Source organism: Streptomyces sp. P6-2-1 (assembly GCF_050613165.1).
In the GTDB taxonomy this organism is placed as follows: domain Bacteria; phylum Actinomycetota; class Actinomycetes; order Streptomycetales; family Streptomycetaceae; genus Streptomyces.
The window spans coordinates 281,298-338,968 of the sequence record NZ_CP192513.1 but is presented as its reverse complement, the minus strand read 5'-3'; the positions used below and the strand labels follow the sequence as shown (position 1 = coordinate 338,968).

Sequence of the window (57,671 nt, the reverse complement as noted above, 5' to 3'; positions counted from 1 at the left end):
TGTAGAAGAGGATCGGCTCGCTCGGCGGCTTCGCGCCCGACTCGGCCGCGTGCGCCGCGTAGTTCTGCCCGATGCACAGGACCGCGCCGGGACGCGCGAGCGGCGCCCCGACCCGCTGCCCGGCCACATCGGTACGGGGCAGCTCGCCCGCGGCGTGCGCACGGGCCACGCGCGCGGGGCCGCCGTCGCGGAAGAACTCGGGAGTCAGGTCGTCCGTCAGGCCGCTCAGGTCGTAGTGATGACCGTCCGTGCCGAGCAGGACGGGTCGTTCGGCACCGACGGCGCCGACGCGCTGGAGACGCATGGAAGAAGAACCTCCGAAGGGAACGGGTGGGGAACGGCGGCGGCACGAGTCTGCCGCCTCGGGCGGCACGGGGGAAGACAGCGGCCGGGTCACTCGACCCGTACGAGCGCCTCGGGCCCGACCGCGTGCCGCAGCGGTTCGCCCGCGAGGTACCTGGCGATCTCGTCGACGGTGCTCGTACCGAGCGCGTGCCTGCCCTCGACGGTCGCGGCCGCCTGGTGCGGGGTCAGCAGGACGTTCGGCAGCGCGCGCAGCGGATGGCCCACGGGCAGCGGCTCCGCGTCGTACACGTCGAGCGCCGCGTCGAGCCGCCCCTTCCGCACCTCGGCGAGCAGCGCCGACTCGTCGACGAGCCACGAGCGGGCGGTGTTGACCAGACCGGCGCCGTCCGGGAGCAGCGCGAGTTCGCGCGCGCCGAGCAGGTGGCGCGTCTCGGGCACGGCGGGCGCGTGCAGCGCGAGGACGCGGCTCGTGCGCAGCACCTCGTCGAGCGGCGCGCGCCGCACCCCGAGCCGTTGCGCCTCGCCCGCCTCGATGTACGGGTCGTACACCGTCACCTCGGCGCCGAGCGCCCGTACGAGCGCGATATAGGCCCTGCCCGTGCGCGAGGCGCCGACGACACCGACCGGGCAGCCGCGGATCTCGTGCCGCTCCGGCGCCCGCGAAGCCTCCTCCCAGGCCACCCCGGAGCGCAGCGCGTGGTCGAAGCGGTGCACGCGGTGCAGGAGGCTCAGCGTGAAGGTGAGCGCGACCTCCGCGACGGGCCGCGCCATCGCGGCGCCCGCCTGCGTCACCTTCACACCGCGTGCGAAGACCTCGGGCCCCGCGTACGGGCTCACCGCGCCGCCGGTGTGTGCGAGGAGTCCCACATCGGGCGCGAGCGCGAGGAGCCCGGCGTCGATCCTGGGGGTGCCCCAGGAGGTGACGAGGATGTGCGGGCGGACCGTGCGCAGGGCGCGGGCCAGCTCCGTACGGTCGCTGTGGGCGTCCAGGAGGGCAGGCTCGACGAGGGCACGGAGCCGGTCCAGGGCCGCCGCCGTGAAGAACTGCCGCCGCAGGCCCGGAGGCACGGCGACGAGGGCGCGGGGACGGGCCCCCGCCGCGGGGTCAGCGGAGCCAGTCATCGAGGTGCTCCGCCACGAAAGCGTCGTCCGTCAGCCAGGGGTACGCCTTCACGACCCGCGCGATCTCCTCCGCCTGCCCCGGCGAGAGCCCCTCGTCCACGTCCAGGCACCACGTTCCCGCGAGCAGGCCCTGCCGCCGCAGCACCTCGTGCACCCCGGCGATGCAGCCCCTGAAGTCGTAGCGCACGTCGAAGACGGCCGCGTTGGACTCCGTCACCTGCGGGCCGCGCGCGAGGAGCGCGGTGAGCAGCGCGTGGTCGCCCGCACGGGCGTGCCGCACCTCGTGGAAGAGCCGGACGGCCGCGCGGGTCCACACCGCCCAGTGCCCGAGCAGCCCGCCCGCGAACCACCGCTCGCCCTCCGCCGTGCGGTACGGCGTCAGGAGGTCCTGCACGATCGCGTCGTCGTTGCCGGTGTAGAGCGCGACCTCGCCCGCGCGCCCCGAAGCGGCGACGGCCGCGACGACGTCGGCGGTGCGGTAGCGGTCGAAGGGCGCCGTCTTGATCGCGACGACGGAATCGATCTCGGCGAGCGCGCTCCAGTAGGCCGGGGAGAGGCGCCTGCCGCCCACGGCCTCCTGGAGGTAGAAGCCGATGACGGGCAGCACCTCGCCGACGGCCCGCGTGCGCTCCAGCAGCCCCGCCTCGTCCGCGCCGGGCACGAGCGGGCTCAGCAGCACCGCGTCGTAGCCGAGTTCGCGGGCGAGTTCCGCCTCGGCGACGGCCTGCCGCGTGTAGCCGCAGGCGCCCGCGATCCGCACGAAGGGCGCGGCCGCCTCCTCGGGCGGGCGCAGCCGCGCGGCCTCCTCGCGGACGACCTCCGAGGCGAGTTCGAGCACGGGGCGCAGCAGGCCGACCGAGGGCTCGCGGATCGCGAACTGCGTCGTGTGCACCCCGACGGCGACGCCGCCCGCTCCGGCGGCGAGGTAGTAGCGGGTGAGGGCGCGCTGTCTGCGCTCGTCGAGGTGGCGGTCCGCGTCGAGTGCGAGCGGGTGGGCGGGGACGACCGTGCCGGCGGCGAGCGTGTCGAGCGGCGTGGGGGAGGGCGTTGCGGGCACCGGTGATCAGAACCTTCCGTCGCGGACCTGGAACTTGGTGGGCTTGCCCGAGAGCGGCAGCCCGCGCCGCAGCCACTCGGCCTGCCAGCCCACGAGGGTGCGCAGCGGCACGCCCGGGTAGCCGTACAGCTCGTGGCACAGCGCGGCGTCCGAGAGCAGCGCGGTGCCCGACTCGGTGCCCGCGTACGCGGCCTCGGTGCCGAACTCGGCGGCGAAGAGCGCGGCCAGGCGGCGCACCGACGCGGTCTCGGGACCGGTGAGATTGAGCGTGAAGGGCTCGTTCGCCGCCCGTGTCAGCGCCCGCAGCGCGACCTCGTTCGCGTAGCCCTGCCACACGACGTTGACGTGCCCGGTCGTCACGTCGACGGGCGTGCCCGCACGTACCGCGGTGGCGATGTCGGCGAGGACCCCGTACCGCAGGTCCACGGCGTAGTTGAGCCGGATCAGCGCGAGCCGCAGGCCGTGCTCGCGGGCGTGGTGGGCGAAGACGCGCTCGCGGCCCAGGCACGACATCGCGTACTCGCCGACGGGGCCGACCGGGTCGCTCTCGACGCTGCCCGCCGCCGCGGTGGGGACGAGCGGGTAGACGTTCCCCGTCGAGAAGGCGGCGACGCGCGCGGCGGCGTAGCGGCGCGCGATCCTGTCGGGGAGCGCGGCGTTGACGGCCCAGGCGTGCTCGGGCCGCCCGGCGGAGCCGAACTTCGCGCCGACCATGAAGACGACGTTCCCCGCGTCGGGGAGGTCGGCCGGGTCGCCCGTCATGAGGTCGAAGGCGACGGGCCTGATGTTCTCGGCGGCGAGCGCGTCGGCGGCGGCGCGGTCGCTCCACCGCGAGACGGCGTGCACGGTGACGTCGGCGCGCCCGGCCGCGTCGAGGGCGCGGCGCGCGAGCCTGGCGAGGCTCGGGCCCATCTTGCCGCCCGCGCCGAGCAGGACGAGATCGCCCTCCAGGCCCGCGAGATCGGCGACGAGTCCCCGCGAGGGGGTGGCGAGGAGGTCTTCGAGACCCTGCTCGCCCCCCGGGAAGGTAGGAGTGCTGGACATGGGGGTGGGGATCATCCCTTCACGGCCGACCCCGTGACGCCCTCGGTGAAGTACCGCTGGCCCACGAGGTAGGCGCTGAAGATCGGAACGAAGGCGACGACGGAGCCCGCGAGTACCTGGTTGAGCGGCACCTGTTGCTGCTGGAGCGAGGCGATGCCCACGGTGAGCGTGCGCATGTCCGTGGACTGGCCGATGATGAGCGGCCACAGGAAGTCGTTCCAGTGCCACAGGAAGACGAAGGTGCCGAGCGTCGCGAGGATGGGCTTGAGGAGCGGCAGCACGATCCGGAAGAAGATCTGGAGTTCCGAGCAGCCGTCGAGCCGGGCGGCCTCGAACAGCTCGTCGGGCAGCCCCATGATGAACTGCCGCATGAGGAAGACGGCTTGGGCGTTGGCGAGGGTCGGCAGGATGAGACCCCAGTAGGTGTCCACGCCGCCGAGCTTCGCGATGAGGATGAAGGTCGGGATCATCGTGACGTGGTACGGGACCATGACCATCGACAGGAACGACCAGAACATCGTCTCGCGCCCGGGGAAGCGCTTCTTCGCGAAGGCGTACCCGGCGAGCGCCGAGAGCACGAGCACCCCGACGACCGAGACGACGGAGTACACGAGGGTGTTGAGCAGCCAGCGCGGTACGTCCTGCGAGCCGAGCACGTCCCCGTACGCGCCGCCGTGCAGCGGCCAGGGCGCGAGGCTGCCCGGCAGGTCGACGGCTCCCTCGGGCTTCAGCGAGAGCACGACCATCGCGTAGAACGGGAAGATCGTGACGAGCGCGGCGACGACGAGCAGCACTGCGCGCAGCACCTTGCCGCGGCGGCGCATCCGCAGCGCGGCGGGCAGCGTCTCGTGCGGCCTGGGCCCACGGCGCCCGGGCGGGCGGGGAGCAGGGACCTGCTCCCCGGCGGTCTCCCCGGCCTTCCCAGCGGTACGGGGCAGTTCGGCGGTGTCGCTCATCGTCAGCTCTCCTTTCCGATGACCAGCCGCTGGACGGCCGCGACCACGAGGGTCAGGACGAACAGGACGCAGCCGATCGCGCTGGCGTAGCCGAGGTCGAAGTACTTGAAACCGGCGTCGTAGAGCTGGAAGACGAGGCTGTAGCTCGCGTTCGCCGGACCGCCGCCGGTCATCATGTAGACGGCGTCGAAGACCTGGAAACTCGCGGTGGTCTCGATGACGGCGAGGAAGAAGAACGAGCCCTTGAGCTGCGGCGCGACGATGTACCTGAACCGCTTCCACGGCCCGGCCCCGTCGACGAGCGCGGCCTCCTCCAGTTCGCGCGGCACCTCCTGGAGCCGAGCGAGGAGGATGAGCATGCCGTATCCGCAGCGCGACCAGACCCCGACGATCGCGAGCGCGGGCAGCACGAGCGCCGAGTCGGCGAGCCACGACTGGTCCGGCAGGCCGAGGACGCCCATGACCTTCGACCACGGTCCGTCCGAGGAGAAGATCCACAGGAAGACCGTCGAGGCGAGGATGAGGCTCGTGACGACCGGCAGGAAGAAGACGGAGCGGAAGAGCTTCGAGCCCCGGAAGGCGCGGCGGGTCAGGAGCGCCAGGCCGAGCGAGGCGGCGATGGTGACGGGCACGGCCATGACCGTGTAGACGACGGTGACCTTGAGCGCCGACCAGAAGAGCGGGTCGTGCACGAGCCTGTCGAAGTTGTCGAGCCCGGTGAAGTGCGTGTCCTGGCCGAGGGTGTAGTCGGTGAAGCCGAGCAGCAGGCCCGCGATGCCGGGCCCGAAGCGGAAGGCGAGGAAGAGGAGGAGGGCGGGCAGGACGAAGAGCAGACCGATCCTGGCCTCGCGCCGGGCGTGCGGCCCGCGCCGGGGCCTGACGGGGTGAGGGCGTTCCGCGAGAGCGGACACGGGACCTCCTTCGGGGTGGTGCGGACGCCGCGGTGGCGGCGCGAGGGGCGGGGAGGAGACGGGGCGGTACGGGGCGCAGGCCGGGGCGGGCCCGTACGGGGTGGTGCGGGGCGTACGGGCCCGGCCCGCGGCGGCTCAGCGCTTGCGCGCGATGATCTGGTCCGCGGCCTTCGCCGCCGCGTCGAGCGCGTCCTTCGGGCTCTTCTTGCCGAGCAGCGCGGCCTGGATCTCCGGGGCGAGCGCGCCCATGACGTCGCGCGCGGCGGTCGCGAGCGGGCCGACCTTCGTGGTGTCGAGCGCCTTCGCGGTCTCCTGCTGCCGCGCGTCACCGGGGTAGAGGTCGCTCGCGTCCTCGCGGGTGGGGAAGTACCCGCCGGGCTTCTGGAGCCCCGCGCTGTTCTCCGCCCGGCTCACGAAGCTCACCCACTTCCCGGCGGCCTCCGTGTCCCCTCCCTTGAAGACCGCGAGGGTGCCGACGGTGCCGTACGCGGCGCTCGTGTCGGCGCTCAGCGGCTGCCGCACGATGATGTTGTCCTCGCCCCAGAAGGGCGCGACCTCGGCGGCGGTGTTCTGCCACGTGCACGCGACCTTGTTCTTGGCGAGGTCGGTCTGCTCCATCTTCGGTGTCGACGTCACGAGGTCCTTCGGCGCCCACCCGTTCCGCACGTAGGTGCGCAGCCAGCTCAGCGCCTTGACACCGGCGGGGCTGTCGAAGGCGACGCTCTTGTCGTCCTTCGCGAAGACGTCCCCGCCCGCCTGCCAAAGCAGCGGGTAGAAGGTCATGTTGAGCGTCGCCGTCGTGTCGCCGCTGTAGCTCGTCGCGTAGTAGCCCTTCGCCTTGAGCTTCGGCGCGAGCGCGTCGAGGTCGTCCCACGTGCTGGGGTACTGGTCGGCGAGCCCGGCGGCGTCGAAGACCTTCTTGTCGCACAGCAGCGGGTACGCGGACATGAGGACAGGGGTCGCGAGGGCCTTGCCGTCCACGGTGACCGCCTCGCGCGCGGCCGGGCGCAGCGCCTTCGTGTCGGCGGCGGACAGGTAGGTGTCGGCCGGCACCAGGTTGCGCTGGTAGGCGGCGAGCTGATCGGGGATGAGGTAGGCGACGTCGGGGCCCTTGTTCGCGGAGAGCGCGGTGGCGAGGGCGGTGTCGCGGTTGGCCCAGGGGTAGGTGGAGACCTTGACGTCGATGTCGGGGTTCTTCTTCTCGAACTCCTTCACCAGGCCGTCCCAGTACGCCTTGTTGGCCTTCTCGTCGGTGATGACGGGGTAGACCCAGGCGTTGACGGTGCCCTTGCCCGAGCCGCCGCTGCCCGAGCCGCAGGCGGCGGTGGCGGCGAGCGTCGTGAGGGCGAGGGCGGTACAGGCGAGGCTGCGGCGGATTCTCATGGTGGTGTGCTCCAGGCGGTACGGGGGAGGGGCGGCGTGCGGCGGTGCGGGGCGCGGGGGGTGGGCCGGGCGTGTGTCAGCGCGCGGGTACCTGCTCGACGGTCCCGTGGTGACGGGAGCGCTCAGCGGCGAAGGCCGCGAGGTGGGAGCCGAGCGAGTCGAGCGGGCCCGAGCGGATGCGGGAGAGGTCGCCGGTGGCGAGCGCGTCCACGAAGGAGGCGATGAGGACGGTGTCGCCGCCGCCGTGCCCCTCCGCGGCGTTCGAACCGGTCGCCTCCGTCTCGTGGACGGTGACGGTGTCGTCGCGGAAGTCGTGCACGGTGACGCGCTCCCCGTCGCCGCGCAGCCAGCCGTGACTCCCGAAGATCCGGGTCTGGCGGTGCGTCTGCTCGGTGAAGGCGCTCATCGTGAACGTCCCGGTGATCCCGCCGGACAGGCGCATCGCGACGACCTGGTTGTCGACCACGTCGTTGTCCGCGTGGTAGACGCACCGCCCGTACGGGCCCGAGCGCAGTGCCTCGGTGAGCACCTCCTCGTCCTCGGGCCCGTGCGCGCGGTCGGTGACGTGGCTGACCGGCCAGGCGCCGCCGGTCGTGCGCAGCGCCGGGTAGTAGAGCTTGCGCGCCGAGTACGGGCACGCCGACTCGACCTCTTTCGGGCAGTCGAGGCACGTCGTCGCCGCGTGCTCGGGCGCGTGCTCGGGGCGGAAGTGGGCGAGCGAGCCGAAGCTCGCGACGGTCTCGATGCGACGGCCTGTCACGTAGGCGATCCAGTCCAGGTCGTGGCTCGACTTGGCGAGGATCATCGGCGACGAGGTGGCCTCGCTGCGCCAGGGGCCGCGCACGTAGCTGTGCGCGTAGTGCCACCAGCCGACCGGCTCCAGGTGCTCGATCCCGGTGACCGTGCCGAGGACCCCGCTGTCGATGACGCCCTTCACGAGGTCGGTGTACGGCGTGTACCGCAGGACGTGGCACACGGCGAAGGGCACCCCCGTGGCGAGCACGCCTTCGACGAGGCGCCGGGTCTCCTCCTCGGCGGGCGCGAGGGGTTTCTCGGTGAGCAGTGCGTACCCGGCGCGGGCGAGCGCGAGGACGGGCTCGACGTGGTCCCTGTCCTGCGTGCACACGAGCACGGCGTCGGCGATCCGCTCGCCGCCGGGCCCCGGCAGCAGCCCCCGCCAGTCGTCGAACTCGGCGACGGGCCCCGCGGCGCCCGCCGCGGCACGGGCCCGCGCGGCGGGCAGCGGGTCGGCGACGGCGGTGAGCCGGGCCTGCCCGGGGTGCGCGTTGATCCAGTCGGTGTACGTGAGGCCGCGGTTGCCCGCGCCGGCGAGCGCGACGCGCACGGGCCGGCCGGGGCGGGGAAGGGGAGCAGTCATGGTGAGGTGTCCTCGCGGTACGGGGCGGTGCGGAGGTGGTGCGGGAGGTGCGGGGGCGGGCGGTGCGGGCACACGGGCCCTGCGGGGGGTACGGGCGCGGGGCGCGCGTACGGGGGGGAGGGTGCCGTGGGTACGGGGCCGGGGCGCCGCCCGCCGGGCCGGTGCGCGTGCCGCTCAGCCGAGCAGCAGGTTCCCGGCCTCGTGCCGCACCCGGTCGCCCTCGGCGGGCAGGCGCGTGCGGCGCGTGCCGTCCTCGACGCACCCGCTGTGCAGGAGCCAGCCCTTGGCGAAGGCCGCGGCGGCGAGGTCGATGCCGCCGCCGCGCAGGACCGCGCCCTGGGCGAGGTACTCGTTGGCGCCCTCGGTGAGGCGTATGTGCGCGGTGTCGCCCGCGGCTTCGCTCGTACAGGCGCCGAGCCGCCACCGTACGGTGCGGTCCTCGTCCCCCGCGCGCGAGAGCAGCGCTCCTGCCGCGTTGGTGCCGCGGAGCACCGCGCCGCCGTCGACGAGGAGTTCCTGGTCCTTCGCGCCGTTCAGCACGAGACCGGTGTCCTGGTGGCGGCCGCCGCGCACGGTCACGGAGGAGTGCGCGAAGGTGCTGGGCGCCGCTTCGGGCTTCCCCGTGAAGGCGCAGTCGTCGAGCACGAGCGGCCCTGTGCCCTTGAAGGAGGCGCCGTCGAGCCCGTCGAGCGCGACCCGTTCCAGGTGCACGGCCGCGTTCACGTCCGCCGCGGTCACCTCGGCGCCCTTGCCCTGCGTGAACGCGGAGTCGGCGACGACGGTGGGACGCGTCGAGCGCCGCGACGCCTGCGTGATCACGAGCGGTCCCGAGGCCGTGCAGCCCCGCAACTGGGCGCCGTCCGCGTTGATCCAGATCATCCCGGAGCCCTCCTGGGCGTTCCCGATGACGCGCATGTCCTCCAGCGTCAGATCGGTGACGGCGACGCGTGCCACGAACCACGAGCACACGTGCCTCGTGACGCTCACGCGCTTCGCCGCGCCGCCCCAGGCGGCACCGGAGTTGGCGAAGGTCATGAGCCCGGAGTTGCCCGTGTAGACGAGGTCGTGCTCGAACTGCCCGTGCGTGACGAAGGGGCCCTGGTCGTCGCCGTCGCCGTGGCAGTTGGTCACGTAGCCGTAGGCGGAGGCGGTCCAGTCGTTGAGGTGCCGCGCGTTGGCCGTGTGGCAGTCCTCGACGTGCCCGTACAGGCAGTAGATCTGCTGCGTCAGGTAGCCCGCGCCGCCCCAGGTCACCGAGGACGGGTTCTTCAACCGGCACTGGTAGGTGTGGAAGTACGTGCACCAGCGGCGCATCACGACGGGCCAGAAGGCGCCGGTCGCGTCGATGCCCGAGACGTCGCAGGAGACCGCGTACTCGTAGGCGACGGGGTGCGAGCCGGAGAGCTGATCGGCGTCGGGGACGCCTTCGAAGACCATGTTCCGCACGTGGCTGCTGATCACGGGCTCGACCTTCGTCCACCGGAAGGTGCGGCCGGCGGCGAGGTCCCAGCCGATCTTGTAGTTGACGCGGATGTGCGTGCCGTCGACCCGCTCGGTCACCTGGACGAGGCGCTGCACCTCCTTCTCGTACTGGCCGCCGCCGGGCTTCGCGTCGATCTCGACGGCCCACCACTCGCCGACGGCGAACGCGCTCGCGTCGGGCACTTCGAAGACGTCGGCGAGGTCGGGCATGGGGGCCGAGAGCTCGGCCGTGACCGTGGTGGCGGTGCGCCTGCCCCTGAAATAGAGGACGGCGCCGAAGGGGTTGTCGTCCGTGTTCGGCTCGATGCCCGTCGTGGTGACGCGGTGGCCACCGAAGTCGAGTGCGATGCCCGAGCGGTCGAAGGTGTGCCGCTTGGTGAAGTTCAGGTCGGTGTGCGCCTCGACGCGGTGCACGGAGGGGTCGTGCACGAGCGCGTCGAGCGCGGCGTCGGCGGGCGTGTCCGGGCCGAAGAGGCCGAAGGAGCGGAGGTCGACGACGCCGTCGTGCAGGCGCAGCCAACGGCCCTTCCTGCCCGCGCCCCTGGGGGCGAGGACGGTGCCACCGTTGTCGGCGGCCGCGGACGTCTCGTCCCAGGTGACGAGCATCCCGCCGCCGTCGCCCGGTGTGCGGTAGCCGCTGACGAGGACGGCTTGGCCGGGGGTGCGGTCACGGGGCGGCAGGGCTCGCAGGGCCTTGACGTCGGTGACGGTACGGGGCGCGGGGGCGCCCGTGCCGGGCGCGGCCGATGCCGTGGTGGTGCCGGCCGCTGTCGCGGCGAGCAGGAGGCCGCCGATGCCGCCGGCGCGCAGGAGTTGTCTGCGGCGGGCCGTGCCGGGCCCGGGCGCGGCCGTTGCTTCGGGACCGGCGTCGGGCTCGGGGAGTGGTGCGGGGAAGGGAGGACGGGACGCAGTGCTCACGGGGGACTCAACCTCGGGTGGTGGACCGGCTGGTGAGGTGGTGCATTCCCGCGGCGAACGACTGCCGGTCGCACGAAGGCCGGTGCGGCCCGTACGAGCGGGGGCGGATGGCGAGGAGGGCGCGGGGCGGTCGCCCCGCGCCGTGACTCCGGGAGAGCAGCCCGGCGAGAAACAGGTCACGGCGCCGGTTCGGGCACTGGCCCGCCGGATTGCCGGTACCTAAGCATCCCCGGCGGGCGAGGTCAACCCCTCGGGCGTCCGCCCCTACCGCCCCTGCCGCTCCGGCGCGTAGCCCAGTGCCCCGCTGATCTCCTCGGCCGCGTCCCGCACTTCGCGCCCCAGCTCCTGGAACCGCCAGCTCGGCAGGTCCAGTTTGAGGCCTGTGACGCTGATCGCCCCGGCCGGCTCACCCCGGTGGTCCCTGAGCACGCTCCCGATGCAGAAGATCCCGTCCGCGTCCTCCTCGTCGTCCAGCGCGTACCCCGAGGCCCGCACGTCGCGCAGATGCGCGAGCAGGGTCGGCTCGTCGGTGATGGTGCGCGAGGTCCTGCGCGGCAGCCCGCTCGCCGCGAGCAGGGCGCGCGCCTCGTCCTCGGGCAGCGCGGCGAGCAGCGCCTTGCCGAGCCCCGAGCAGTGCGGCAGCTCCCGCGTGCCCATGCGCAGGTCGAGCCCGGGCCCCACGGCACGGTCCACCTGGTCGATCACGACCGCCTGCCCCGCCTCGGGCACGGCGACCCGCGCCGCCATCCCCGTCGCCTCCGAGAGCCGCGCGAGCACCGGGCGGGCCACGTCCCGCAGCGAGACCTGGGCCCTGGCCCTGTCCCCGAGGCGCGCGAGCGTCATCCCGAGCCGGTAGCGGCGGTTCATCCCCTCGCCCTCGTCGGCGACCATCCCGTAGTGCCGCAGTGTCTGGAGGATGCCGAACGCCGCGCTCTTGGAGATCCCGCAGGCCTTGCCCACCTCCGTGACGCTCAGCCCCCGCCCGGGTTCCCCAGCGGCGAGTGCCTCCAGGATCTCCGCGCCGCGCCCCACGGTCTTCACCCAGTACTTCGCCGCTTCGGCCGGTACCGCCGCCTCACCCTGACTCTTCCGCTGACTGTTCTGCATAGCCGAACACGATAGTCCGTACCTGATCCCCTGTCCGGAGAACGCCTCTTGACGCCGGAATCAGGCGGCTTTACGCTGAGCGCGCTGTTCCGAATAACAGAACACTGTTCTGAAAAACGCACCACTGTGGCGCCTCCGGGCGGCACACGGCACAGCAATCGCGACGAATGCGGCGGATGGCACCGGAATCCCGCTGAGCAGAGCGGGCCTCCGGCCGACAGCAATCGACGCAAGGAGCACCACACATGACGCTCGCCGAACGCGCCCGCCGGGTCATCCCCGGGGGCGTCAACAGCGGCCAGCGCAGCATCCCCGGCTTCACCGATCTGGTGATCGCCAGGACCCGGGGCTCGCGCTTCTGGGACCAGCACGGCCGGGAGTTCACCGACTACCACGCGGCCTTCGGTCCCGCCGTGCTCGGCCACAACGACCCCGACGTCGCGGCGGCGACCGCCGAGGCAGGCACCACCCTCGCCCTCGCGGGTGTCGGCGTCACCGAGGCCGAGGTCGCCCTCGCCGAGGAACTCACCGCGCTCGTCCCCTCGCTGGAGAAGGTCCTCCTCACCAGCACGGGCAGCGAGGCCACCTTCCACGCGCTGCGCGTGGCCCGCGCCGCCACCGGACGCGACCTCGTCGTCAAGTTCCAGGGCTGCTACCACGGCTGGCACGACGCCGTGAGCCTCAACGTCATCTCCGCGCCCGAGCGCGTCGGCACGAAGGACCCCACCTCCACGGGCATCCTCGCCCCCGTGCTCGACGCGACCCTCGTCCTGCCCTTCAACGACCCCGAGGCCGTGCGCCGCGTCTTCGCCGAGCACGGCGAGGACATCGCCGCCGTCATCCTCGAACCCATCCCGCACAACGTCGGCGCCCTCCTGCCCACCGACACCTTCCTGCGCACCCTGCGCGAGGAGTGCACCAAGGCCGGCACCGTCCTCGTCTTCGACGAGGTCATCACCGGATTCCGGCACGGCCTCGGCGGCTACCAGGAGATCTGCGGGATCACCCCCGACCTCACGACCCTCGGCAAGGCCATCGCCAACGGCGCCCCCATCGGCGCGCTCGGCGGCCGGGCCGACCTCATGGACCTCTTCAGCACCCGCCCCGGCGGCCCCGCCTTCTTCGCCGGTACGTACAACGGCCACCCCCAGGTCGTCGCCGCCGCGCGCGCCACGCTGCGCAAACTGCGCGAGGAACCCGTCCACGAGCACCTGTACCGCCTCGGCGCCCGCGCCCGGGAAGGGCTCACCGCGCTCTACCGCGAGCTGGACGTCCCCGCCGTCGTCACCGGCTTCGGCTCCGTCTTCGTCACGTACTTCATGGACGGACCCGCGCCGCTCACGTACGACGACCTCCTCGCCAACGACGCCGCGCGCTTCATCGGCGTGCGCCGCGCCCTCACGGAGCACGGGATCTTCGAACTGCCCCTCAACCTCAAGCGCAGCCACATCTCGTACGCGCACACCGACGACGACATCGACCGGCTGCTCGAAGCGACGGGGAAGGCCGTGCGCACCGTGCTCGCCGAAGGCACACCCACCGACCTCGCCCACACCTCGACGATGGGCGGGGCGCGACGCTGATGCTCACCGTCAACACCACCAGGCCCGCGGGGCCCGCCGGGCGCATCACGCGTGTCGAGACCCTGATGCTCGGCACCGCCTGGCGCGACTTCGCCTACGTCCGCCTCCACACCGACGAAGGACTCACCGGCGTCGGCGAGATCACCCACCCCTACCGTGCCCGCGAGACCTGCGCGCTCACCGAGGCGATGGGCCGCCGCCACCTCGTCGGCGCCGATCCCTTCGACACCGAGGAGATCTGGCTGCGCATGTACCAGGGCGACTTCCTGCGCGGCGGCGACATCGGCGGGATCGTCGTCTCGGGCGTGGACCAGGCCCTGCACGACCTCATGGGCAAGGCACTCGGCGTCCCGGTCTACCGGCTCACCGGCGGTGCGACCCGTGACCGCGTCCGCGTCTACGCCAACGGCTGGTACACCGGCGCGCGCGAGCCCGAGATCTTCGCCGCGAAAGCCGAGGAGACCGTCGCACGCGGCTACACCGCGCTCAAGTTCGACCCCTTCGGCGCCGGGCTGCACCACCTGGAGAAGGCCGAACTGCGGCGCAGCGTCGCCCTTGTCGCCGCCGTGCGCGAGGCCGTCGGGCCCGACGTGGACCTCTTCATCGAGGGCCACGCCCGCTTCGGCACGGGCACCGCGCGACAACTCGTCGACGCGCTCGCCCCGTACGAGCCCGGCTGGTTCGAGGAACCCCTGCCGTGGACGCTCATCGAGCGTTACGCGGAGCTGCGCGAGCGCGCGCCCTTCCCGATCTCGGGCGGCGAGCACTTCCACAACCGCCACGAGTACAAGCAGCTCTTCGCGACCCGCGCGGTCGACATCGTCCAGCCCGACCTGAGCATGGCGGGCGGCTTCACGGAACTGCGCAAGATCGCCGCCGAGGCCGACACCCACGGCATGACCGTGGCCCCGCACAACTCCAACTCCCCGCTGTGCACGACCGCTTCGGTGCACGCCGTGCTCGGGATCACCAACTTCCAGATCCTGGAGACCTTCGACGGCCTCCTGGAGCCGTACGTCTTCGACGCGATCAAGGGTGCGCTGCCCGTCGTGGACGGCCACATCGAGCTGCCCACGGCGCCGGGACTCGGCATCGAACTGGTCGACGAGGTCTTCGACGCGCACCCGCCCAGCCACCGCTTCTGGAACATGTTCGCGGAGGGCTGGGAGAAGAGGAACCGCACGTGAGCACCACCACCCCGCCGCCGGCGGTCTCCGGGCCCGTCGTCGACGTCCACTCCCACCTCTTCCGCCACAGCCACGACTTCGACGCCACCTTCCGCGCCGAGTCCGCGCGCGCCCACGCGGGGGAGGTCGACCTCACCGTGCGGTACGAGGAGTACGCGGCGAGCGCCCCGCCCGGCACCCGCACCGTCGTCGTCGGCGGCAAGGCCAGGCGCAGCGGCCTGTGGGTGGACGACGCGGCCGTCGCCGCGTACGTCGCGCGGCACCCCGCGCAGCTCATCGGCTACCTCGCGATCGACCCGACCCAGCCCGGGTGGCGCGAGGAACTGCGGTACGGGCACCAGGAGCTGGGCCTGCGCGGCATCAAGATCATGCCGATGTACGCGGGCTTCGACCCGGCGGACCCGGAGTACGACGACCTCTTCGGCTACGCCGAGGAGCACGGCCTCCCGCTCCTCGTCCACACCGGCACCACCTTCGTCTCGCAGGCCCCGCTCGAATACGCGATGCCCCGCCACCTCGACCGGGTCGCGATGCGCCACCCCGAGCTGCGCATGGTCCTCGCGCACCTCAGCCACCCCTTCGAGGGCGAGTGCGTCGCCGTCATCCGCAAGCACCCCCACATGTACGCGGACATCAGCGCCCTGCACTACCGCCCCTTCCAGCTCTGGCACAGCCTGCGGCTCGTCCAGGACTACGGCGTGTGGGACAAGCTCCTCTTCGGCAGCGACTACCCCTTCACGACGGTGAACGACTCCATCGAAGGGCTGCGCCGCATCGCCCGCGTTCCCGGCATCCCCGGGCTCGACCCGCTCGACCAGGACGCCGTCGAAGCCCTCATCCACCGCCCCGCACTCGACCTGCTCGGCCTGGCCTGAGCCCCCGCGCGCCCCCGGCCCCTCGCCCGGGGGCGCGCAGGGCTCCCGTACCCCTGGAGCTTTCATGGACCGATTCGACCTCACAGGCCGCACCGCGCTGGTCACCGGCGCCGCGGGGGCACTGGGCCGCGCCTTCGCGCGCGCCCTCGCCGAAGCGGGCGCGGACCTCCTCCTCGTGGACCTGCCCGGTGCCGAGGGCCTGGAGGAGACGGCGCGAGCGGTACGGGCCACGGGCCGCGCGGTCGCCCTCCACCCCCAGGACCTCGCGCGGACCGAGGAGTTGCCCGCCTTCGCCGACCGGGTACGGGAAGCGGCCGGGCCCGTGCACATCCTCGTCAACAACGCCGGGGTCGCCGCGCTCGAACGCTTCAACACCATCACGCCCGCGAGCTGGCGGCACGTCATGCGGGTCAACACCGACGCCGTCTTCTTCCTCTCCCAGCGCTTCGCCGAGCACATGATCGCCGACGGCGTCCCGGGCCGCATCATCAACATCACCTCGAAGAACGCCCACGTCGCCGAAGCGGGCCTCGCCCACTACAACGCCTCCAAGGCCGCGGTGGACCTCCTCAGCAAGACCCTCGCGATCGAACTCGCCCCGCACGGCATCACCGTCAACACCCTCGCACCCGGCATGGTCGACACCCCCATCGACGACGCATTCCCGCTCGCGCACGAGGAGTTCGAGGCCGCCTACCGCGAGCGCATCCCGCTCGGCCGCTACGCGAGCCCCGAGGAGTGCGCGGGCCCCCTGCTCCTCCTCGCCTCCGAGGCGGGCGCGTACGTCACCGGCACCCACCTCCTCGTCGACGGCGGCGTTCTCGCCGACCAGATGCCCCGCACCCGCTTCATGCCGCCCTACCGCGGCAGCCTCCCCGCGCAGAGCGCGCCCCCGGAGAGCGTGTGAGCACCACCCACCGCCCCGCCGCCGAGGCCGACGAACCCGCGCTCCGCGCCCTGTGGGCGGAGGTCTTCGGCCCCGCCCCCGTCGCGGCCCTGTGGGAACGGGACGAGGACCGGCACGCCCGTACTCTCGTCACCACCGAGGGCGGGCGGCTCGTCGCCGCGCTGCACTTCGAGCCACGACCCGTGCGCACCGCGCCCGAAGGCGCGCCCGCCCGCGTCGCGTGCCTCGGTGGCGTCGCCACACTCCCCGGAGCACGCGGCAGGGGACACGTACGCCGGATGCTCGGCCTCGCCGTGGCCCGGATGGCCGACGACGGCTGCGCCTGGTCGCTCCTCTTCACCGGAACCCCCCGGGTCTACGAGGGCGCGGGCTGGACCACGTACAAGGCCCCCGCGAGGGAAGGCCCCCTCGCCGCGCCGCCCCGCGCACCCGGCGGCGTACGCGTCGCGACGGCCGCCGACCTCCCGGCCCTCGCCCGGCTCCGCACGGCGTACGACGCCACGCGCCCCCTCACCACCGTCCGCACCCCCGCCGACTGGCACCACCGCGTCCCCGCCTGGTACCCGCCGGCCACCACCACGACCCTCGTCACGAGCGACGGCACCGGCTACCTGACCCTGCGCCACCACACGGGCCCCGGCACGGCGACCCTCGAAGAGGCCGCACTCGCCGACCCCGCCGACACCCCCACCCTGACCCGCCTCCTCACCGCCGCGGCCCACCACGCCCGCCTCACCGGCCACCACCACGCCCGCACCCACCTCCCACGCGCCCTCACCCCCGCACTCCCCGCCTTCCTCGCCACCTCCCGCGCCGTCCCCCGCCGCACCGGCATGACCCGCCCCCTCACGGCGACACCCGAGGAGATCCGCGCGACAGTCACGGCGAGAGGGGCGGCGCACTGGTACGGGGACTCGTTCTGACCCGCGCCCGGGTCAGCCTCCTGCCGGGTCCGGCGCCTCCGTCTCCCCGGCCCGGTACTCCGCCGGCGGATCGAAGCGGCGCACGAGCCTGTCCGCCGACTCGGGGAAGTCCTGACCGCGCAGGTACTCGGCGAACTGCTTGGCGAGCATCGCACGGCGCGGGTCGCCGTCGGGGACGCCCAAGGCCGCGAAGACACCGGCGAGATGGTCCGCCACCGAGGCTTCCACGGCAGCGGACACCTCCTCCTCCTGCTCCTCTCCGGGCGGCGGCGCGAGCAGCGCGCGCAGCCGCTCGGGTATCTCGGTGTCATTGGCCGCCGAGGTGAGCCGGGCGAGGAGATCGAGGTCAGCGACGGTCTTGTCGATCCGCCCGTCGTTCTTCGCCAGCCACCACACGACCGCGCTCCCCGTGTCCTTGAGCACGTCGTCACCGAGGTACGCCCTGCGGCTCTGCTCGTGCGTGCGCTCGTGCTCCCACACCGCCTTCCGCTTCCGCAGATCGGCCAGTTTCTCCAATCGCTCCTGGTCCTGCGCGCGCAGGACCAGCCTGATGTCCTCCGCCATCGCCCGTACGTGGCCCGAGCGGTCCGCGCGCATCGCGCTCAGCGCCCCGCTCACCTCGTGCCGAACGAAGGAGACCCGGCCGGGATCGCGCAGTTCCGTGATCGCCCGCGCCCGTGCGAGCACGGCCTCGACGGCGAGGCCCCCGGGATTGCCGATCACCTCGTTGCTCCCCGGCGGGGCGAGCGGCCACCAGCGCACCGTTCCCGACAGCAGGAAGTCGTAGTCGGGCCACGCGCTCGGCAGCGCCACCTCGTTGATCCGCCGCTCCGTGTGCTCCACCGGGCTCGCCGTCCGCTGCTCGTCGAACGCGGCAGGCACCTCACCGCGCCGCCGGGCGGCGCGCGCGAAGAGCACGGGAGGCGTGGCGAGCACGAGCACGCCGAGAACCGGCCACACCCACAGCGGCCACCCCCGGCACACCGCCACGAGGGCGAGCACCAGCCCGCCGATGACGGTCAGGAAGACCGTCGCGGCCCTGCGTCCGCTGGTCATACGACAGCGCCCCTCTCGGTACGTGCCGCGCGCTGGGCCGCCGTGAGGCGCGCGAGCAGTGCCTCGGAGACGGCCGCCGCGCGGGCGGGGTCCCCGGGTGCGGCCCGTTCGGCGTCGCGCGCGCAGGCGTAGAGGGCGGCGAAGAGGGCCCCGCGCCCGCGCGGGAGCGGGGCGGCGGCGCCGACGAGGACAGCGAGGAGGACCTCGCGGAGCGGGGAGGCGGCGGCGTGGTGGAGCCAGCGCGCGGCGTACGGCTGCCAGGCGGGCGGCGGCAGCGCCCCGAACACGAGGGACCAGCAGGCCAGGACCTCTTCGGCGGCCCCTTCCGTGACGGCTTCCGCAGGGCAGGCGTCGAGGAAGACACGCGGGTCCGCGGGGTGCTCGTCCCTCAGCACCCGCCGCACCAGCTGGGGCAGCACGCGCGGATCGGTGGCCACCAGCTCCCGCAGCGCGGCGACGCCGTGCCTCGTGCCGCCCTCGTTGCGGGAGAGGTGGTGCAGACGGACGAGGGCCTGGAACGGGTGCGTGAGGGAGAGGACGTTTCCGCACACCTGGGCGAGGACGAGGGATTCGGTGGGGGAGGGGCGGGCGCGGGTGCGTTCGTACAGCCAGCGGCGCGTCTCGCGGCCGTGCGCGGGGTCGCGCAGCCCGCGGGCGAGCAGGTGCGCCGCGCCTTCGGCCGCGCCTTTCGCGCACCAGGACGCGGCGAGTTCGTGCAGCGCGTCCGGGTGCCCCGTCCGCAGGTGGGCGGCGGCCAGGTGCGCGGCCGCCTCGGGCTTCAGCGGCTCCGGCAGACCTGCCGCCCATCGCCCGAGCGACCCCCGTACCTCCGGCATCGTGTCCCAGAAGTGCTCGCGCACCTCCGTGTCCTGCCCGGGCACGAGGAAGCGCACGCAGCCGTCCGCGCCGATCCGCGCGCCGACCGCGCTCAGCCGCTCGGCCAGGTCCTCGCGCTGGAGCAACGGCCGCTCGTCGACCGGACCGCCGAGCGCGCGCAGCAGCTCCGCCGCCTGCGCGTGCACGACGTCCCCGTGCTCCCCGTGCAGGAGAGCGACCGTCAGCAGCAGCGCACGCTGTCCGGCCTCGCCCAGCCCGGCCACCTGGGCGGCCACCTCGGTGCGCCGCCCGCGGAAGGAGCGCAGCGCGGTGTCCGCCCAGGCGGCGAGCGTGCCGGCGGTGTCGGCCTCGGACGCGGCCTTGACCAGGTCGGTGAAGTCGGCGAGCTGCGCCATCGACCGCGTCCGGTCCGTACCGAGGAACTCGCTGAACGCGGGCACGGGGAAGCGGCTGAACGGGACCTCGCTCACCTCCAGATGCCGTCGCAGTACGCCGAGTTCGTCCGGCCGGCCGATCTCCGCCCGAAAGGGGCGCAGGGCCCCGGCGAGCCATTCGCCGTGCGGCACCACGACGACGAGGTGGGCCTCGCGCTCGCGCACGGAGGCGCGCAGCGCGGGAAGGTCGGGGTGGAGGGCGTCCCAGCGGTCGCGACCGGCGGCCGACAGGTCGAGCAGCAGCAGATCGCCCCTGCTCACCACGTCCGGCTCGCGGAGCCCCGGTTCACCCTCCTCGCCGGGAAGCAGCTCGCGGTAGGCGCCCAGCCCGGCGAGGAGCACGGCGGCCGTCGTGGAGCGGCCGCTGCCGGGGGTGCCGTCGAGGAACACCGTGCGGGTCGTCCTGAGCCGCCCGCGCGCGGCGGCGAACCCGGGGGGAGGAACGAAGGTGTCCCGGAGTGCGGCGAGGTGGTCGTCGGCGACCCTGCGGAAGGACCAGGGGTCGGGCTTCTCCTGCACCTGGACGTACTGGTCGCCCGTCCCCGCGTGCACCGGGCCGTGCGCCGTGCCGACCCAGGTGTGCGCGCCCCCGCTCATCGCTCGCCCTCCTCGCGCCGCCGGTCGCCGAAGTGCTGCTGTACGTCACCGTGTTGGTCGCCCTCCACGTACATCGCGCCGTCGCCCGACACGTGCCGGTCGCCGCCGTGGTGGCGGGAGTTCTGGAAGATGTCGCCCCGGCCGGTGTGCACCGGGCCGTGCGCCTCCCCGATGTGCGTCCCGAGATGCAGGCCCCCGCTCACATCCCGCGTCTGCACGGTGTTCCCGCCCACGTCGCCCGTGCTGTTCGTGACCGTGCCCGGCCCGGGCGAGGGCCTGTCCCCTTCCTCCTTCTCCAGGCCGGGTACCAGCGCCGCCACCGCGTCCCCGATCCGCCGGACCCCGCCCTCGATGTCGTGCGTGTCGAAGAGCGCGGACTGGAGGTCGGCGAGCGGGGCGAGTTCGGCGGGCAGCTCGTCGGGGGAGAGGCGGGGCGTGCGGCGCCCGAGCAGGACGGGGATCACCGGGGTTCCCCACTTCAGGGCCGTGACGATCTCGTGCCGCACCCAGTCCGCCGGATCGCTCAGCTTCGTACGGAAGTTGACCCAGTCGGGGCCGATGACGGCGAGGAGTACGGAGCACTTGCGCAGCGCCGATTCCAGCTCCCCGGGGTAGGCGCTCCCCAGCTCGATCGAGCGGGACGCGTGGAAGACGTGGGCGGCGCCGAAGCGTGCGGCGAGCCTGTCGCTGAGGTGGGCGGCGGCGGCTTCGCCGTCTCCCGTGCGGTAGTTGACGAAGATTTCGGGCATGACGCACCTCGGTTTCTCGTTCTCGCGGGAGTGTTTTCTCGGGGAGTCGGCCCGGGGGATCGGGCTCGGCGGAGTGGGCGCTCAGGAAGGACGGAGCGCCGTCAACGGGCCGAGGCGCGGAGCCAGTTCCCGCACCCCCGGGTGGTTCCGGTGCCTGGCGAGCGCACGGGCGAGGCGGCGCAGGTCGACCCGTACCGTCGCGGAGTGGAGCGCGGCCACGCCGTCGAGCAGCCGCGCAGTGAGCGCGCACGCCTCGTCGATCTCGCCATCGAAAGCGCGCGCGAGCGCCTGCCGCACCCCGAACCGCACGTGCGTGCGCACCGCACCGGGGGCGATACGGGCGAGCTGGCCGCCCAGTTCCTCGGCGCCCTCGCCCGGTCTGCCGAGGTCGACGAGGCACCAGCCGTGCACCATGCCCGCCGGGTCGGGCAGGTGCGTCGTGCCGAGGACGGGCTGCCCCGCGTCCTCACCGCGCGCGAGGAGCCGCCGCGCCCGGTCGAGTGCCCGCATGCAGGCGTCCCTGTCACCGGCCAGGGCGTGCCCCTGCGCCTCGCGCTGGGCCGCGAGCCCGCGAATCCGGGGCGGCAGCGCCGGGTCCTGGGCACGCCGCGCGAGCGCGACCGTCTCGGCCGCTTCCTCGCGGTAGAGCGTCACGAGGGCGCGGCGGACCAGCGCGTACCCGGCGAGCGCCCGGTCCCCGCCCGCCGCGGCGAGGTCGACGGCCTCGCGGGTCCACCACAGCGCGGCCCGCTCGTCCCCGTCCTCCTGGAAGAGCCAGCCGATGTACTCGGCGTACCGCGAACCCAGCAGGAGCAGCCGCTCCCGTACACCGGTACGGGAGAGCGCCGCCACCCCGCGCAGCGTGTGCGTCTGCGCGACCAGCGCGGGCAGCAGCACGCCCGGTGGCAGGCTCTGCCCGAGGCGCCTGTACTGCGTGAACAGCGTGCGCGACGCCGTCAGCAGCTCCTCCGCCGTGCCGGGCGAGAGCGCCTCCGCCGCCGGAGCCCGCCACACCATGAGCGAGGCCGCGCCCGCGACGACCGCCTGCCGCCGCCCGAGCGGCCGAAAACCGCCGCCCTCGTCCGTGAGCCGCATCTCCCACTCCTCCTCACCCCCCTTTCCGCCGTCCGGCTCCGTCGCCGCGCCGCTCGTACCCGGCACGAGGGCGAGCAGCTCGCCCCCGGCCCGCAGTGCCGCGTCGCACAGCCGGACGAGGTCCCGGCTCGGCGCCTTGAGACCGCGCTCGACCTTGCTGAGTTGCGCCGTGCTGTAGTGCACCGCCGAAGCGAGCGCCCGAAGGCTCAGGCCTTCCCTGAGCCGTCGTCTGCGCAGCTCCGTACCGAAGGGGACGGACGGGTGTGACACGGGACCTCCCCACCCTGCCGCCCGGCGCCGCGTGACCTCGAAAAGCGTGCGGCACGCGGTGCGGGGGCGACAAGACGATCGCTGGTGTTTCCCGTTTCCTGTTCCGCGCGGCCCGCGCGCACGCGGCGCGGGGACGATGTGACCGGAAAGCGCCGGGCCGGGACGCGCCGCGGGGCGGCGGGGCCCACGGCCCCACCGCCCCGCGCACTGTGTGTGCGTCAACTCAGTGTGCAGCTCTCCCCGTTCACCGTCACCGAGGTCGGGGCCGCGTACGTGCCCGTGCCCTGGTAGCCGAAGGAGACGCTGCCCCCGGCCGGGATGTCGGCGTTGTAGTCCACGTGCGTGGCCGTCGCCGTCGTGCCCGAGAGCGTCACGGTCGCGCTCCACGCGTTCGTCACGGCCGTGCCCGACGGGACGGTGAAGGTCGCCTTCCACGCGGTCAGTGGCGTGTCACCGGTGTTCTTGAGCGTCACGTCCGCCTGGAACCCACCGCTCCAGGTGTTCGCCGTCCAGGTGGCCGCGCAGGCTCCCGTACCGCCCTCGTCGCCGCCGCCACCGCTCGCCGCCGTCGTCCCTGTGACGGCGGCCGACGCGGCCGAGACATTGCCCGCCGCGTCCTTGGCGCGGACCGTGTAGGCGTACGCGGTCGACGCCGCGAGCCCCGTATCCGTGTACGACGTGGCGCTGCTCGTCGCGACCTTCGTACCGTCGCGGTAGACGTCGTAGCCGGTCACGGCCGTGTCGTCGGTGGAGGCCGACCAGCTCAGCGAGACCGATGCGGACGTCGTGCCGGTGACCTTGAGCCCGGTGGGGACGCTCGGCGCCTGCGTGTCCTCGTCACCGCCGCCGCCCGGAGTGCCCACCGGCGGGTAGGCGTTGGCGAGGAGCTGGCGGAACTGGGCGGAGAACCAGTGCCCGGCGACGGGCGAGTCGGGGAGCGCGCCCGACATGCTGTTCCCGTTGCGCCCGTTGCCGGTGTACGTGGGGTCGCACATCCGGTCGAAGCCCTTGCCCTCGTCGTTGTCGATCGCTTCGCTCGACCCGTCCGACTCGCCCGGCGGCTTCGCCCACACGTACGAGTCGATCCCGGCGGCGGGCGAGACGGCGGGACGTTCACCGAGCCCGGCCCCTGACTGGTTGCACCAGTTGCCCGCGTGGATGCGCCGGTCGGTGCGCGAGCCGTCCACGAAACCGTCGACCGTCGTGGCCGTCGACGGCGCGGTGGGCCGCGCGGAGCCGCCCCAGCCGTTGCGCGAGGTGTCGATCAGCATGCCGATGCCGGAGTCGAAGCCCTCCGCGATCAGCGCGGTGCGCAGGCCCTGCGCGAAGGTCTGCTCGTCGGCGTACTGGTTCCAGTCGATCCACTTCGACTGCCGTACGGTCTGCCCGTTCACGGTGTCGGTGATCTTGAGGTACGGCTCCGTCGTGGCCGAGTAGTTCGCGGTGTTGACGATGAAGCCGGCGACGTCGTTCACGCCGGCGCCGCTCGTCGTGGCGGCCTTCTTGAACTCCTGTGCCGCAGGGACGAGGTTGGTGTCCCAGCCGAGCCAGCCGTGGTGCGCGGCATCGACGTAGTTGTAGACGTTGGGGATCGCGCCGAGGGTGTGCAGCGCGTACCCGACGCCCTTCTCGTAGTTGCCGTTCTCCTTCATCGTGGCGCACGCGTCCGTCGAGCCCTCGGTGCCGCCCGCGTTGGTGACCAGGTTGGGGAGCGAGTCGGGCTCGATGAGGGTGACGATCCGCAGGTTCGCGTAGGCCGGGTCGTCGAGTACGTCGGCGATCGGATCGATGTACTCGCTCTCGTAGCGGTCGATCTCGGTGGGGCCGAGTTCGCCGTTCGAAGCGAGCGCGGCGCAGTCGCGGCCAGGGAGGTCGTAGATGACGAGCTGGACGAGGTCCGCGCCCTGGTCGAGCGCGGTGTCGAGGTGGGCGCGCAGGCCGCGCTTCTCGCTGTCGCCCTCGATCGCGGCGATCTGGTCGAGCCACACGAAGGTCGGTTCGTCGGCCACCGCTTCTCCGCCGGGCTCGGCGGCGGCGAGCGCCGACCAGTCCGGATTCACGTAGGCGGTGGCTCCGGCGTAGGGGTTGTCGACACGGGCGGCGGGCGCCGCCGCCGCCGGCTGCGTGGCGACGAGCGCGGTCCCCGCGGCGAGCGCGAGGGCGGCGAGTGCCCCGAGGGCACGCGGGCGGCGTCTGGACGTGGGGGGTCGGGCGGGTCCTCGTACGTTCAACGGGTGCTCCTCGATCTGGGAGGCCGGTACGGACATGCGGGTGCCGAGCGCCCGCGAGCGCCGCCCCTGACGGGCGGTCACCTTGCGGGAGCGCTCCCACCGTCGGCGCTTGCGGGGTGCATGTCAATACACGCGGCAGGAAGTCGTGCGCCTTGGCGCGTAAGCGACGGGCGGTACGCGTTCAGCCGCGCCCCGCCACCCAGGTGTACAGGTGTTCAGGACGCCCCGTGTCCCCGTACCGGAGTGTCAGCGAGACCAGGCCCGAGCGCTCCAGGTACTTGAGGTAGCGCTGTGCCGTCGAGCGGCCGATGCCCGTCCTGGCGGCGACCTCGTGGGCGGACAGGGGCGCGGGGCCCGCGGTGAGGGCGGTGCGGATGAGGGCGGCCGTCGCCGTCGAGTGCCCCTTCGGCAGGGACGGGCGCGGGCGCTCCGCGCCGCGGAGGCCGGTGAAGATCCGGTCGATCTGCTCCTGCCCGGGCTCCGGGCGCGCGGCGCCCTCGTCGACGGCGCGGCGCAGCGCCGCGTACCCCTCCAGGCGTTCCCGCAGGCCCGCGAAGGTGAAGGGCTTGACGAGGTACTGGAGCGCGCCGAAGCGCTGCGCGCCCCGTACCGTCGCGAGATCACGTGCTGCCGTCACCATGATGACGTCCGTCTCGTGGCCGCCGAGCCGCAGCCTGCGCACGAGCTGCACGCCCGTCTCGTCGGGCAGGTAGTGGTCGAGCAGTACGAGGTCCACCTCGGTGCGCTCCAGGCAGCCGAGCGCCTGCGCGGCGGTGTGCGCGCTGCCCACGACGGTGAAGCCGGGCACCCGCGCGACGTACGCGGTGTTGATCTCGGCCACGTGGAAGTCGTCGTCCACGACGAGCACCCTGATCACCGCTCATCTCCCGCCACCGTCACGAGCGCCCCCGCGCCCTCGGGGATCAGGGTCTCCGGCAGCGTCACCGTGAACACCGCGCCGCCCCCGGCCCGCGCCCCCACGCGCGCCGTGCCCCCGTACCGCTCGGCGAGTCTGCGGACGAGACTCAGGCCGATGCCCCGCCCGTGCGGCCTGCGCGGTGCCCGGGGCGCCGCCTCCTTCGTGCTGAAGCCCTCCGTGAAGACGCTCTCGCGCAGTTCGGGCGGCACCCCGGGCCCGGTGTCGGCCACCTGGAGCAGCACCGTCGTCCCCTCGGCCCACACCCGTACCTCCACGAAGGGATCGGCGACGCGCCGTTCGCACGCCGCGTCCAGCGCGTTGTCGATGAGGTTGCCGAGCACCGTCACGAGGTCGCGCGGCGCGACGAGCCGCCCGGGGAGCCGTGTCCGCGCGCCGATCCTGAGCGTCACCGCGCGTTCGGCGGCGACGGCGCTCTTGCCCACGAGCAGCGCCGAGAGCAGGGGTTCGCCGAGCCGCTCGGCGATCTCCTCGGCGGAGGCCGCGCTCCCGCCGGCGACCTGCGTCACGAAGTCGGCGGCCTGCTCGGGGCGGCCCAGCTCCAGGAGCCCGAGCACCGTGTGCAGCCGGTTCGCGTGCTCGTGGCCCTGCGCGCGCAGCGCGTCGAGGAGCCCCTGCGAACTGTCCAGCTCCCGCCCGAGCAGCTCCAGTTCGGTCCGGTCGCGCAGCGTCACGACCGCGCCCCCGTCCGCCATCGGCATCCGGTTGACGAGCAGCACCCTGCCCGCGCACACCGCGAGCAGGTCGGCGCCCGCGATACGCCCCGCGAGCACGTCGGCGGTACGGCCGGGCGGCAGCACCGCGTCCAGCCCGTAGTCGGTCATGTCCGTGTCGAGCCCGAGCAGCCGCGCCGCCTCGTCGTTGACCAGGCGTATCCGGCCCCGCGGGTCGAAGGCGATGACGCCCTCACGGATGCCGTGCAGCATCGCCTCGCGCTCGTCGAGCAGTGCCGAGATGTCAGCGAAGCCGATCCCGTGCGTCCTGCGCCGCACCCGCCGCGCGACCGCCACCGCCGCTCCCGCGCCCACGGCGAGCGCGGCCGCCGCGCAGAGCAGCAGCCCGGGCAGCGCGTCCACGACCCGCTGCCGCACGCTGTCGTACGCGATCCCCACCGAGACCGCGCCCACCACCTCGTGCCGCGCCCCGTACAGCGGCACCTTCGCGCGCGCCGAGCGGCCGAGCGTCCCGTTGTCGACCTGCCGCACCTCGTGCCCGGCGAGCGGGCCGCTCGGGTCCGTCGACACGTGCCGCCCGATCTCGGCGACCGTCGTGTGCGACCAGCGCACGCCCCTGCGGTCCATGACCACGACGTACAGCGCCCCCGTTGCCCGCCGGATGCGCTCCGCCTCGCGCTGCACCGGGCCGCTCTCGCGCGGCCGGGTCGTCAGCAGCCCCCGCGTGATCGCGGGATCGGCGGCCGTGGTCTGCGCGATGGCGAGCGCGCGGTGCGTCGCCTCCTCGTCCAGCTCGCGCGCGAGCGGCGCGATGAAGAGGCTGACGGCCAGGACCATGACGCCGGTCGTGAGGGTCAGCTGCACCACCAGGATCTGGCCGGAGAGCCGCCGGGGCCAGTGCGGTCGCATGGTGTCCTCTGTCTTCGTTCGGGTACGGGTGCGGGCCGCGTACGTACGGGACGGGCCACGGGCGCGGGCCGCCGCGCCCCCGCGGACATGCCCTTTTAACACCCGTGTAGCGGCAAGGTAAACGGGCGGCGGAGCCCTGCCCAGGCCCGTGCGCGCGGCAGACACGTGCGAGTGAGCACAACGAGCGGAACGAGGAGTACGGGCACAACGGAGGCTTGTCGGCACAAGGCCGCCAGGGACCCGTACCGCCCCTAGCGTCCCCCGGCATGAGCAGTCACCAGACACCCGCCATCGAGCTGCGAGGCGCGGGCAAGACCTTCCGCACCCCGTCGGGCGGACTCCACACCGCCGTACGCGATCTCGATCTCACCGTCGAACAGGGCGAGTTCGTCGCCGTCGTCGGCCCGACGGGCTGCGGCAAGTCCACGACACTGACCCTCGTGAGCGGCCTGGAGGAGGCCACCACGGGCGAGGTGCTCGTCGGCGGCGCACCGGTCACGGGGATCGGCTCCACGACCGGATTCGTCTTCCAGCAGGACGCCGTCTTCCCCTGGCGCTCGGTGCTCTCCAACGTCATGGCGGGCCCGCGCTTCCGCGGCGCGCCCAAGGCCGAGGCGCGCGAGCGTGCCCGCGCCTGGCTCGCCCGCGTCGGCCTCGGCGCCTTCGAGGACCGCTACCCGCACCAGCTCTCGGGCGGCCAGCGCAAGCGCGTCGCGCTCGCCGCGACCTTCGTCAACGACCCCACGCTCCTCCTCATGGACGAGCCCTTCTCGGCGCTCGACGTGCAGACCCGCGCCCTCATGTCCGACGAACTCCTCGACCTGTGGGCGGGCACGGGCGCCTCCGTCGTCTTCGTGACCCACGACCTGGAGGAGTCCATCGCCCTCGCCGACAAGGTCGTCGTCATGACGGCGGGCCCCGCGACCGTCAAGGAGGTCTTCACGATCGACCTCCCGCGCCCCCGCAAGGTCGAATCGATTCGGCTCGAACCCCGCTTCCTCGACATCTACCGCGAGATCTGGACCTCGCTCGGCGAAGAGGTCCGCATCACCAGGGAAAGGGGCGCCGCCGATGCCGCCTGAGACCACGACACCCACCCGGCCCGCCGCGCCCCTGCGCAAGGAGGAGCCGACGCGCGCCCAGACCCGCGCCCGGGCCGCGCGCAGGCGCCGCCTCGTCGTGTACGGAGCGCGCGTCCTCCTCCTCGTCGTCCTCCTGGGTCTGTGGGAGTGGTGCGCGCGCGCCGAGGTCATCGACCCGTTCAACTTCTCGATGCCCTCGAAGATCTGGGACCAGATCAGCCGCTGGGCGACCGAGGGGACACCACAGGGCAGCCTGTGGGAACAGGTCTGGTACACGCTGTACGAGGCGCTGCTCGGCTGGGTCATCGGGGTCGTCGCCGGTGTGGTCCTCGGGATCGCCCTCGGCCGCGTCCGTTTCCTCTCGGACGTCCTCGGCCCGTACATCAAGGTGCTCAACGCGCTCCCGCGCATCGTGCTCGCGCCGATCTTCCTCATCTGGTTCGGCCTCGGGCCCGCTTCGAAGATCGCCTCGGCCGTCGTCCTCGTCTTCTTCCCCGTCTTCTTCAACGCCTTCCAGGGCGCCCGCGAGGTGGACAGGAATCTCGTCGCGAACGCCCGCATCCTCGGCGCGAGCAACCGCCAGGTCACCTTCCAGGTCGTCATCCCCTCGGCCACCTCATGGATCTTCACGAGCCTGCACGTGAGCTTCGGCTTCGCGCTCATCGGGGCGATCGTCGGCGAGTACATCGGCGCCACGAAGGGCCTCGGGCTGCTCGTCTCGGCCTCGCAGGGCACCTTCAACGCGGCCGGTGTCTACGCGGCGATGGTCATCCTCGCGGTCGTCGCGCTGCTCGCCGAGGCGCTCCTTTCGGCCCTCGAACGCGGCCTGTTCCGCTGGAAGCCGGCCGAGTCGGGCGACGGGCGCTGAGCCACCCGTACGCCCCCGCACCTCTTCCCCCTCCTCAACGCCTCACCACCTCACCACCTCACCGCCTCACAAGGACGTGACCAGCATGCGCAGTTCCCTCAGGACCACGGCCGCCGCCGCGACCGCCGTGCTCGCCCTCTGCTCCCTCACCGCCTGCGGCGACTCCTCGGGGTCGGGCGGCGGCAAGGAGGGCGGGGGCAAGGTCAAGATCATGGTCGGCGGTCTCGACAAGGTGATCTACCTGCCCGCGATGCTCACGCAGAAGCTCGGCTACTTCAGGGACGAGGGCCTCGATGTCCAGCTGCTCACCGAGCCCGCGGGGGTGCAGGCCACGACCTCGCTCATCTCCGGTGACGTGCAGGGTGTCGTGGGCTTCTACGACCACACCCTCGATCTCCAGGTGAAGGGCAAGCGGGTCGAGTCGGTCGTCCAGCTCTCCCACACCTCGGGGGAGGTCGAGGTGGTGTCGGCGAAGGCGGCCGGGGACATCACCTCGCCCAAGGACTTCGCGGGCAAGAAGCTCGGCGTCACGGGGCTCGGCTCGTCGACGGACTTCCTGACCAAGTACCTCGCCGTCGAGAACGGCGTGCCCGTCGAGAAGATCACCTCCGTCGCCGTGGGCGCGGGGCAGACCTTCATCTCCGCGCTCCAGCAGAACTCCATCCAGGCCGGCATGACCACCGACCCGACCGTCACGGCGATCCTCGACAAGAAGATCGGCAAGGTCCTCGTCGACATGCGCACCCCCGAGGGCTCCGAGAAGGCACTCGGCGGCCCGTACCCCTCGTCGAGCCTCTACATGAGCACGGACTGGGTCAACGACCACAAGGCGACCGTGCAGAAACTCGCCAACGCCTTCGTCAAGACGCTGAAGTGGATGGACGGGCACTCGCCCGAGGAGATCGCGGCGAAGATGCCGGCCGACTACGCCCAGGGCGGCAAGGACCTCTACACCAAGTCGATCGAGGCGACGCTGCCCATGTTCACGCGCGACGGTGTCATGCCCGAGAACGGCCCCGAGACCGTCGAGCGTGTCCTGAAGGCGTTCAACCCGAACCTCAAGAACACGAAGGTCGACCTCGCGAAGACGTACACGACGGAGTTCGTGAAGAAGGCCGGCTGAGGCGGCGCGCGGGTCTGCCCGCGCCCCGAGCGGGCACCCGGTCGGCAGGACGGGGTGCCCGCTCGGCGGCGCCGGCCACGGCGAAGGGGGACGGTCATGGACGAGAATTCGCTGAAAGCGGTCGGCTGGGCCCGCTCGCTGCCGCTCGACACGGAGGTGCGTGCGGCGCGCGCGTGGACACGCGGCCATCTCGACACGCTCGGCTGGACCCGTACCGCGCCGGCGACCGCGGACGACGTCCTCCTGACGGTCTCCGAACTCGTCACCAACGCGCACGTGCACGCGCACAGCACCGCACACCTCCTGCTCACGTGGGACCACGAGTGTCTGCACGTGACCGTCCACGACTGCGCGCCCGCCCTCCCGGAGCCGCGCGAGGCGGGCCCGGAGGCGACCGGCGGCAGGGGCATGCTCCTCGTCGGCCTCCTCGCCGACACCTGGGACGTCCACCCGTGCCGCCACGGCAAGGACGTCACGGCCTGTTTCCGGCCGCCGGAGCAGGGGGCGGCCCGGGAGACGGCCGCCCGGCCGGAGTAGGCGGCCGGGCGGCGGGACGGGCGGCGGGGCGGTGGGAGTGGGCGGCGGGGCGGCGGGAATGAGGGGCCGCTCAGCCGAAGTAGCTGTCGAAGTTCTCCGAGAACTCACCCCCGTTGAAGCGGTCCCAGTTGATCGACCAGGTCATGAGCCCGCGCAGCTCCGGCCAGGTGCCGTGGGTCTGGTAGCCGCCGCAGTCGGTCTTCCTCGTCAGGCAGTTCAGGGTCTTCGTGACCTCGGTGGGGGATGTCCAGCCGTTGCCCGCCTGGGTCGACGCCGGCATGCCGATCGCGACCTGGTCGGGGCGCAGCGCGGGGAACACGCGGCTCGTGTCGCCCGCGACGGGGAAGCCCGTGAGGAGCATGTCCGTCATCGCGATGTGGAAGTCGGCGCCGCCCATCGCGTGGTACTGGTCGTCGATGCCCATGATCGACCCCGAGTTGTAGTCCTGCACGTGCAGGAGGGTCAGGTCGTCGCGCAGGGCGTGGATCACCGGCAGGTACGCCCCCGCACGCGGGTCCTGGCCGCCCCAGGGGCCCGAGCCGTAGTACTGGTAGCCGAGCTGGACGAAGAAGGTTTCGGGCGCCATCGTCAGGACGAAGTCCGCACCGTACTTCGCCTTCAGTGACGTGACCGCCGAGATGAGGTTCACGATCGCGGGCGTGGTCGGGGCGCGGAAGTCGGTGTCCCCCGTGTCCAGCGAGAGCGAGTGGCCCTCGAAGTCGATGTCGAGGCCGTCGAGGCCGTACTCGTCGATGATCCCCGACACGGAGGAGACGAAGGCGTCGCGCGCGGCGGTCGTCGTGAGCCGCACCTGCCCGTTCTGCCCGCCGATCGAGATGAGCACCTTCTTGCCCGCCGCCTGTTTGGCCTTGATCGCCGCCTTGAACTCGGCGGGCGTCTCGACCCCCGGGCACTCGCTCACGGGGCACAGGCTGAAGCGGATGTCGCCCGAGGTGACCGAGGTGGGCTCGCCGAAGGCGAGGTCGATGACGTCCCAGGAGTCGGGCACATCGGCCATCCGCGTGTACCCGGAGCCGTTGGCGAAGCTCGCGTGCAGGTAGCCGACGAGCGCGTGGGCGGGCAACTGCCCGCTCGTGCCACCGCCGTTGTCACCGCTCGCGGCCGTCGTGACCTCCAGGGCAGCGGACTTGGCCGACTCGCCCGACGCGTTCGCCGCGCTCACCTGGAAGCTGTACGCGGTCGCGGGAGAGAGCCCCGAGACGGTCGCGGAAGTCCCGGTGGCGGTCGCGACCTTCGCGCCGCCCTGGTAGACGCGGTACTCGCTCGCCCCGGGCACGGCGTTCCATGTGAGGGTCGCGGAGGTCGCCGTGGGCGCCGCCGCGCTCAGGCCGCCCGGGGTCGTGGGCACGGCGACGGGGTCGGCGCCCGGCCCGGTCAGGGAGAGGTCGTCGGCGTAGTAGGCGGGGGTCCCGTACCAGCCGTGCGTGGAGATCTCGACCGAGGTGGTCGACGGCCCGGTGCGGAAGGACGTGGTCAGCCGCTGCCAGTCGTCCGCCGACGCCGTCCAGGTGGACACGTCCGTCGTGCCGGTACCCTCGGCGCCGAGGTACACGTACCCGCCCCGCACCCAGCCGCTCAGGGTGTAGGCCGAGTCCGGCCTGACCCGGACGGTCTGCGCGCACTTGGCGTTGTCGCTCCCGGCCGGGACGGCCTTGAGCGCCGCACTCCCGCTGTGCGTGGGCGTGGTGACGGCCGAGCCGCTTCCGGCCGAACAACTCCAGCCGCTCGTACCCGACTCGAAGCCGCCGTTGGCGATCAGCTCGGTGTCGGCCGCGGAGGCCGCGGGAGTGACGGCGAGCAGGCCGCCGAGCGCGAGCGCGACGGCGAGCGGCGCGGCCAGGAATCCGCGGCGGGACAGGACCTCTTGGAACGTGACTCTTCCGAACGTGACTCTTCCGAACGGGGCTCTTCTGCGGTGCACGACTGCCTCCGGAGCGGGGGATGCCCCGGCACGGCTGTGCCGGGGCGGAGGACGCGAAGGGGTGGAGCGGAACGTCGCGGGGCGGGAAGTGGTGCGGGAAGTGCTGCCTCAAGATGGTCCAGACCAATGCGCCTGTCAAGACCCGCGGTGGCTACGTCGCTTCCAGGAGCCCCCTGTGCGCGTGCTCAGGCCGCCGGGATCACCGGCCGGATCAGGTCAGGTGCGGTCACGTACTCCTGGCCGACGCGGTTGTGGTCGTGCGGCTCGCCGAGCACGGAACCGCCCGCGCCGTCGAGGCGGTCCATGTCCTCAGCGGTCAGCTCCAGTTCGAGCGCGCGCAGGTTGTCCCTGAGGATGCCGGCGGTGGGCGCGCTCGTGACCGGGGCGATGCCCGTGGGGGAGCGGCGGGCGCGGCCGAGCACCCAGGCGAGCCCCACCTGCGCGCGTGTGGCCCCGTGACGGGCTGCCACCTCGGCGACGGCCTCGCGCACGGCGAGGTCGGCACCGGTGGGCCGCCCGGTCCGCGCCCGGTGCGGCAGGCGCGGCTCCTCGGTCCCCGCGCCGGTGAGGAAGCCGCTGCCGAGAGGGGACCAGGCGCCGAAGCCGATGCCGAGTGCCTCGGCCATCGGGATGACCTCGCGTTCGGCGACCCCGTACTCGTGCGTGACGGCGCTGACCGGCGCCCAGCCGTGCCGCTCGGCGAGGGCCCGGCCGCGCGCGACGCGCCGGGCGGGGAAGTTGCCGAGGCGCGCGTGGCCCTCGGTGCGGGTCGCACCGACCGCGTACTTCCTCGCGAGGACGAAGTCCTCGCGGTCCTTGCCGAGCAACGCGCCGACGAGGCGCTCGGACTCGCCGCCCTGGTAGCCCTCGGCGGTGTCGATGCGACGTGGGCGAAGGGCGGGTGGACGACGGGGCCCCAGGAGGCGCGCCCGTACTGATGAGGAGCGTGCCGCTGCCGCGCGCGATCATGGCGGGCAGCACCTGGCGCACCGCGCCGACCGCGCCGACCGCGTCGAGCGCGGCGGGATCACCCTGCGCCGGAGAGCACTCCAGGACGTCGACGGGGCCGAACGCGGCCTTGATCGCGTCGAAGGCGGCGATCAGCGCGGGGCGGTCGGTCACGTCGGCGACGAAGACCCCTGCCCCGATCCCCTCGGCCGCCAGCTCCGTCACCAGGGTGTCCAGCCTGGCGGGCCGCTCATCAGGAGCACGGCCTCGGTCCCCGCCAGTTCGAGCTGCTCGGCCTGCTCGAAGACCGCGGCGACCTGCCGCAGGGCGGGCTGGGACACCTCATGGGCGTCGCGCCCAGCGTGCTCGTGACCCTCCTCAACCCCCTGGAGGGTGAGGGCCCCTGGTCGAACGGCGCCGCGACGACCTCACGGGGCTGGAGGAGGCTGCGGGACCCCCGCGTCACCCGACGGGGACCGCCGAAGGGCGTAGCCACGCGGACACGCGGGCGGGGCGGGCCGGTGCCCGCCGTTCCGGGGGAAGCCGACCGGTTCCGGCCGCACCGAAAACGGCGGCGGCGCCCCCGTGGGAGCGCCGCCGCCGTACCGATCAGTGCGGGAAGTCCCCCGCGCTCAGGGCACGTTCCACTTCTGCGCCCAGTTGCCCGAGCACCACGCGATCTGGAGCGGCGAACCGGCATCCGTGCTCGCGTTCGCGACGTCCAGGCACTTGTCGGCGGCCACGTTGACGATGTCGTTGCCCGGCGAGTACCGCCACTGCGTCACGTTCGTCGTGTCGCAGGAGGCCATGACGACGTGCGTGCCGTCGTTGGTCGAGCGGCCGGCGAGCGAGAGGCAGCGGCCGTTCTTGCGCAAGGTGCCGTCCTTGGCGAACTGCCACTGCTGATCGGCGCCCCCGTCGCACGGGTACAGCTTCAGCGCCGTGCCCGCGAGCTGTACGCAGTGGCCCTGGAAGTCCCCGTACCGTCCGGTGATCGCGCCGAGCGGCCGCGAGAAGTCCTGCGCGGGGGGTGCGGGTGCCTCCGCCTTCTTCGGCGTGCTGCCGGACGAGCCGGAGGAACCCGATGAGCCGGACGTCTTCTCGCTCTTCGTGTCGCTCTTGGCCGTGTCGCCGCCCCCGCCGCCCGCCGCCGTGCCGCTCTTCTCGTGCGACCCCGCGGCCGGGGCGGCGGGCGCGCCCGCCTGGCCCCCGCCCGCCGCCGAGCCCCCGCCCCCGCTCTCCTCGTGCGGCTTCCCCGACTCCTTCGCGGGGGAGTGCGAAGGGGACGGGGACGACGAGGGCGAGGCGGAGGGCGAGGCCGTGGGCTCGGCCGCCGACACGCGTGCCGCCGTGTCGCTCGCGGCGAGCGCGGGGCCCTCCTTCCCGTCGTCGTCCAGTACGGTGCCGCGCGCGGCCACGGCGGAGAGGGTCACGGTCGCGGAGACCGCGGCGGCCCAGCCCAGCGTGACCCAGACCCTGCGGCTGGGCACGAGTCCGTGCGGGGCGCGGGCGGGGCGGCGGCGGAAGGCGTCCGCGAAGCTCTGCTCGGCCGGGTCCGCGGGCTCCGGCGTGCGGTGCGAAGGGCGCATGGCGTGAAAACTCCTGTGGGGATCGGTCAGAGCAGGTCGTGCTCGTCGAGCTGCATGAGCTGTGCGGAGTCGGGGGACGTCAGTTCGGCGACGCGCATCGCCTGCCGTTCGGTCATCGCCTGGAAGAGCTGACGGGCCGTGCGGCCGTTGCCGAAGCCCGCGTCGCGCGGGATGGTCCCGACGTGCGCGGTCAGCGCCCGGCGTGCCGCGTCGGTCAGCTCGTACTGGTGCCGCTGCGCGTGGTGCTCGACGATGCTGACCAGCTCCTCGGAGCTGTAGTCGGCGAAGAGCAGCGTCCGGCTGAACCGCGAGGAGAGCCCGGGGTTGGAGGAGATGAAACGGTCCATGTCCCCGGGATAACCCGCCGCGATGACGACGACCTCGTCGCGGTGGTCCTCCATGAGCTTGACGAGCGTCGCGATCGCCTCCGTCCCGAAGTCGTTGCCCGCGCCCGCCGGGGCGAGCGCGTACGCCTCGTCGATGAAGAGGACCCCGCCGCGCGCCCGCAGGAACGCCTCCGTCGTCTTCGGACCCGTGTGACCGACGTACTCACCGACCAGGGAACTGCGGTCCACCTCCACGAGGTGACCGCGCGACAGCAGCCCGAGACCGTGGAGCAGCCTGCCGTAGAGCCTGGCCACCGTCGTCTTGCCGGTCCCGGGATTGCCCGCGAAGACGAGGTGCCTGCTCAGCGGGGGAGCGGGCAGCCCCGCCTCCTCGCGCATCCGCACCGTCTGCATGAGCTTCACCATGCCGTTGACGTCGCGCTTCACGCCGTCGAGGCCGACCAGCTCGTCCAGCTCGGCGAGCAGGTCCTCCAGGCTCTCCGGCTCCGGAGCCGGCTCGCCCTGGTCCCACAGCGCCCCGTCAGCCTCGGGGGCAGCCTCCTCGGGCGCGTGCGGGCCGCCGCCCGCGACGGACGCGGGAGCGGCGGGCGGCCTGGCACGGTCCGACAGGCTCGGCAGCACCGCCGTACGGACCCGTACCGCCGCGCAGTCCTCGAACTCCGGTTCCGCGCCGTCCGCGAGGCCGACATCCTGCGCGCTGTCGAAGACCCGGCAACCGAGGAAGCGCACCCGCGCCCCCTTGCCGACGTGAAGAGCCGGAAACGCGGCGCCCGACACGTCGCAGTGCGCGAAGGTGCCACTCACCTGCTCGCCGACGAGGACCCCGTTCTTGCCGCAGTCCTCGAACCGCACGCCGCGCACCTCGGCCGTCGCCTCCCGCTCCAGGACGAGACCACTGCCCGCCGCGCCCGCGATCGTGCCGCCCGTCATGGCCAGCCGCCCGCCCGCGTCCACGGTGACCCCCGCGCCTCCCGCGCCGCTCACCCGTACCTCCGTGAGCGCGACCGCCGTCCCCGCGCCGATCTCGACGCCGCTGCGCCCCTGCCCGGTGAAGACGCACGCGTGCACGCGGGACTCCTCCTCGGCGGCCGAGCGCAGCCGCAGCCCCGTCTCCGCGCCCTCCGCACGCAGCCCCGTGAGGTCGAGACGGGCCTCCTCGTCGCCGTGCACGGCGCACAGCCGCGCCCCCGTCACCGAGGAATCGGTCACCTCGGCGCCCGCCGCCCCCGAGACCCGCAGGCCGTGCTCGCCCGCCCCGCGCACCCGCAGGCCTTCGAGCACCGCCCGCGCCTGCCCGGCGAGTGCGAGCCCGCTCCCGTGCGCCCGCGCCACGAGCGCGTCCGTGAGCCGCACGCTGCTCGCGCCCATCGCGCTGACCCCGTGCCCGCCGGGACGCACCAACTGGCAGTCCCGCAGCGACACGCCCCCCTGGTCGTCGGCACGCACCCCGTGCTCGCGCGCGTCACTGATCCGCGTCTCGCGCAGGACCGCGCGGCCGCGCTGCGCGAGCCGCACCCCGCAGCGCCCGCTCTTCTCCACCCGGCAGTCCGTCAGCTCCGCGGCGCCGTCCTCCTCGACGAGCACGCCGTGCCGCCCCGTACCGGAGAAGACGCACCCGCGGGCGAGGAACCTGCCCGCGCCCTTGGCGCGCGCGCCCGAGCCCGAGGTGTCGCGCACCCGCAGGCGCTCGGCGATGAGCACCGCCTGCCCCGAGACGACCGCGCCGATCCCGTCGACCTCGGTGATCTCCGTGTCCACGGCCCGCGCCCGCGCGTCCCCCACGAGGTGCAGCGCGGCGCCGCGCGCCCCACTGAGCCTGGCCCGGTCGAGTACGAGGACCCCGCCCCCGTCGACCGGGTCCGCCACCTCGCGCAGCAGCGTGTCCTCGTCGCTCAGCCGCGTATTGCCCGCCGCCGACGCTCCCGCGGCCGAGCCGAGCACCTCGACCCTGCCGCCCGTCAGCTCGCAGCGCTCGGCGGTCAGTCCCGCGGCGTCCTCGACCCGCACCACGGGCTGGTCGGGATCGGAACCCGCGAGGTGCAGCTCGCGCAGCACGCACCCGGGGGCCGTCACCGTCACAGGCACCCCGTGCGCCGCGCGCAGCCGCACCGAACCCGCGCCCGCCTCCGCCTCGACGGTGACCCGCCGGGTGAGGACGAGGTTCTCCACGTACGTGCCAGGAGCGACCAGCACCGTCGTCCCCGCCGGCGCTGCGGCGAGCCCGGCGGCGATCGTACGGTGGACTCCGCGGCCCCGCGGTCCGACTCTGACGGCCGTCACTGCGACCCCCCGTTCTGTTCGTGCTGCTGCTCGCCCGCGTAGAAGTCGTAGCTCGGGAAGACGTGCTTCTGCAAGGTCGAGGAGAGGTAGAGGTTCGCGAACGTCTTGTCGACGAGCTTGCCGAGCCCCGCGACGGCGAAGGTGTCGAAGACGCCGCCCCGGTGGTAGAAGCGCCCGCCGAAGTTCTGGATCATCGCGGTACGGGCCACGCCGAGGCTCACGGCGCCCGCGACCCCGCCCGCCATGCCGACCGCACCGGCGACGAGCGCGTCACTGCCGTGCAGGTGCACGGTGTTGCCGTTCGCGTCCTTGACCCCGAAGATCGCGGAACTCGCCGCTGCGGTGATGAAACCGGAGACCGCGCCGGTCATGAGCCCCACGCCCCAGTCGTAGGTGCCCGAACGCCAGCGGGTCACCTTCTCGTTTCCGGCGAACTCCGCCGTCCACGAGTCGTCGTTGGGCCTGCGCGCGTAGGGATTGCCCTGGTCGACCTGGCTGAGCCCCGTCTTCCACGGCCCGCCCCTGAAGGTCGCGTAGTGCCCGAGCGAGAACGTGCCCTTGACACCCGCGCCGACCGTCGCGCCGAACGCCGCCCTGCCGACCTCGGTCCAGCCGAACGGCGTCCCCGTGGCGGCGGCGACGATCCCGTACACCGCGAGATTGAGGCCGAAGTCGAGCAGCCATTCCTGGATCAGGTCGACGGCGAGCGCCTGCCCGGCCTTGGACGGGAACGACGTGTACGTGCTGACGCCGCCCGCGGTGTGGCCCCACTCCCAGCGGTTGGGCTCGCGCCACATGCGGTTGAAGCCGCGGTACTCCGAGAGGATGCCCGTGAAGTTGGTCTCGCGGCCCGTCAGCGTGGTGCGGCCGAAGGTGTCGCGGTGCCACACGTAGCCCGGGATGGTCCGCTCGTCGATCATGCTCGATCCGTTCGCGCCGAAGCGGCGCCACTGCTTGTGCCAGTCCTCGCTCTCCAGGAAGCTGCCGTCCGGCAGTTCGACCTTGCGGCCCAGCTCGATGCCGTTGTCGTACTCCTTCCACACGTGCGGGTTGTGCACGTCGCCCGGAGTCTGGACGTACTCGCGGACCCGGTAGGGCGAGTCCTGGAAGCGCGGGGTGCCCGCCGGGCGGACGGGGATCTCCTGCACGATGTGGCCCGCGTTGTTGTCCAGGTCCCTGAACACGGCGCCGGGCTGGAAGTCCGGGAGCTGCGTACCGTTCCGGTCGAACCACTGCCGCACGCGGTCGCCCACGCCGTTGCCGAAGCCCTTGATCTCCCCGTCCGCGCCGATCTTGTTCCAGTGCCAGGTGTTCGTCCCCGGGTTCTTCCAGGCGTCGACCACCGTGCCGTCCGCGAGCAGCCTGTGATCCCGCACGAGCGCGCCCGCCACGTCGAAGTCCTGGAAGCTCTCGCGGTCCCAGCCCCACGGGGTGACCTCGCCCCGCTGGTGGTTGAGCCTGCGGATGCCACCGGGGTTGGGCGTCCCGTCGCTCCAGCGCACCGTGCCGCCGAGCATCCCCTGCGAGGTGACACGGACGGTGTTCGCGCCGCCCGTGGGGTCGGGGAAGGTGTCCTGGCGGGAGAGGACGAGGCCGTGGTGGTCGTACCGCGTCCAGTCGCTGCCCCCGCCCATCCGGCCCTCGCGCCCCGCGGCGCCCGGCGGGGGACGGAAGTCCACGACGGAGCCGTCCGCGAGACCCACGCGCGCCACGTGCCACTGCTTGCCCGCCGGTGTGTACCAGTCCCCGTCGGCCAGGTCGTCGGTGAAGCGCTCCTGCCAGCGGATGTCGGCCGCGTTGACCCCGGGCGGCAGCTGGGTGGTGTCGAAGTCGGTCGCGTGGTAGGTGCGGTGGCCCTTGAGACCGTCGTCGCCCTGCTTCCACGGCAGGTAGCCGTTCTGCTTCGCGACTCCGTCCGGCATCGTGACGTCACCGGTCGTCACCGTCTTGCCGTTGAACGGCTTGCGCGTCTCACGGACGACCTCGCCCGCCCTGTTGATGTCGGTGATCGTGCCGTTGTTGCTGACGAACCGCACGCCGTGCGTGACGTTTCCGCCGGCGTCGGTCTCGGTCCACGTGTGCATCTGGAGCCTGCTGTCCTTGGCGAGCCAGGGCACGTTGTCCAGGTTCGCCGCCCGGTACTCGGGGCTCATGATCCAGCGGAAGGCACGCGGCGGGCGCTGCTCGGCGAAGCGTGCGCTGTCCAGGAAGCCGCCGTCCTTCAGCGTCACGCCCCTGCCGTTCTCCTTGCCGTGCGCCGACCACGACGTGTAGTCCTTCTTCGGCACCCCGTTCGCGTCGAACTCCGTCTGCCACAAGCGCCGTACGTCGTCCACCGACCACGTGAAGCGGCCGAACTTCTCCTGCGCCACGACCCGCTCGCCCGTCTTCGGGTGGGGCAGGCGGTCCGTGAAGCCGCGTCCGGGGCCCCAGGTGCGGTCGCCCTCGGCGATCTTCTTGAACTCGCCGTCGTAGCGCGTCCAGCGGGCGTCACGGGAGAAGGTCTGGGTGAAGGGATGACGGTCGAGCCCGGCGAGCACGTGGCCGCCGTCCGGCAGCTCCTGGTAGTGCCGCACGCGCGTGCTGCCGCTGACGTCGAACCAGCTGCGCCCGCTCTCGCCCCAGTGCCGGGTGCCCGAGCCGACGACGTTGCCCGCGCCGTCGAGCTCGGTCCACACGCCGCGCTGGTTGAAGCGGCCGAAGGAGCCGACGCCCGCCGCCGAGTGGTAACCGTCCAGGACGTTGCCGTTCGGCAGCGGCCTGCGCTCCATCAGCTCGACGCCCGAGTGCGTGGTCAGCTTGATCCGGCCGTTGCCGAGCCCCTTCGCGTCCACGGTGCCGGCGTCGTACCACTTCTTGATCGTCGGAGCCGCGACCGGCTGCCCCGCCGCGTCGAGCCGCACCCGCTCCCAGCTCGGCTTCGTCACGCCGTCCGTGGGGTGGGTCACCTTGAGGAACTGGTCGGCCTTGAGCGTGCCCTTGTCGAAGACGTTGATCCGCTGCTCGAAGAGGCGGCCCTGCCCGTCGTACAGGTGGTACTCGTTGGCACGCCCGCCGCCGTTGAACGTCAGGCGGTAGTTGCCGTCCGCCTGGTGCGCGAAGGTGTGCGTGCCCGCGCCCATCGGTACGGGCGTCATGTCGCCGTCGAGCAGGTGGTGGGTGTCCGTCCGCACGAAACGGGTGCCGACACCGTCCGTGAGCTGCACGACGTCGTAGTGCCCGCCGCCCGCGTGGTCGGTGACGCGGAAGGTGTGCGCCCCCGCTCCCGGCGGCGTGATCGTGTACTGGTGGACGCCCGCGGGCCCGAAGAGCCGCACCTGGCCGTCCGCGCCCGTGACCCGGTGGCCGCCGCCCGGCCTGGCGGTGACGGTCACGTCGGCCACGGCGTTCATGTCGCGGCTGTACAGCTCCAGGTGCCCGCCGGGGTGTACGCGGACGCCCTCGCCGCTCGCGAGGACGTGGCCCACCTGGGTGTGCACCGTGCCGTCCGGCCGGTAGAGGACCCTGCCGCCCGTACCGGTGACGACGATGTGCCCGTCGGCACGGGTGACGACGGCGGCCTGCGGCACGGGCGTGCCGCCCGCGTCCACGACGCGGGGTGCCCCGCCGCCCACCGGCATGTGCGCGTACTCGTTGCCGGTGCCGAGCCGCACCACGTCGTGCGTGTGGGCACCCTGCCCGTCGAAGACCGCGTGGTTGTTGCCCGCTTGGACCCGGAAGCTCCCGTCGCCCTGCCGCACGACGGTGTCGCCGGCCCCGAGGGACGGATTGCCGCCCGCCGGATCGGTGCGCAGCGGGCCGTTGAGGTGCGGATGACCGTGGAGCGCGAGCAGGTCGTGGGTGTGGGCGCCCGCGCCGTCGTACACGTGCGTGAGGTGCGGGTTGGTGCCGTCCGGCACGTGGAAGTCGGTGCCGTGCAGGGTGACGGGGCCGCGTGCGCCGCCGTTGAGGTCGACGCGGGTGATGGGGCCGGGTCCTGTGGGGCGGAGGGCGAGGTCGCCGGTGGTTCCGAGGGGGATGGCGTTGTGGGTGTGGGTGCCTTGGGGGCCGACGACGATGTGGTGGCCGTTGGTGGGGTCGTCGATGCGGAAGCCGCCGCCGTTTTGGGGGGTGACGGTGGTTCCGTGGAGGGTGGGGGGTGTGCCGTCGGTGGGGAGGTGGAGGTCGCGGCCCGTGAAGCCCGGGTGCTGGACGGAGAGGAGGTCGTGCGTCGGGGTGCCGTGCGCGTCGTACACGTGCGTGAGGTGCGGGTTGGTCCCGTCCGGCACGTGGAAGTTCGTGCCGTGGACGGTGACGGGGCCGCGTGCGCCGCCGTTGAGGTCGACGCGGGTGATGGGGCCGGGTCCTGTGGGGCGGAGGGCGAGGTCGCCGGTGGTTCCGAGGGGGATGGCGTTGTGGGTGTGGGTGCCTTGGGGGCCGACGACGATGTGGTGGCCGTTGGTGGGGTCGTCGATGCGGAAGCCGCCGCCGTTTTGGGGGGTGACGGTGGTTCCGTGGAGGGTCGGGGGTGTGCCGTCGGTGGGGAGGTGGAGGTCGCGGCCGTTGAAGGCGGGGTGGCCGATGGTGAGGGCGTCGTGGGTGTGGGTGCCGGTGGCGTTGTAGACGTGGTGGCGGCCCGGGGCGGCGGCGGGGACGTGGAAGTCGGTGCCGTGCAGGGTGATCGGGCCGCGTGCGCCGCCGTTGAGGTCGACGCGGGTGATGGGGCCGGGTCCTGTGGGGCGCAGGGCGAGGTCGCCGGTGGTTCCGAGGGGGATGGCGTTGTGGGTGTGGGTGCCTTGGGGGCCGACGACGATGTGGTGGCCGTTGGTGGGGTCGTCGATGCGGAAGCCGCCGCCGTTTTGGGGGGTGACGGTGGTTCCGTGGAGGGTGGGGGGCGTCCCGTCGGTGGGGAGATGGAGGTCCCGGCCCGTGAAGCCCGGGTGCTGGACGGAGAGGAGGTCGTGCGTCGGGGTGCCGTGCGCGTCGTACACGTGCGTGAGGTGCGGGTTGGTCCCGTCCGGCACGTGGAAGTTCGTGCCGTGCACGGTGACGGGCCGCGCGTGGCCCGTGCCCGCCGCGTCCACCAGCGTGTGACCGCCGCCGCCTGCCGGAGTGAGGACGAAGTCGTTGCTGCCGCCGAGCGGCACGACCGTGTGCGTACGGGCACCGCTCGCGTCCACGACCACGTGGCTCTCGCCGTACTGGACGCGGAAGCCGCCGCCCGCCTGCGCCGTCACCTGCGCGTGCGGCGCGGGCGCGGGGGTCCCGTCCGGGCCGGTCAGGTCCAGCCGGTGCCCGTCCCTGCTCGGCAGGACGTGGATCTCGCCGCCCGCCCCGTCGCCGAGCCGCAGCCCGGAGCGGGTCGGCAGGCCCGTCGCCGGGTCGTAGAGCTGGAAGCCGGTGCCCGAAGGCATCCGGATCTCCTGCCCGAGCATGCCGGGGCGCCCGCCCGGCGCGGCGACACCCGGCGCGGGCACGTGGCGCACGACGTTCGCGTCGCGCGCGTCGAGCGCCACGACGGCGCCGTGGAACTGCCCGCCCGAGAGGGTCACGAACCGCTCGTCGTGGAGCAGCCGCAGCCCCCCGTCCTCGGGCGACAGGTCCATGTGCCTGACCTCGAACGCGCTCACGCGCTGCTCGATGTGGACGATGCCGGGTGAGCCCGGCGAGTCCCCCGCGCGCACCGTCGCCGTCCACGCGCTGCCGCCCGGCGGCACCATGACGGTGGCCTGTCCGATGCCGCCCATGCCGTCGTGCGTCACGTGCAGCTGGACCCCGCTCAGGCCGGGCACGTCGAGCGTGCGGGTGACCGGAGCCGGGGCGGGGACGACGGCCGAAGGGGACGGGACGGCGGCCGAGGTGGAGGCCGCGGGCGGCTGGTGCGAACCGCTCGGCAGCGACGTCAGCTCGACGTCGCCGCTGCCACGGGCGCCCGGCGGGACGATCTCCATCGGCCCGGTCGGCGCGTAGTCGGTGGACGCGTCCAGGTAGTAGTTCCAGCGGTGCACGGTGCCGTCCCCGAGCGTGCGCTCGATCCGCAGGATGTCCCTGCCGTCGCGCTGGAAGTGGTGAGCACTCACCCCGCTGAGGCCGCCGGTCTGCGTCACGGTGACATCGGCACGCGCGGCCCCCGTGCCGGGGCGCACGTCCACGACGACCCCGGGCAGCAGCTCGTCGAGGTCGCGGAAGGTGTGCTGGAGGTCGTACTGGACCGTCACCATGTTGACGCGGACCGTGCGCTGGGCGAGCGCCGAGAGATCGATCAGGCCGCCCTTGCCGAGGTCGGCGATGAGCGAGCCGCCGCCGGGGAGCGCGAGCCCGCCCGTCGTCGCCGGCGTCGGCGTGGGCTTCGGGTCGATCCCCGTGACGGACCCGTTGAGGTGCCCGAGCCCGCCCGCCCCGTCGCCCGCGCCCGCACCCGATGACAGCGGCGGCACCGAGACCTGCCCGCCGCCGGGGACCGTCGTGACGTGCGCGGACGTCGCGGGGGCCGGGACCTGCGTCTGCCCCGGCACCTGCGTGGCGGGCGAGTGGACCTGCGTCGCGGGGGGCGTACCGGTGTCGGTCGTACGGACGGCGGGGGCGTCCACGTGGGCGACAGGCGGCGCGGCGGCGGACGTCGCGCCGACGGCGGGGACGTTCACGTGCCCGACGGGCGGTGCCGTGACCCCCGCCGAGGCGCTGACCGAGGGCATGTCGACCCGGCTCACCGCGGGCGCGTTGATCTCCGCACCCCGGCCCACGGCGGCGATGTCCACGCGTCCCACCGACGGCATCGACACCTCGGCGCCCCTGCCGAGCGCGGGCACCGAGACGTGCCCGGTGGCGGGCAGGTCGACCCGCCCCGCGCCCGCGCCCACGGACGGCAGGTCCACCCGTCCCACGCCCGCGCCCACGGACGGCAGGTCCACACGCCCGGCTCCCGCGCTCACCGACGGCAGGTCGCTGACCCGGGCACCCACGGGAGGTGCGTCCAGCTTCCCGACGACCGAACCCTGGGACACCGAGCCGAGCGAGGGCACGGTGACCTGGTGCACGGCCGGGGCGTCGACCTGACCGGGCGCGGCGATGTGGCCCTGCGTGGGGGACGGGACGGCGACGGAGCCGAGCTGCGGCGTGTGCACCTGGCCCAGCCCGCCGAGCGCGGGCGTGTCGACCCGGCCCACCCCCGCGCCCAGGTGCGGCACGTCCACCCCGTGGGCGGCGACCTGGGCCACGTCAGTGACCCCGCCGGGGATGTGGGTCGCGCCGATTCCCGAGGAGGACACCGCGCTCATCGGGCCCAGCGTGGGGATGTGCACCGCGTTGACGCCGGGGAGCCCGGAGATCGAGGGGACGTCCACGACGCGCGCGCCGAGCGAGGGGACCGAGGAGCTGATCGTCGAGCCGAGACCGTGGAAGGCGCTCGTGTTGATGCCGCCGATCGCCGAGCCCCCGGTGAGCCCGTGCACCGAGGTGAGACCGTTCCCGATGCCGGTCGGCGGGGTCGGCGTGAAGCCCGAGAGGTTCACGTGCGCGACGGACCCGAAACCACCCGTCGGGGGCGCGAGTTGCAGGCCGTGCGCGACACCCCCCGAGATCTTGCTCGTGGCGCCGATGAACTGCCCGCCCGCGAAGGCCCCGTACCGGTACAGGCCGAAGACACCGCGGTCGATGACGCCGATCCGCAGCGCGAAGAGCACGCCGTGGCCCAGCTCGTCCACCGCGACCGGCAGGAGCAGCCGCAGGGAGTTCGCCCCGCGCAGCCCGTTGACCGTCGTGTTGACGAGCGTCGTGCCGAGCCCGCGGATGCCGTTGAGGCCCCCGATCACCGTCTTCATCGCGAAGAACGTCTTCGCGCCCGCCAGGTTGATGACCGTCAGGCCCGCGGCGGCCGGCACCAGCTTGATGTCGTGGATGCCGTTGATCCCCATCGTGAAGCCCTTGGCGCCGGGCATGAAGTGCAGTCCCGCGCCGCTGATCTTCAGCCCGTTGAGCCCCTTGAGGCCGCGCAGCCAGTTGCCCGAAGCGGCGAACACGTTGTCGAAGCCGAGCGTGAGCCGGGTCAGCGAACCGAGCGAGTTGGCGCCGGAGAAGAGATTGCCCGCTCCCTTGAACGCGCCCGCGCCGAGCCCCTTGAGCCCCTTCCACAGGTCACCGAGACGGATGCCCTTCGTCGTCGGCGCGATCACGCCGATGATCGAGAGCACGAGGTCGGTGATGCTCGCCTTGCCCTGCGAGAAGTCGATCGCCGTCTTGATGAGCAGAGCGACGTTCAGGCCGATCGCGAAGAGCGCGAGCGGACCGCCCACGATCATCGCGGGAATGATGAGGATGAGCGCGAGCCAGCCCAGCGCCTTCCAGAACTCCTCGCACTCGTCGATCGGCGAGGCGATGCTGTACGCGGCGTCGGTGATCGTGTCCGACGCGGTGCTCGCCGCCGTCTTCAGCTGGCTCTTCGCGTCCTCCGCGATCGCCTTCTGCTCCTCGCGGCCCGCGTCGTCGTCCTCGTCCAGGGCCGCGGCCGCGCTCAACGCGTCGTCGGCGCGCTTCTGCTGCGTGCGCATGACGTCCACGTACGTGCGCAGCGCGCCCTGCACGTCCTTGTGGGCCTGCCGGAACGAGGAGACGTACTTGCGGAGGTCCCCGTCGATCTTCTTGCGCAGCGCGTCGGCCGTCTCGCCGACGAAGATGCCGTCCGTCGTGTTGAGGACCGAGGTCAGGCCGTCGTCGATCGTATCGGCGAGCGAGACCAGGTTCTCCTGCGAGGAGATGACCTCGTCGATACGGTCCGCGTCGCCCGGCGTCGGGTCGCCGCCGAGTCCGAGGGCGCTCCAGTCGGAGGGGCGGGGCATGGGAGGCGCTCCTTCCTCGACGGCCCGGTCCTGGCTGCCTGCCGGCCTGTCGGTCACCGGCCGCGGGGGCCGCTGTCGTGTCCACGCACGAGCGCGCCGAAAGGTTCAGCCGGGTCGCGCGGGACGCGATGAACCTTTCGGTGGGGTCCGTGCGTGGAGGGAGCGGACAGCCGGTCCGGACCACCGGGCCACCGAAGGACCCAGGGAGGTACGGGGTGCCCGACTTCTCCATCGACTACTCGAACCTGCACGTCGTGCAGAAGAAGATGCACGAGCTGGCGGACGCGGCGGGCAGCGGCGGTGCGACGGGGGCCTTCAAGGAGGTCGGCGAGTCGACCAGCTCCGAACGCAAGGCGGTGCTCGGCAGTTCCGACCTCTCGTACGCGTTCAACCTCTTCTACTCGTACTCGGCTTCCCGCACCAAGGACGCCAAGGACGGCCTCGGCCAGCTCGCCGACACCTTCTCCGGCGTCGCCGACACCTTCTTCAACGCGGACGCGCAGCTCTCCTCCGCCGCCGGTCTCATGAGCCAGAGCCTCGGCCTCGACGACTGGAAGAACCAGAAGGAGGCGTACGAGCACTGGCAGGAGGACAAGACGGCGTGGGACGACTACCTGGAGAAGATCGGGGCCTCCGACTACTTCGCCGAGCACCCCGACACGAACATGGGCGAGCTGTGCCGCGCCGACGACGCCCCGTCCTTCTGCGAGACCTGGATCGATGACGACGACGCGCCCGACGACCCCGGGGACGCGCCGCCCAAGCCCGCCGACGACCCGCCGCTCTCGTACTCGTACGAGGACGAGCACGGCAAGGTCTCGGTCGAGGTCGAGGTGGACGACGACTACAACGTGATGAAGGAGAGTTCCACCATCACGACCCCCGACGGCCAGTCCTACACCTCGGTCACGACGTACGACTCCGCGCCCGAGTACCACGAGACCTCCGACGGCGACCGCTACGACGCCCGCGACTACACGATGGAGACGACGTACGCGGACGGCTCGACGACCTCCACCAAGGTCGTCATCAACGACGACGGCTCCGGGACCATGACCACCACCGACCAGGACGGCAAGGTCACCACGGTGACGCGCGGCGGCCCGGACGAGGACTGGCCCGAGCCCGAGGACGACGACTGACCGACCCCCCGACCCCGCACCGCTCCACCCGACAGAAAGGCCAGCCACGTGCCCGCCAACATCAGCCTCTCGTACGCCGAGATCGAGCGCGTCTCCAACCTCCTGGACACGAGCGTCGAACAGACCCTCGTGCCGCGCATGGACGAGGCGAAGACCGAGGTCGACAACCTCCTCGACACCTCCCTCGTGCTCACCCAGTCCAGCCCCGCCCTCCAGACGCAGTACGAGAAGTTCACGACCTCGCTCAAGGAGGCCACGGACAGCATCAAGGGCTACGCCGAGCAGTTCCGCCAGATCATGAACTCGGTGAAGGACATGGACCACGACATCGCCGAGAAGGTCAACAGCAGCGGCCAGTAAGCCCCTTGGGGCCCCGCGGCCCCGCCCCCTTCACCGACCAGCGAGGAGAACCGCATCATGGCGCAGCCCGACGTCCTTTTCGACTACGACGAGATCGCCCGCGTCGCCACCACGATGGGCACCAAGCTCAGCGACATCTCCACGGAACTCGGCGACCTGGAGACCACCGTGAGCGGTCTGCTCCAGGACGGACTCGTCTTCGAGAAGGCGAGCCCCGCCCTCCAGGAGGCGTACAACGACTTCAGCAACCAGATGAAGACGTCCGCCAAGAACATCCAGGAGTACGCGAACACCTTCAACGACATCGCGAAGGCGATCGCCGACTCCGACGGCCAGATCGCCACCGGCGTCAAGAACGCCCAGAGCGGCAACGAGGGCTGACCCCCCGCGGCCCGGCCGCTCCTGGGCACGAGGCCCCGCCACCCTGACAGGGCGGCGGGGCCTCGTACGTACGGACCGCGCGGGACGCGGGCGGGACACGTAGCGCGTCCCGCCCGCGTACGCGCTACGTGCCGAGCACCGTCAGCGGCACCTGCACCGTGATCGCCGCTCCCGCGGCGCTCGCCGTCCAGCCCCGGCCCGTCACGAGCGGCGTGCGCACCTGCTCGGCCGAGATGCGCGCACCGATGAGGTCGCCCTCGCCGATGCTCTTGGGCCCGAGCAGGATGCCGCGCCTGGCGCGGCGCGCGATGCCGACCCAGCCGAGCGAACTCATCGACTCCGGCAGGCCCGACAGGAGCAGGCCCTGGCCCCGGTCGCGGCCGGACGAGGCCACCTGCCGCAGCACCTTGTCCGCCTTGCAGTTGAGCATGAGGTCGGCGTCGTCCACGACCACCACGACAGGGCGGCCCTCCACCTCCTCCAGCGCCCGCGCGACCGCGTCGGCCGCGGGGTCGGGCTCCGCGAACACCTTCGCCAGGTCGTGCGCCGCGAGCTGGCGCAACTGCGAGTCGCGCGGCGTGAGGACGACGAGCTGGGTGCCGCCCAGGAGCAGCGAGACGGCCATCGACGCGAGCGTCGTGCTGCGGCCCGTGCGCGGCGGGCCCGCGACCATGAACGCCCCGCCGCCCGTCGCGAAGTCGAAGCTCAGCGGCTCCCCCGAGTCCCCGCCGATGCCGAGCAGCGCCCGCAGCGGGCCCCGCTCCCCGGCGGGCACCTGGTCCATCGCCTCCTGGAAACCCACCACGGCGGGCAGTTCCCTGACCGGGAAGGGACGCCGCGAGGCAGGCAGCGAGGCATCGCGTGCCGTGACCCGCTTCCCGATCTCGCGCACCGCCTCCGCCTGGTCCCCGTCCTCGGAGGGGAGCAGCGCGATCTGCGCCTCGATGCCCTCGGGCGCGAGCCAGCCGCGGCCCGGCGGGATGTGCGCGGGCACCTTGTTGCGCGGCATCCCCGCCACGTTGTAGTCACCCGGGTCCGCCTGCCGCAGCAGCAGCCTGCGGTCGTTGTGCGCGGCGAGCCGCCCGCCGAGCAGGACACGCTCCGATGTCGCGATCACGTGGATGCCCGCCGCCGCGCCCTCGCGCAGCAGCCGCACGACGTCCGCGTAGACGCGGCCGCCGTCGTAGTCGTCGAGCATCGAGCCGAGCGCGTCCCAGCCGTCGATCAGGAGCAGCAGCCGTGCGGGCCGCTTGTCCTTGCCGACCTTCGCCCGCACATCGGCGAGATCGGCCGCGTTGTGCTGCGCGATGAGGCGCTGGCGCTCCGTCAGCTCCCTGCACAGGCGCGTGATGAGCCGTTCCAGGCGCTCGGCGTCGTGCCGCGAGACGACAGCGCCGCAGTGCGGCAGGGACTCCAGGACCGACAGGCCACCGCCGGAGGCGTCGATCCCGTAGATGTGCAGGTCCGCCGTACTGATCGCGAGTGCCGCCGAGCCCGCGACCGTGCGCAGCACCTGCGTGCGGCCCGAGCGCGGCGAGCCGATGACGTAGAGGTGCCCGAAGCTCGCGAAGTCGATGACGCCGAGCCGGCGTTCCTGCGCCTGCGGAAGGTCCAGCAGCGCGTACGGCACCGGTGGCAGCGCCCCGGGCGAAGGCTTCGGCACGGGCGGCAGGTCCTCGGCGCGCACCCGGTCGGCGAGCGGCTCCAGCCACGGGCTCGGCTGCGGCGTGAAGTCGTCCAGAAGCTCCGTCGCGCGCCCGATCGCCTCCACCAGGACCCGCAGATCCGTCACCGGCTCCTCTTCGGGCGCCGCCGCCCACGCGGGCTCCTCCTCGTCGCCCCACTCGGCCGGGCGCCCGAGCCGGTGCCACGACAGCTCGACACCGCGCACCGGGCGCGTGGGACCCGCCGTCGCCGTCGCCGCGCCCCCGTCGCGCTCCGCGCCCGCCCACGCCGTCTGGAAGGGCGTCGGCGCGTCCGCGCCGCGCCGCACGAGCGCGCGCCCCGGACTCGCCGACGAGATGCTCACCGCGTCCGTCGCGTTGATGATGTCCTGGCTCTCGGCCCGGTCCGTCACGCGCAGCGCGACCCGCAGGTTGGTGTTGGCGCGGATCTCGTTGCTCACCGCGCCGCCGGGGCGCTGCGTCGCGAGCACCAGGTGCAGCCCGAGCGAACGCCCCCGCTGCGCGAGGCTGATGAGCCCCGGCACGAAGTCGGGCAGCTCCCGCACGAGCGTCGCGAACTCGTCGATCACCAGGACGAGCCGCGGCAGCGGCGCCAGCTCGGGCTCCCGCGCCCGCTTCGCCCGGTACTCCGTGTGGTCCTTCGCGGCCACTTCGGCGAGCAGCCGCTCGCGCCGCTTCAGCTCCGCGTCGAGCGAGGCGAGCGCCCGCTGCACGAGGTGCCCGTCCAGGTCGGTGATCATGCCGAGCGTGTGCGGCAGCTCCGCGCACTCGCGAAACGCGCTGCCGCCCTTGTAGTCGACGAGGACGAAGGTGAGTTCGTCCGGGCGGTTCACGGCGGCGAGCGAAGCGATCATCGTCTGGAGCAGTTCCGACTTGCCCGCGCCCGTCGTGCCACCGATCAGCATGTGCGGCCCGTCCCGCACGAGGTCCACGCGCAGCGGACCCTCGTACCCGGCGCCCAGGACGAACGTCGTGGACGCGGGACGGCGCGCCCAGGCCCCGGCGAGCGCCGCCGGGTCGGGGGGCTCCTGGCCCAGCAGCGGCAGCAGCCGTACCTGCGAGGGCAGGCCCGAGTCGCTGTCCACCGTCACGTCCCGCACGGGGGCCACCGCGCGCGCCACCTCCTCGCACCACGCGGAGTCCACGAGGTCGGCACGGACGTCCTCGACCTTCGGCACCCCCGAACTGCGCACCGAGAGCCGGTTGCCCTCGGCGACGACGACCGCTGTGCACTCCTCGGGCAGCAGCCGCTCCCGCTCGTCCACGCACAGCCCGAAGACCCGCACCCCGGGCCCCTGCGTGAGCACCTGCACCATGCCGGGCACGTCGCGCAGCCGCCGGGCCCCGTCGAGCACCACGAGGATGTCCGGTTCGCGCAGCAACGTGTGCGCGAGGGCCGAAGAGGACTTGGCTGCCACCCGGTTCTGGATGTCGGAGATCAGCTCGTTGACCCGGTGCGCCGTGCTCTCCGGGTCGTTGCCGATCGCGACCGGTGAGCCGGGGCGCCCCGAGGCCAGGTGCGGCAGCCAGCGCACCCAGTTCCACGACTCCGCGTGCTCCTCGGTCGTCAGGACCACGATCCGCAGATCGCGCGGGCTGTGCAGGATCGCCGCCTGCGCCACCGCCCAGCAGGCCAGGTCACGCGGCGCGTGCCCGGGACCCGAGATGCCGACGACGCCCTGATCGGTCATCTCCAGGCCGTAGGGCACGTCGGCGAGCCGCCAGTGCACCGCGCGGTGGTTCGCCTCGCGCGCGTGGTCGTCGATCCGCTTGAGCGAGGGCCGCGTCACGGTGCCGAGCCGCAGGGTCAGGAAGTCCGGGTCGCGGCGCCGCCGCTGCCACAGCAGGGTGCCCGGCCCCTTGGCGTGCAGCAACACCGTCGCCGGGTCGGGGAAGGTGTCGTTGCGCAGCTCGCGCTCCTCGACCGTCGCCTCGCGCACCTCCCGCTCCAGCGCGGCGCGCCGCAGCCGGTAGATCCGCAGCGCCTCCTCCTGCTGCTTGCGCCCCGAGCGGCGGCCCGTGAGCCAGTTGCCGATCGCCATCATCGGCGTGAAGAAGATGAAGATGACGAAGTAGAAGGTGCGGAAGAGACTCATCATCACGAGGCCCATGACGAGCGGCGCCATCATCATGATGAAGGGGAAGGGCCGGTTCTTCCGCTCGCCAGGGGGCCCCTGCATCCGGATCGACTCGGTGTCCAGGTGCGGCGCGATGCGGGGCGGCCGGTTGTACTCGACGGCGAAACCGTCGCGCGAGGGGTTGACCGCCGCGTCCGCGTCGAAGGGGTCCGCCTGGCGCAGCAAGTGGTCGCCGAGCGCCAGATCGGCGTGGCAGGGCCACTCCTCGGAACCGTCCTCGGGCGCGGGCCGCTCGGTGGCAGGGAGCGGGGCGGGCTCGGCGGGCAGCCCGTCGGGCCCGGGTTCCGCCGGGGTGGGGGAGTGGCCGCCCGGCCCGCCGTCCACCGGGCCGGCCGGTTCCTCGGCGGTGAGCGGGGTACCGGTCTCGGGGTCGACGGGGGGCGGCGGCGTGAGGCTGCGCAGCCCGTCGCGCGCCTCGTCCGCGTCGGCGGGGAGCCGGAAGCTGAGCGCGCCGTCCATCCCGACCGTGATCCACGTGCCGCGCGCGGGCGCCCCGCCGCCTTCCAGGCGCAGCGCGCAGCCACGATCGGTCCCGACCTCGTGGCTGCCCGGGCCGAGCAGCCAGGTACGCCCCGCGCCGGGGCCGCCGACGTGCCGGATCTCGACCAGGACGGGATCACGCGGCGGCGGCTGCCACGCGCGCGTCGCCGTCGGCAGGGGCACGGGGGCGCCGAGCCCGATGACGGCCCCGGCGCGGATGCCCGCCGAGCCCACGCGCAGCTCGGGACTCACGAGCCGCTCACCGAGGTACAGCCGTTCCGCGCCGAGAGCGGTGCCGAGTTCGGCGACGGTCGCGCTCTCCGGCAGGTCGAGCAGGTGATCGGTCCGCTCGGAGCCGGGGGCGATGGTGCTGAGAGCGAGTTTCACGCGATGGTCCGTTTCACGAACTGGCCCGCGTCGTGCCCTCGCCGGGCCGCGCGGGGGTGGGCAGGGGACGGGCTGCGACTCCGGCGTGCGTGGACGGGTTCGCCTCCTCCTCGGTCGCGTCGTGGGTCTGCTCGCTCTCGCGGGCCTCACTCTCCTCGACGAGGTCGGCGGCGCTCTCGACGGCCGAGGCGGGCGGCAGCACCGGGGGAAGGCTGTCCAGCGTGCGCACCACGGCACGGCCGAGCCCGTCGCAGCGCGGCAGCAGGGGGGTGCCGGTGACCGAGACCCTCCCGTACCTGTCGGTGAACAACCGCCAGGCGTACGCGCGTGCCTCGCCCAGGACGAGGGTCCGCACCCCGGGCGCGCCGTCCGGGGCAGCCGCCATCTCGGGGGGCAGCGGATCGGGCAGCGCGGCGGCGACCAGGACCGGCGCGAGACCGAGGCGCCTGGGCTTGTCGCGCGCCTCCCGGTAGGCGGTGCGTACGGCGGGTCCCGCGTGCCCGGGGTGCACCCCGTCGGCGACCGTGACCAGATCGTCGGGCAACCGGGCGTCCAGCTGGGCGGCGAGGGCCTGGAGCAGCGCCAGGGACGCCCGCTCGTCGCCGTCCACGCTCAGTACGGGCGGGCCGACGGTGAGATCGAGGAAGACGCAGGCGGGCGCGCCGTCCACGCGCTGCGCGCCGAGCGCCACCACGAGCGGCCGTTCCTCGGCCGTACGGACGGCGACGAGCGGCAGCGCGTTACGCGCCGAGGTCCACGGTTCGGGCGAGCCGAGCCCGGCGAGCAGCACCGTGACGGACTCGGGGCCGACCAGGGCGGCGTACGGGCGCCCGCCCGCACCGGGGTCGCGCGCGGCGGCGGCGAGCGCCAGTTCGGCGTCGCGCCACGTGCCGGGGTCGCCGAGGCTCGTGACGAGGGCGCGCAGCGCGCGGCGGTGGCGGATCAGGGAGCGCACCGGCTCGGTGAAGGCCGCGACGGTGAGCGCGCCCTCGCGCCGCAGCCGGGCCGCCCAGCGTCGCCAGCCGCCCCAGCGCATCGCCCACCAGCGCAGCAGGACGAAGACCAGGACGAGCAGCCCGATGATGCCGAGCCAGCGGAAGATGGCGTCCGCGTGGGCGCGGAACCAGTCGAACGGATCGGTGTTCCTGTTCACAGATCGCCGCCCCTCACGCGGCAGGGAGGGATCGGCGCAAGGCTTCGAGCGCGTAATGGTTACGGGACTTCACCGTGCCGTGCGGCACGCCCACGACGCGTGCGGTCTCGGCCCGGCTGCGGTCGTGCAGGTGGATGTGCACGAGCACCTCGCGGTGTTCGTACGAGAGCCGTGACAGCGCTTCGTGGACCACCTGGCGGGTGGCCACGACGTCCGCCACGTCCTCCTCGTACCTGCGCGGCGCGTCGCTCTCCTCGGGGACGAGCCCCGCGGGTACGGCGCGTTCGCGCCGGTGGGCGTCGATCGCGAGGTTGCGCGCGACACGGCAGAGCCATGCCTGGAGGTGCTGGTCGTCGCTGAGATCAGGTCCGTTGGTGGTCAGCCACGCGCGCAGCATCGTCTCCTGGACGATGTCCTCGGCGCGGTGGAAGTCGCCCGCGGCATAGCGGTGTGCGTAGCGCAGCAGCCGTGCACGGTGCCGCTCGGCAGGCGGTAAAGGGGTACGGGAGTCCCGTGAAACATGGCGCATGGTCTGCTCCAAGACTCACTCGGGTGAGGAGAGGCGGGGGCGAAAGGAGCGCTTCCGGAAAGGAGAGTAAGTGGCCCGTACCACTTTCGGTAACCGATCTTTTCCTTCGAATACCGGCAAATGCGGGCGGACGTGGCTCAGGTAAAGCTCAGAACTCAATGAACACAACGTGTCGCCGCCGAAGGGCGGTTGACGGGGCCTCGGAAGGGCCCGGCCTTCCTCTGGATCAAGAGGTGTGGACACGGTGACAGGGAGTCGGCGAAAATCTTCGGATCCCGAAGCCAAGGGAGCCGAAATCGGTCTCGCTCCTCAAGATTCGGCCAATCCGGCGTCGTCTTGTGAACCATCCGGTCGGCTCTCTTGACGGGCCATCCGGCTCTGAGGAGTCTCCCTGTGCGGAGGAGCGCTCCCCGGCCCCATTCACCGAGTCGCCCTGAGGAGTTCGCATGTCCACGCGTACCCGCACGCGTCCCCGCACCCGCCGAAGAAGACCCCCGACAGGCCTGCTCGCCGTCCTCGCCGCCGTCGCGCTCCTGTTCTCGCTCGCGGTGGTGACCGCGCCCGGGCGGGCCTTCGCCGCCGACCCCGTACTCGTCTCGCAGGGCAGGCCCGCCACCGCCTCCAGCCAGGAGGGCCCCTTCACCGCCGCGTCGGCCGTCGACGGCGACGACGGCACCCGCTGGTCCAGCGAGTTCAGCGATGACCAGTGGCTCCAGGTCGACCTCGGTGCCGACACGGACATCAGCCGGGTCGTCCTGCGCTGGGAAGCCGCGTACGCCAAGGGCTACCGCATCCAGGTCTCGGCCGACGGCGCGCAGTGGACGACGCTCCACACCACGACCGAGGGCACGGGCGGCGACGAGACGCTCGACGTCTCGGGCACGGGCCGCTACGTCCGCATGCTCGGCACGGAACGCGCCACCCCGTACGGCTACTCGCTGTGGGAGTTCCAGGTCTACACGAGCGGTGGTGGCGGCGGTCCGCAGCCCGGTGGTGACGTCCTGCTCTCGTACGGGAAGCAGGGCACCGCGTCGACGTCGCAGGACGACGGCACCTGCTGGCTGTGCACCCCCGACAAGGCCTTCGACCGCGACCCTGCGAGCCGCTGGGCCACGAGCCCCGAGGGCGGCTGGACCGACCCCGGCTGGATCGCCGTCGACCTCGGCGCGGACGCCACGATCCACCGCGTCGTCCTCCAGTGGGACCCCGCCTACGCGAAGGCGTACCGCATCGACGTCTCGGACAACGGCACCGACTGGCGCACCGTCTACCAGACCACCACGGGCAAGGGATTCAAGGAGACCATCGACCTCGACACCACGGGCCGCCACGTGCGCATGTACGGCACCCAGCGCTCCGGTGAATACGGCTACTCCCTCTGGGAGTTCCAGGTCTGGGGCACCGGCGGAGCCCCCACCACGCCGCCGCAGCTCCCGCCCGACCCCACCTACACCAAGCTCGTCTTCGACGACGACTTCGACGGTCCCGCGGGCACCGCGCCCGACGCGGCCAAGTGGGTCCCCGAGACGGGGCCGGGGCCCAACAACGAGCTGGAGTACTACACCGACAACAAGAACGCGGCGCTCGACGGCGCGGGCAACCTCGTACTCGAAGCCCGCAAGGAGGAGACCCCCGGGTCCACGTGCCCCCGCGACCCGCTGACCGGGAGCGGCACATGCCAGTACACCTCGGCCCGCCTCAACACGTACGGGAAGTTCGCGTTCACCTACGGCCGCGTCGAGGCACGCATCAAGGTCTCCGGCACGCAGGGCCTGTGGCCCGCCTTCTGGATGCTCGGCGCGGACTACTTCGACCAGGGCAGGCCGTGGCCGTACACCGGTGAGATCGACATCATGGAACACGTCGGCAAGGAGCCGGGCACCACGTACTCGACGCTCCACGCGCCCGCCTACAACGGCGCCAACGGCTTCGGCTCGCCCTACACGCTGCCCGGCGGCGCCGACTTCGCGGACGGCTTCCACACCTTCACCGTCGACTGGGACAGCAAGGGCATGGTCTTCCGCGTCGACGGCCAGGTCATGCACACGGTCGACAAGGACACCCTCGAAGCGACGCACGGCCCCTGGGTCTTCGACCACGACTTCTTCCTGATCCTCAACAACGCGGTCGGCGGCGACTGGCCCGGCGCCCCCGACGCGAGCACGCGGCTCCCGCAGAAGATGAGCATCGACTACGTGAAGGTCTGGCAATGACGGCCGGCTGAGCCCCGTGCGCCGGGGGCCGGAGCGCGCGTGCGCTCCGGCCCCCTCGGGCGAGAGCGGCCCTCCCCGCACGCGGGCCCCGCCGCACCGCGCGAACCTGCGGGGCTGGGGACGTACCACACGCTGGGAGCACTGGTGCGTGACCACACCCACGCGCCTCGTCGTCCTCACCGTCAGCGATCTCGACCACCTCGCCCTCACCTCCCTCTGCCTCCGTGAGTACGGGCCTGGCGGCCGGGAGTGCGAGCGCGCCGCGCTCGTCCCGCTCGCCCGGGGTGTCCGGCTGCCCGAGCGCGTCGCGGGCGGCCCGGGCGGCGGCGATGTCGTGGTGGGGGCCCGAGCGGCCCGCGGGCGGTCAGGTTCCGCGGCGGGCGAGAGCTGGGCGGCGCTCGACCAGGGGCGGGGCCGCTCGCCGCGTACCGTGGCGCGGCGGTGGGCCCTCGGCCGGGCCGAGCACGTGCGGATGCGCTGGTGAGGCAGGGGTGCGGGGTGACACGGACGCGGGGCGGGCCGCGCCGGGTGTCCGGCACGTGCCCGCCCCGCGGGTGTCCGGCTCAGCCCTTGCTCGCTCCCAGCGAGAGGCCCGAGATGAACTGCTTCTGCAACAGGATGTAGACGATCAGGGTCGGGACCGCGGCGATCATGGCGCCCGCGGCGATGAGGTTCTGGTTCGTCACGAACTGCCCCTGAAGGTTGGCGAGCGCCGAGGTGACCGGGCGTTTGTCGCCCGAGGACAT

At 73.1% G+C, this 57,671-nt stretch carries 40 protein-coding genes (2 of these 40 cut by a window edge); 14 read left to right on the top strand and 26 right to left on the bottom strand.

The genetic code is table 11. The features are described from left to right. The 10 genes from ACQYWQ_RS01415 to ACQYWQ_RS01370 all read right to left on the bottom strand — a co-directional run. Window positions 1-304, bottom strand: partial view of a fumarylacetoacetate hydrolase family protein gene (locus ACQYWQ_RS01415; protein ID WP_431032011.1) — the start only. It extends 548 nt beyond the left edge of the window; only the first 304 of its 852 coding nucleotides appear in the window; its start codon is at window positions 302-304; its stop codon lies beyond the left edge, outside the window. A gap of 89 nt (window positions 305-393) precedes the next feature. Beyond that, window positions 394-1,428 carry a hydroxyacid dehydrogenase gene (locus ACQYWQ_RS01410; RefSeq protein ID WP_431032010.1) on the bottom strand — a complete coding sequence of 345 codons (1,035 nt, stop codon included), beginning with the start codon at window positions 1,426-1,428 and terminating at the stop codon, window positions 394-396. After that, window positions 1,412-2,485, bottom strand: coding sequence for a dihydrodipicolinate synthase family protein (locus tag ACQYWQ_RS01405; protein ID WP_431032009.1), 1,074 nt, complete (start codon window positions 2,483-2,485; stop codon window positions 1,412-1,414). Before ACQYWQ_RS01405 ends, ACQYWQ_RS01410 begins: the two co-directional genes overlap by 17 nt. 6 nt (window positions 2,486-2,491) lie before the next feature. Next, entirely contained in the window at window positions 2,492-3,529 is a 1,038-nt protein-coding gene (locus tag ACQYWQ_RS01400) for an NAD-dependent epimerase/dehydratase family protein (protein WP_431032008.1), read from the bottom strand. 11 nt (window positions 3,530-3,540) lie between these two features. Continuing rightward, window positions 3,541-4,485, bottom strand: coding sequence for a carbohydrate ABC transporter permease (locus tag ACQYWQ_RS01395; RefSeq protein WP_431032007.1), 945 nt, complete (start codon window positions 4,483-4,485; stop codon window positions 3,541-3,543). A 2-nt stretch (window positions 4,486-4,487) separates the two neighbouring features. Further along, window positions 4,488-5,396 carry a carbohydrate ABC transporter permease gene (locus ACQYWQ_RS01390; protein ID WP_431032006.1) on the bottom strand — a complete coding sequence of 303 codons (909 nt, stop codon included), beginning with the start codon at window positions 5,394-5,396 and terminating at the stop codon, window positions 4,488-4,490. Window positions 5,397-5,531: 135 nt separating this feature from the next. Continuing rightward, a complete protein-coding gene (locus ACQYWQ_RS01385; RefSeq protein WP_431032005.1) occupies window positions 5,532-6,779 on the bottom strand; it encodes an extracellular solute-binding protein in 1,248 nt (415 codons plus the stop codon). 76 nt (window positions 6,780-6,855) lie between these two features. Next, the gene (locus ACQYWQ_RS01380; RefSeq protein WP_431032004.1) at window positions 6,856-8,157 is read right to left on the bottom strand and encodes a Gfo/Idh/MocA family protein; all 1,302 of its coding nucleotides are present in this window, start codon (window positions 8,155-8,157) and stop codon (window positions 6,856-6,858) included. 174 nt (window positions 8,158-8,331) lie between these two features. Then, window positions 8,332-10,245, bottom strand: a complete 1,914-nt coding sequence (locus ACQYWQ_RS01375; protein ID WP_431039030.1) for a peptidase C14 — start codon at window positions 10,243-10,245, stop codon at window positions 8,332-8,334. Between the two features lie 576 nt (window positions 10,246-10,821). Then, window positions 10,822-11,664: an IclR family transcriptional regulator gene (locus tag ACQYWQ_RS01370; protein ID WP_431032003.1), complete on the bottom strand. Its 843-nt coding sequence runs from the start codon at window positions 11,662-11,664 to the stop codon at window positions 10,822-10,824. A 245-nt stretch (window positions 11,665-11,909) separates the two neighbouring features. Between ACQYWQ_RS01370 and ACQYWQ_RS01365 the strand changes: the two genes are divergently transcribed. From ACQYWQ_RS01365 to ACQYWQ_RS01345, 5 genes are all read left to right on the top strand, one after another. Beyond that, on the top strand, window positions 11,910-13,247 hold the full coding sequence (locus tag ACQYWQ_RS01365; RefSeq protein WP_431032002.1) for an aspartate aminotransferase family protein: 1,338 nt from the start codon (window positions 11,910-11,912) through the stop codon (window positions 13,245-13,247). Further along, window positions 13,247-14,434 (top strand): mandelate racemase/muconate lactonizing enzyme family protein, encoded by a 1,188-nt coding sequence (locus ACQYWQ_RS01360; RefSeq protein ID WP_431032001.1) that lies wholly within the window; start codon window positions 13,247-13,249, stop codon window positions 14,432-14,434. The genes ACQYWQ_RS01365 and ACQYWQ_RS01360 overlap by 1 nt, the downstream gene beginning before the upstream one ends. Beyond that, window positions 14,431-15,309, top strand: coding sequence for an amidohydrolase family protein (locus tag ACQYWQ_RS01355; protein ID WP_431032000.1), 879 nt, complete (start codon window positions 14,431-14,433; stop codon window positions 15,307-15,309). The genes ACQYWQ_RS01360 and ACQYWQ_RS01355 overlap by 4 nt, the downstream gene beginning before the upstream one ends. 64 nt (window positions 15,310-15,373) lie before the next feature. After that, complete coding sequence (locus ACQYWQ_RS01350) at window positions 15,374-16,216, top strand: SDR family NAD(P)-dependent oxidoreductase (RefSeq protein WP_431031999.1); 843 nt, start codon at window positions 15,374-15,376, stop codon at window positions 16,214-16,216. After that, window positions 16,213-17,139, top strand: coding sequence for a GNAT family N-acetyltransferase (locus ACQYWQ_RS01345; protein WP_431031998.1), 927 nt, complete (start codon window positions 16,213-16,215; stop codon window positions 17,137-17,139). Before ACQYWQ_RS01350 ends, ACQYWQ_RS01345 begins: the two co-directional genes overlap by 4 nt. Window positions 17,140-17,151: 12 nt before the next feature. On the opposite strand, the gene ACQYWQ_RS01340 is transcribed toward ACQYWQ_RS01345, so the two are convergent. The 7 genes from ACQYWQ_RS01340 to ACQYWQ_RS01310 form a co-directional block, all read right to left on the bottom strand. Continuing rightward, entirely contained in the window at window positions 17,152-18,195 is a 1,044-nt protein-coding gene (locus ACQYWQ_RS01340) for a hypothetical protein (RefSeq protein ID WP_431031997.1), read from the bottom strand. Then, window positions 18,192-20,063, bottom strand: coding sequence for a hypothetical protein (locus ACQYWQ_RS01335; RefSeq protein WP_431031996.1), 1,872 nt, complete (start codon window positions 20,061-20,063; stop codon window positions 18,192-18,194). Before ACQYWQ_RS01335 ends, ACQYWQ_RS01340 begins: the two co-directional genes overlap by 4 nt. Continuing rightward, on the bottom strand, window positions 20,060-20,812 hold the full coding sequence (locus ACQYWQ_RS01330; protein ID WP_431031995.1) for a toll/interleukin-1 receptor domain-containing protein: 753 nt from the start codon (window positions 20,810-20,812) through the stop codon (window positions 20,060-20,062). Before ACQYWQ_RS01330 ends, ACQYWQ_RS01335 begins: the two co-directional genes overlap by 4 nt. Window positions 20,813-20,893: 81 nt before the next feature. Beyond that, window positions 20,894-22,177: a helix-turn-helix domain-containing protein gene (locus tag ACQYWQ_RS01325; protein ID WP_431031994.1), complete on the bottom strand. Its 1,284-nt coding sequence runs from the start codon at window positions 22,175-22,177 to the stop codon at window positions 20,894-20,896. 218 nt (window positions 22,178-22,395) lie between these two features. Further along, entirely contained in the window at window positions 22,396-24,408 is a 2,013-nt protein-coding gene (locus ACQYWQ_RS01320; protein WP_431039029.1) for a glycoside hydrolase family 6 protein, read from the bottom strand. 181 nt (window positions 24,409-24,589) lie between these two features. Continuing rightward, entirely contained in the window at window positions 24,590-25,285 is a 696-nt protein-coding gene (locus ACQYWQ_RS01315; RefSeq protein ID WP_431031993.1) for a response regulator, read from the bottom strand. Beyond that, window positions 25,282-26,928 carry an ATP-binding protein gene (locus ACQYWQ_RS01310; protein ID WP_431031992.1) on the bottom strand — a complete coding sequence of 549 codons (1,647 nt, stop codon included), beginning with the start codon at window positions 26,926-26,928 and terminating at the stop codon, window positions 25,282-25,284. Before ACQYWQ_RS01310 ends, ACQYWQ_RS01315 begins: the two co-directional genes overlap by 4 nt. A 266-nt stretch (window positions 26,929-27,194) precedes the next feature. Between ACQYWQ_RS01310 and ACQYWQ_RS01305 the strand changes: the two genes are divergently transcribed. The 4 genes from ACQYWQ_RS01305 (at window position 27,195) to ACQYWQ_RS01290 (ending at window position 30,538) form a co-directional block, all read left to right on the top strand. Continuing rightward, window positions 27,195-28,010: an ABC transporter ATP-binding protein gene (locus ACQYWQ_RS01305; RefSeq protein WP_431031991.1), complete on the top strand. Its 816-nt coding sequence runs from the start codon at window positions 27,195-27,197 to the stop codon at window positions 28,008-28,010. Further along, window positions 28,000-28,878, top strand: coding sequence for an ABC transporter permease (locus ACQYWQ_RS01300; RefSeq protein ID WP_431031990.1), 879 nt, complete (start codon window positions 28,000-28,002; stop codon window positions 28,876-28,878). The genes ACQYWQ_RS01305 and ACQYWQ_RS01300 overlap by 11 nt, the downstream gene beginning before the upstream one ends. 85 nt (window positions 28,879-28,963) lie before the next feature. Next, window positions 28,964-30,001, top strand: coding sequence for an ABC transporter substrate-binding protein (locus tag ACQYWQ_RS01295; RefSeq protein ID WP_431031989.1), 1,038 nt, complete (start codon window positions 28,964-28,966; stop codon window positions 29,999-30,001). A gap of 96 nt (window positions 30,002-30,097) precedes the next feature. Then, window positions 30,098-30,538, top strand: coding sequence for an ATP-binding protein (locus ACQYWQ_RS01290; protein WP_431031988.1), 441 nt, complete (start codon window positions 30,098-30,100; stop codon window positions 30,536-30,538). Window positions 30,539-30,608: 70 nt separating this feature from the next. Here ACQYWQ_RS01290 and ACQYWQ_RS01285 read toward each other — a convergent pair whose 3' ends face one another. From ACQYWQ_RS01285 to ACQYWQ_RS01265, 5 genes are all read right to left on the bottom strand, one after another. Beyond that, window positions 30,609-32,417 carry a chitinase gene (locus ACQYWQ_RS01285; RefSeq protein ID WP_431039028.1) on the bottom strand — a complete coding sequence of 603 codons (1,809 nt, stop codon included), beginning with the start codon at window positions 32,415-32,417 and terminating at the stop codon, window positions 30,609-30,611. 248 nt (window positions 32,418-32,665) lie between these two features. Beyond that, window positions 32,666-33,307 (bottom strand): aldo/keto reductase, encoded by a 642-nt coding sequence (locus ACQYWQ_RS01280; RefSeq protein ID WP_431031987.1) that lies wholly within the window; start codon window positions 33,305-33,307, stop codon window positions 32,666-32,668. A 753-nt stretch (window positions 33,308-34,060) separates the two neighbouring features. Beyond that, complete coding sequence (locus ACQYWQ_RS01275) at window positions 34,061-35,017, bottom strand: ricin-type beta-trefoil lectin domain protein (RefSeq protein ID WP_431031986.1); 957 nt, start codon at window positions 35,015-35,017, stop codon at window positions 34,061-34,063. A gap of 26 nt (window positions 35,018-35,043) precedes the next feature. After that, on the bottom strand, window positions 35,044-37,644 hold the full coding sequence (locus ACQYWQ_RS01270; protein ID WP_431031985.1) for a right-handed parallel beta-helix repeat-containing protein: 2,601 nt from the start codon (window positions 37,642-37,644) through the stop codon (window positions 35,044-35,046). Continuing rightward, complete coding sequence (locus ACQYWQ_RS01265) at window positions 37,641-46,457, bottom strand: hypothetical protein (RefSeq protein WP_431031984.1); 8,817 nt, start codon at window positions 46,455-46,457, stop codon at window positions 37,641-37,643. Before ACQYWQ_RS01265 ends, ACQYWQ_RS01270 begins: the two co-directional genes overlap by 4 nt. Before the next feature lie 215 nt (window positions 46,458-46,672). On the opposite strand from ACQYWQ_RS01265, the gene ACQYWQ_RS01260 reads away from it, so the two are divergent. The 3 genes from ACQYWQ_RS01260 to ACQYWQ_RS01250 are packed head-to-tail and all read left to right on the top strand — an operon-like array spanning window position 46,673 to window position 48,340. Then, entirely contained in the window at window positions 46,673-47,599 is a 927-nt protein-coding gene (locus tag ACQYWQ_RS01260) for a serine/arginine repetitive matrix protein 2 (RefSeq protein ID WP_431031983.1), read from the top strand. 48 nt (window positions 47,600-47,647) lie between these two features. Then, window positions 47,648-47,959: a hypothetical protein gene (locus tag ACQYWQ_RS01255; protein ID WP_008749402.1), complete on the top strand. Its 312-nt coding sequence runs from the start codon at window positions 47,648-47,650 to the stop codon at window positions 47,957-47,959. A gap of 57 nt (window positions 47,960-48,016) precedes the next feature. Continuing rightward, window positions 48,017-48,340: a WXG100 family type VII secretion target gene (locus ACQYWQ_RS01250; protein WP_009062784.1), complete on the top strand. Its 324-nt coding sequence runs from the start codon at window positions 48,017-48,019 to the stop codon at window positions 48,338-48,340. Window positions 48,341-48,464: 124 nt separating this feature from the next. Here the strand turns inward: ACQYWQ_RS01250 and ACQYWQ_RS01245 are convergent, their stop codons facing one another. From ACQYWQ_RS01245 to ACQYWQ_RS01235, 3 genes are read right to left on the bottom strand one after another with little or no spacing between them, the layout of a single operon-like run. Then, a complete protein-coding gene (locus ACQYWQ_RS01245) occupies window positions 48,465-53,030 on the bottom strand; it encodes an FtsK/SpoIIIE domain-containing protein (RefSeq protein WP_431031982.1) in 4,566 nt (1,521 codons plus the stop codon). Window positions 53,031-53,043: 13 nt separating this feature from the next. Then, window positions 53,044-54,183, bottom strand: a complete 1,140-nt coding sequence (locus ACQYWQ_RS01240; RefSeq protein WP_431031981.1) for a hypothetical protein — start codon at window positions 54,181-54,183, stop codon at window positions 53,044-53,046. Between the two features lie 13 nt (window positions 54,184-54,196). Further along, the gene (locus tag ACQYWQ_RS01235) at window positions 54,197-54,712 is read right to left on the bottom strand and encodes a sigma-70 family RNA polymerase sigma factor (protein ID WP_431031980.1); all 516 of its coding nucleotides are present in this window, start codon (window positions 54,710-54,712) and stop codon (window positions 54,197-54,199) included. A 446-nt stretch (window positions 54,713-55,158) separates the two neighbouring features. On the opposite strand from ACQYWQ_RS01235, the gene ACQYWQ_RS01230 reads away from it, so the two are divergent. Continuing rightward, window positions 55,159-56,925: a discoidin domain-containing protein gene (locus ACQYWQ_RS01230; RefSeq protein ID WP_431031979.1), complete on the top strand. Its 1,767-nt coding sequence runs from the start codon at window positions 55,159-55,161 to the stop codon at window positions 56,923-56,925. Window positions 56,926-56,941: 16 nt separating this feature from the next. Further along, complete coding sequence (locus ACQYWQ_RS01225; protein ID WP_431031978.1) at window positions 56,942-57,409, top strand: DUF2804 family protein; 468 nt, start codon at window positions 56,942-56,944, stop codon at window positions 57,407-57,409. A 79-nt stretch (window positions 57,410-57,488) separates the two neighbouring features. On the opposite strand, the gene ACQYWQ_RS01220 is transcribed toward ACQYWQ_RS01225, so the two are convergent. Then, on the bottom strand, window positions 57,489-57,671 hold the final stretch of the coding sequence (locus ACQYWQ_RS01220) for a carbohydrate ABC transporter permease (RefSeq protein ID WP_431031977.1). Its footprint extends 726 nt past the window's final position; 183 of the gene's 909 nt are visible here — the last part of the coding sequence; its start codon lies off the right edge, out of view; its stop codon occupies window positions 57,489-57,491.

What these genes read in the sequence shown, in the direction of transcription:
- ACQYWQ_RS01410 (WP_431032010.1), bottom strand. Translation starts at nt 1,428, where the DNA reads ATGACTGGCTCCGCTGACCCCGCGGCGGGGGCCCGTCCCCGCGCCCTC.
- ACQYWQ_RS01400 (WP_431032008.1), bottom strand. Translation starts at nt 3,529, where the DNA reads ATGTCCAGCACTCCTACCTTCCCGGGGGGCGAGCAGGGTCTCGAAGAC.
- ACQYWQ_RS01395 (WP_431032007.1), bottom strand. Translation starts at nt 4,485, where the DNA reads ATGAGCGACACCGCCGAACTGCCCCGTACCGCTGGGAAGGCCGGGGAG.
- ACQYWQ_RS01385 (WP_431032005.1), bottom strand. Translation starts at nt 6,779, where the DNA reads ATGAGAATCCGCCGCAGCCTCGCCTGTACCGCCCTCGCCCTCACGACG.
- ACQYWQ_RS01380 (WP_431032004.1), bottom strand. Translation starts at nt 8,157, where the DNA reads ATGACTGCTCCCCTTCCCCGCCCCGGCCGGCCCGTGCGCGTCGCGCTC.
- ACQYWQ_RS01375 (WP_431039030.1), bottom strand. Translation starts at nt 10,245, where the DNA reads ATGCTCGTCACCTGGGACGAGACGTCCGCGGCCGCCGACAACGGTGGC.
- ACQYWQ_RS01370 (WP_431032003.1), bottom strand. Translation starts at nt 11,664, where the DNA reads ATGCAGAACAGTCAGCGGAAGAGTCAGGGTGAGGCGGCGGTACCGGCC.
- ACQYWQ_RS01365 (WP_431032002.1), top strand. Translation starts at nt 11,910, where the DNA reads ATGACGCTCGCCGAACGCGCCCGCCGGGTCATCCCCGGGGGCGTCAAC.
- ACQYWQ_RS01360 (WP_431032001.1), top strand. Translation starts at nt 13,247, where the DNA reads ATGCTCACCGTCAACACCACCAGGCCCGCGGGGCCCGCCGGGCGCATC.
- ACQYWQ_RS01350 (WP_431031999.1), top strand. Translation starts at nt 15,374, where the DNA reads ATGGACCGATTCGACCTCACAGGCCGCACCGCGCTGGTCACCGGCGCC.
- ACQYWQ_RS01340 (WP_431031997.1), bottom strand. Translation starts at nt 18,195, where the DNA reads ATGACCAGCGGACGCAGGGCCGCGACGGTCTTCCTGACCGTCATCGGC.
- ACQYWQ_RS01335 (WP_431031996.1), bottom strand. Translation starts at nt 20,063, where the DNA reads ATGAGCGGGGGCGCGCACACCTGGGTCGGCACGGCGCACGGCCCGGTG.
- ACQYWQ_RS01330 (WP_431031995.1), bottom strand. Translation starts at nt 20,812, where the DNA reads ATGCCCGAAATCTTCGTCAACTACCGCACGGGAGACGGCGAAGCCGCC.
- ACQYWQ_RS01310 (WP_431031992.1), bottom strand. Translation starts at nt 26,928, where the DNA reads ATGCGACCGCACTGGCCCCGGCGGCTCTCCGGCCAGATCCTGGTGGTG.
- ACQYWQ_RS01305 (WP_431031991.1), top strand. Translation starts at nt 27,195, where the DNA reads ATGAGCAGTCACCAGACACCCGCCATCGAGCTGCGAGGCGCGGGCAAG.
- ACQYWQ_RS01300 (WP_431031990.1), top strand. Translation starts at nt 28,000, where the DNA reads ATGCCGCCTGAGACCACGACACCCACCCGGCCCGCCGCGCCCCTGCGC.
- ACQYWQ_RS01295 (WP_431031989.1), top strand. Translation starts at nt 28,964, where the DNA reads ATGCGCAGTTCCCTCAGGACCACGGCCGCCGCCGCGACCGCCGTGCTC.
- ACQYWQ_RS01290 (WP_431031988.1), top strand. Translation starts at nt 30,098, where the DNA reads ATGGACGAGAATTCGCTGAAAGCGGTCGGCTGGGCCCGCTCGCTGCCG.
- ACQYWQ_RS01275 (WP_431031986.1), bottom strand. Translation starts at nt 35,017, where the DNA reads ATGCGCCCTTCGCACCGCACGCCGGAGCCCGCGGACCCGGCCGAGCAG.
- ACQYWQ_RS01265 (WP_431031984.1), bottom strand. Translation starts at nt 46,457, where the DNA reads ATGCCCCGCCCCTCCGACTGGAGCGCCCTCGGACTCGGCGGCGACCCG.
- ACQYWQ_RS01250 (WP_009062784.1), top strand. Translation starts at nt 48,017, where the DNA reads ATGGCGCAGCCCGACGTCCTTTTCGACTACGACGAGATCGCCCGCGTC.
- ACQYWQ_RS01235 (WP_431031980.1), bottom strand. Translation starts at nt 54,712, where the DNA reads ATGCGCCATGTTTCACGGGACTCCCGTACCCCTTTACCGCCTGCCGAG.
- ACQYWQ_RS01230 (WP_431031979.1), top strand. Translation starts at nt 55,159, where the DNA reads ATGTCCACGCGTACCCGCACGCGTCCCCGCACCCGCCGAAGAAGACCC.